Source organism: Gordonia sp. 852002-50816_SCH5313054-c (assembly GCF_001665925.1).
Classification (GTDB): domain Bacteria; phylum Actinomycetota; class Actinomycetes; order Mycobacteriales; family Mycobacteriaceae; genus Gordonia; species Gordonia jacobaea.
In genome coordinates this window covers 115,344-171,899 of record NZ_LZTE01000029.1, presented here as the reverse complement: position 1 = coordinate 171,899, position 56,556 = coordinate 115,344, and the positions used below count along the sequence as shown (strand labels likewise).

Here is a 56,556-nt window from a genome sequence, read left to right as displayed (position 1 = left end):
TGCCTCGCCGTCTCCGACGGGTTGGGCAGAGAACCTCACGTTCGATCCCTCGGGCAACCTGTGGGTCTCACGTCTCTACGGGAATTCGGTGGAACGCTACGACCGCTCCGGACGGCGCACCGCAACCGTCCCGGTGTGGGCGCCCGGCGCGTTGCGCGTCGGTCCAGGCGGTGATCTGTACGTGAACTCGGGCGACCAGTTGTCGTTCGGCACGGAGCGCAAGGGCGTCGTCGTAAAGCTTGATCCGCTTGCAGCTCAACCTAATCCGACGGTATATGCACGCGGGTTCGCGATGCCCAACGGGCTGGCGTTCGACGCGGACGGGTTCGGATACGTCGTCGACAGTTCGCTCGGAGTTGTCCGAGTCGCGCCCGGTGGCGCCATCGACCGACGATGGACGGATACGGCCCGCGCGGCGTTCGCCACGTCGCGGGCCGTCAACGGGTTCAGCCCCAATGGTGCGGTGGTCATCGGCAACCACCTCTACCTGACCTTCACGGCAAGCCGAACGGGACGGGTCGTCGCGGTACCGCTCGACGATCCCGGCTCGATGCGTGTCGTCGCCGACCTCACGGCTCCACTGCCCGGCTTGCTCGACGACCTCACCGCGCTGGACCCGCACACCATCGCTGTCACGTCGACGCTCGGCTCGCTCATCCTCGTCGACGTGCGCACGGGCGCACACTGCAGCATTGCACTCGGCCGACCGGCGACGGCCGTCGCCGTGCAACCCGCGGATTCGCGTGCCCTGGTGGTCGCGTCGGAGACCGGTGACCTGCTCGACGTACGGCTCGCCAAATGAACAAGAAGCAAACATATGTTCGACTAGTACGCCGATCGTGATTAAGGTGAGTCCATGACTCTCTCGGTTGCCATGATCACTGTCGACACGCTCGAGCCAATTTCGCTCGCCACCTGGTGGGCCACCAATCTCGGCGGCACGATCGTCGCGGAGAATGACGGATTCTTCGTCGTCGTCGCGCTCCGTGACGGCGGACCCGCCATCGGCTTCCAGAAAGTCGACGACCCGACGCCGGGGAAGAACCGCATCCACCTCGACCTCGCGTCGCCCGACTATCCGGCCATCGTCGACACTCTCGTCATGAACGGGGCCACCAAGCTCGGCGACCGGGAGATCCCTGGTGGTGGCTTCGGATGGACCACGCTGACAGATCCCGCCGGCAACGAGTTCTGCGTGTCAGGCGGTCACTGACCGATCCGACGCGGCCCGATCGCCGGCCTCCCGATCGACAGCCTCTTGATCAACGGTCTCCTGATCGCCGGCCGCCTGGTCGGCGGAGCGCTTCGTCACCGACACGGTGGCTGCGACCTGGTCCTCGCCGTCGTCGTCGGGAATGAGCATCCACAGGAGAAGCCGTTCAGGTTCCCGGACGCGCCGCAACGTGATCGGCGTGCCGGGGACGATCGGACGCAGGTACTCGATCACCAGCCGGTGCGGTCCGTCGATCAGATCGAGATGATCGACGAGTTCGTCCTCGACCGCCTCGAGGTACGCGGCGTTGTTGAGGTGCTTGAACGGGTCGAAGTCGGTGCTGCGCAACACATGTTCGCGGTCGTCGGCCGACGCACCCTCGGCGTCGGGAGCCTTCTCCGGATTCAGCGACTTCCAGCGCAGGCGGTGCTCGTCGGTCATCGACGAGAGCAGCTCGAACGCGTCGTCGGAGATTCGCGACGGCATGCCCTGGTCGTTGACGTTGATCCAGAACGCCTCTGTCTCGATCAATCCGGACTCGCGTGGTTCGGGGTTGAACCGATTGGTCTCGTGCTCGGCTGTCAGCCGGACGCGCATGTTGGTCCACCGGGTCGAGAGCGACCCGCACCACCGCTGCGCGGTGACGGTCGCAGGCCACGAGATGGGCTTGATGACGTCGACGACGGTCCGCCGCACAATCCAGAACGGATCCGAATCGCCGAGTTCGGTTGCCTCGATGTTGTCGTTGGCGACGTCCTGCAGATACCTGGCGACGGCGTCGAGTCGTACGCGCATGTCTTGGTCGACGTCGCCGGTCCGCACGCGGTACGTCGCCTCGAAGAAGCGCGCGCCGTCCTTGCGGTCGGGGAGTGCTGCGCCGGTGGCCTGGCTGTTGTCGCGGGTCAATAGATGTCCTCTGTCGGCTGTGTCGGCTGGCTCACACGCCACGGTTACGATCGGGTAGCTCACGGTGTGGTCGTTAAGATACAGTCACCACAAAACTAGAACACGTTCTACGTGTTGACTTCGAGGACAGCACAGATGGCCCATGTGATCACACGCCCCTGTTGTAACGATGCGAGCTGCGTCGCGGTGTGCCCGGTCAACTGTATCCACCCGACGCCGGATGAGCCCACATTCTTCACCGCGGAAAGCCTCTACATCGATCCGGACACCTGCATCGACTGCGGGGCATGTATCGACGAGTGCCCCGTCGAGGCGATCATTCCCGACGACCAGCTCGACGAGCGTGACGAGCCCTACCTGCAGATCAACGCCGACTACTACAAGGATCACGACGTCGACGGTGGCTTGGTTCCCCCGAAGAAGGCCCCCAAACTCCCCGAGGGAGATGTCCGCGTCGCCATCGTCGGCGCCGGGCCTGCCGCGTTCTATGCCGCGGAAGAGCTGGTCCGCAAACCGCAGATCTCTGTCGACATGTTCGACCGTCTGCCCACGCCGTACGGGCTGGTGCGCGCGGGAGTCGCCCCCGACCACGCTGCCACCAAGGGCGTCGAGTCGACCTTCGCGGCGACCTCGGCCAAGCGCAACTTCCGCTACTTCCTCAACGTCGAGGTCGGTAAACACATCAGCCACGACGAACTCACCGCCCGCTACAACGCCGTCGTCTATGCGGTCGGCGCCCCAACGGACAAGCGGCTCGGTATCGCCGGCGAGGACCTGTCGGGTTCGGTGTCGGCGACCGAGTTCGTCGCCTGGTACAACGGTCATCCCGATTTCGCCGACCTCACCTTCGATCTGTCCGGCGAGCGCGCGGTCGTCGTGGGCAACGGCAACGTCGCGCTCGACGTCGCACGCATTCTGGTCACCGATCCCGACGACCTCGCCAAGACCGACATCGCCGATCACGCCCTCGCCGCGCTCCGCGAGTCGAACATCCGCGAGGTGGTGCTCCTCGGCCGACGCGGAATCGCGCAGGCCGCCTACACCAACAGTGAGTTCCTTGCGCTGGGTGAGGTCGACGGTGTCGACGTGATCATCGATCCCGCCGAGCTCACACTCGACCCGGTGTCGGAGGCCGCGCACTCCGACGACCACTTGGATTCGACGATCGCAACCAAGCTGCGACTCGCGCAGGAGTTCGCGCAGCGCCCCACCACCGACGGAAACAAGCGGATCGTCTTCCGCTTCCTGACGTCGCCGACGGAACTGACCGGCGACGGGAAGGTCGAAGAACTGCACGCCGTGCGCAACGTCTACACCGAGGCCGGTGAGAACGTCGCGATCATGCCGACCGACAACAGCATCGACTTCGAGACCGGCCTCGTGCTGCGCGCGATCGGCTATCGCGGCGTACCCATCAACGACGTCCCGTTCGACGAGGTGCGCTGCGTGGTACCCAACGTCGAGGGCAGGGTGCAATCGAGCGTCGACGGCGAGGTCGTCCGAGGTCTGTACGTGACCGGATGGATCAAGCGCGGCGCCACCGGCGGTATCGGACGCAACCGCCTGTGCGGGCAGGAGACAGCGGAATCGGTGATCGCCGACTTCGTCGACGGCGTACTGCCGCAGGCGTCTACCTCGGCAGACGACGTCGCCGACCTGGTGGCCGACCACGGCGCCCATCGCATCGACCTCCCCGGTTGGAAGAACATCGACGCCACCGAACGCAGTGCTGGCAAGTCGGCGGGGCGGCGTCGTGTGAAACTGGTGCATATCGAAGAACTCGAGTCGGCGTCCCGAGAGGCAGCCGAATCGAGATCGTGACAGCGGCGTCGTCGAGCGAGCCGGGTCAGTCGTCGAATGGGCCGGCGAGCCGTAGCAGCGTCGGGCCGTAGACGGTCCGTGAATGGAGAGGTGGAAACACAAGGTGCGCGTGGCATTTCTGTCGTATCGCAGCAAGCCGCATTGCGGTGGGCAAGGCGTCTACGTACGCCACCTCAGCAGAGAATTGGCGCTGCTGGGGCATCAGGTCGAGATCTTTTCGGGACAGCCGTATCCCGAGCTCGACCAGTCGGCGATAGACGCGGGCGTCACGCTCACCAAGGTCCCGAGCCTCGGTCTCTACGACGAACCCGACCCGTTCCGCACTCCGCGGCCCAGTGAATTCCGTGACTGGATCGACGCCCTCGAGGTGGGTGCGATGTGGACGGCGAGCTTCGGCGAGCCGCTGACGTTCAGCCTTCGTGTCGCGCGGCTGCTCGCCGACCGTCGCGACGACTTCGACATCGTGCACGACAACCAGTGCCTCGGCTACGGCCTGCTGCAGATCCAGAAGCAGGGCTATCCGTTGATCGCGACGATCCACCACCCGATTACGCGTGATCGGTCGTTGGCGGTGAAGGCGGCCAAGGGGTGGCGCAAGGTCAGCGCGTGGCGGTGGCATTCGTTCCTGCGGATGCAGGGTCGGGTCTCGCGTCGCATTCCGGAGTTGTTGACGGTGTCGCGGAGCAGCGAGGTCGACATCCGCAAGGCCTTCGACATCGAGGCCGGTCGGATCACGACCATCCCGCTCGGCGTCGACACCGCAATCTTCCGCCCCGAGGCCGCTGCGGCGCGTGTGCCCGGTCGCGTGGTCTGCGTTGCCAGCGCCGACGCCCCTCTCAAGGGTGTGTCGTATCTGCTGGAGGCGATCGCCAAGTTGAGCGCCGAGCGCGACGTCGAACTGACGTTGGTCTCCAAGCTCGACCCCGACGGACCGTCGGCGAAGATGATCGACGACCTCGCCATCTCCTCGCGGGTGCGCGTGGTGTCCGGGCTGGAGGATTCGGAGATGGCGGAGCTACTCGCGTCCGCCGAGGTCGCCTGCGTGCCATCGCTGTACGAGGGGTTCTCCCTGCCTGCAGTGGAGGCCATGAGCTGCGGCACGCCGCTTGTCGCCACGCACGCGGGCGCGATCCCCGAGGTCGTCGGCACCGACGGCCGGTCGGCTACGCTGGTGCCTCCGCGTGATTCCGAACGACTCGCGCAGGCGATCGGGACGCTGCTCGATGACGAATCCGCCCGCGCCGCAATGGGTGTGGCCGCGCGTGAGCGGGTAGAAGATCGCTATAGCTGGGCTGCTGTCGCAGCGAAGACGGCGGCACATTACGAGACGGTTCTCGCGCGGGTGCGTAGTGAGGACGCGAACTCGCAAGGGGTAACGATGGATTCGGAGAAGGGGAGTCATGCTCACAGTTGATTTCGACCGCTTGGGCGTCGGGTCGCACACGAAGGTGATCGACATCGGTGCGGGCCAGGGCAGGCACTCGTTCGAGATGTTCCGTCGCGGTGCAGATGTCATCGCGTTCGACCAGTCCGAGAGCGACATGGCCGACGTTGCCGAGATGTTCGACGCGATGATGGCCGAAGGTCAGGTCCCCGCCGACGCCAAGGCGCGCGCAGAGGTCGGCGATGCTCTGCGACTTCCGTACGCAGACAACAGCTTCGACGTCGTGCTGATGTCGGAAATCCTGGAGCACATCCCGTCCGACGAGGCTGCCATCGCCGAGATGGCGCGCATCCTCAAGCCCGGCGGCATCGGCGCTGTGACGGTGCCGCGGTACTGGCCCGAGAAGGTGTGCTGGGCGCTGTCGGACGCCTACCACGAGGTCGAGGGCGGTCACGTCCGGATCTACAAGGCGTCGGAGCTGGCGGACAAACTGCGTGCGGCGGGCCTCGAGGTGACCGGGACCGATCACGCGCATGCCCTGCACGCCCCCTACTGGTGGCTCAAATGTGCTGTGGGCGTTGAGAACAACAAGAACCCGTTGGTACAGGCGTACCACAAGCTGTTGGTGTGGGACATGATGTCGGCACCGGCTCTCACCCGTGTGGGTGAGCAGGTTCTCAACCCCGTGATCGGCAAGTCGGTCGCGTTGTATCTGCGGAAGCCGGAGAGCGCGGCGTCGTGACTCCGACGTCGAGCGTCGTCGACCAGTCTCCCGGTCGATGACCGCACAGGCGCACGTCGGTGCGCTCGCCATTGCCGGTGTTGTGACCGGTGAGCAGATGCGTGCCACCGGCGCCGCCATCGCCGCCATGCAGGAGAATTCCGGCGCACTGCCGTGGTTCCCCGGTGGACGCACCGATCCCTGGGATCACATCGAGTCGGCAATGGCGCTGAGCGTCACCGGCTTTCACGCAGAAGCGGAGGCCGCATACGCCTGGAGTCTGCATACGCAACGCGACGACGGATCGTGGCCGCTGCGCTTCGACTCGGGTGTCGTGACCGACCACGGCACCGACTCCAACTTCTGTGCCTACATCGCTGTCGGCGTGTGGCATCACTACCAGATCACCGGCGACGTCGTGTTCCTCGAACGCATGTGGCCGGTCGTGTGGTCGGCGATCAACCTCGTCCTGCGTTTCCAGCGTCCCGACGGCGCCTTCCGCTGGGCGGGCGACCACGCGACCGGCACCATGTTCGACGAGGCGCTGATCACAGGGAATGCCAGCATCTTTCAGGCGCTCGACTGTGCAGTGCGCATCGCGGCCGAGGTGGAGCAACCCGACGACGAGTGGGTGCGTGCCCGTGAGGCGTTGCGCGACGCATTTCGTTGTAGGCCAGAGGTTTTCGAGAAGCCGTCCGAGCACTCGATGGACTGGTACTACCCGGTGCTCGGCGGGGCGGTCCGCGGTCGTGCCGGTCAGGAGATGATCGCTCGACGCTGGGACGAGTTCGTCGTACCCGGTCTCGGCGCGCGCTGCGTCGACCACCGGCCCTGGGTGACCGGTGCCGAAACCTGCGAACTGGCAATCGCACTCGATGCGCTGGGCGACACCGCGGACGCCGTGAAGCTCATCGCATCCATCCAGCATCTGCGCGACCCCGACGGCTCGTACTGGACCGGACTCGTCTTCGACGACGGTAAACGCTGGCCGGTCGAGAAGAGTTGTTGGACGTCGGCGGCGGTTGTCCTTGCCGTCGACGCGGTCACGAGAAGCAGTGAGGCCAACGGGATCTTCCGCGACGCAGGAGTGTTCTGAGCGCCTGGGCTTGGGCGAAGCAGAAATTAGAACATGTTCTAGACAGGTGTCCAGTGGTCTGCCTATTCTTGCGGTATGGATTTCGGGATCGTTCAGTTCACCAGTGATCGCGGGCTCAAGCCGCAGGTGCTCGCACCGCTCATCGAGGAGGCGGGGTTCGCGTCCTATTTCGTTCCCGAGCACGGTCACATCCCCACCCGACGCGACGCCGCGCACCCGCAGACCGGCGATTCGTCACTGCCCGACGACCGTTACATGCGCACCCTCGACCCGTGGACGACTCTCGCTGCTGCGGCGGCCGTCACCTCGCGTATCAAGCTCGCCACTGCTGTTGCGTTGCCCGTGCAGTCTGATCCCATCACGCTCGCGAAAACGCTTGCCACACTTGACCACATCTCCGACGGCCGGCTGACGCTCGGCGTCGGATTCGGGTGGAACCTCGACGAACTCGCCGATCACGGCGTTCCGTCGAAGCGTCGTCGAACGATGCTGCGGGAGTACCTCGAGGCGATGCGCGAGCTGTGGACGGTCGACGAGGCGGAATATCACGGCGAGTTCGTCGATTTCGGCACGAGCTGGGCATGGCCCAAGCCGCCGCAGGGAGCGATCCCGACGCTCGTCGGTGCCGCAGGCAACGAGAAGAACTTCACGTGGATCGCGCGCAGCGCCGACGGCTGGATCACGACGCCCGGCGAGGACGACATCGCCGGTTCGGTCGCGCTGCTGCGACGCATCTGGGCCGACGCCGGACGCTCCGGCGAACCGCAGATCGTCGTCCTGGACTTCAAGCCCATCCCCGAACGGCTCGAGGAGTTCCGCGACCTGGGCGTCACCACAGTGCTCTACGGCCTCCCCGACGACAGCGTCGAACGTGCCACCGCCTACCTGGCCAAGCTAGCGGGCAAGGTAGGCCTCGCGCCCGCCGCGGCCCGCTGATCGGCCCGCGCCCGCCCGCTGATCGAGCCGCCCCGTCCGCCGGTCGAGCCGCCCCGTCCGCCGGTCGAGCCGCCCCGTCCGCCGGTCGAGCCGCCCCGTCCGCCGGTCGAGCCGCCCCACCGCTGATCGAGCTGCCCTCGCTGATCGAGCTTGTCGAGATCACTTCGCCCCGCGGTGGGTGGTCTCGACTCGGGTGCTCGCTGCGCTCGCGCCCGCTCGACCAGCGGTGGGTGTCGCGCCCGCTCGACGAGCGGTGAGCCTCGCTGATCGAGCCAGCCCTCGCTGATCGAGCTTGTCGAGATCACTTCCACCAGCGCTGGGTGGTCTCGACTCGGGTGCTCGCTGCGCTCGCGCCCGCTCGACCAGCGGTGGTTGTCGCGCCCGCTCGACGAGCGGTGAGGCCCGCTGATCGAGCTTGTCGAGATCACTCGCCCGGCGGTGGGTGGTCTCGACTCGGGTGCTCGCTGCGCTCGCGCCCGCTCGACCAGCGGTGGTTGTCGCGCCCGCTCGACCAGCGGTGAGCCCCGCTGATCGAGCTTGTCGAGATCACCCTCAGCCGGCGGCGGGCCCTCGGTCGAGCGAGTGGTACTCGGCGTTCGGCACGATCCCGAGGGCAGAGGAGATCCGGTTGGTGAAGTTGTACATCGCGGTCAGCTCGACGACGTCCCAGATGTCGTCGGGACCCAAACCTGCGGCCTCGAGGGCGTCGACGTCGGAACGCTCGACGGTCGCGGGTGTGCTCGTCAGCTTCTCGACGAAGACGCAGATGGCGCGCTGCCGATCGCTGAGGTCGGCGTGACGCCAGTTGAACGTGATCCGGTCGGCATTGGCTTCGTCGTGCAGCTCATGCCGTAGCGCCTGACCGTGCGAAACCAGGCAGTACGTGCATCGGTTGATCCCCGACGCCACCACCGCGATCATCTCCCGATCTGCGCCCGAGAGCGTCTCCGACGGCTCGGTGACCAGTCGAAAGTGGTTGAACCACGCGGAGAATCGCTCCGGGCGATGTGCATACGCCGTGAACACGTTGGGCACGAAGCCGAGTTGCTCGGATGCCTTGCCGAACAGTTTCTGTAGCTGCGGCGACAGTTCGTCGACCTCGGCGTCGGGGAAATATGATCCGCTGCTCACGGGACACGCTCCTGAATGGGGTAATGACGGCCAGCTATCGGCCGCGTGGTCACTCGATCACGCACGCGGCTGTGCGCTGAGCCCCGGCATCACGAAGTTGTGGATGTACACCGCGACAGATCGCGGGTCGTCGGGGTCGATCGTCGTCCCGGGCACGGTGCCCAGGCTGATGAGGATGCGCGCGATCCATTCCGATGTCGTGTCGAGGTCGTGCCCCGCGTCGACCTCGCCGTCGCGGATCGCGGCCTCCACGTAGGGCCGCCAGAAGTCGGCGAGGTCAGGGACGAGGCCCGCGACGCCCGCACCCGCACAAGCCGCGAACTCGTCGGGCTCCGCAGTGCGTAGGCGGAGGAGCAAAGCGCCCGGATCGTCGTAAGCGCCACGCCCGATTCGCACACCCGCGATGAGTTGTTCGGCGAAACCGTCGATCGTGTCGAGTTCGGTGCGGGCGTTGGCCCAGAATGCCTCGTTGAGTCGGACGATGGTCGCGCCGACCATGGTCTGCTTGTCAGGGAAGTGTCGATACAGCCAGGCGCGAGACACGCCTGCGACATCCGCGACCTGTTGCATGGTGGTGGCGCGGATTCCCTTGTCCGCCAACAGGCTCTCGGCGGCATCGAGCATCCGGTCGGTTGCAGACGCAACCTCGACCGCGCGGGACGCTCCGGTGGTCTCTGTCTGCACGATGCCTCCTACTCCACGTCAATCGCGTTTCACGTCAACTCGATGCGGCCGCTGCGTACTCCGGCGACAACACCACCGTCGACCAGGATATCGGTCCCGGTGATGAAACCGGAGCGCACCGGATCGAGGAGGAACTCGACGGCGGACGCGATGTCTTCGGCCGTGCCGAAGCGGCCCGCGGCGCACTTGTCGATCATGGCCTCGTAACTCGAATGCGCGAACTCGGCATTGAACTCACGCCATCCCATCTCGGTCGCGGTGACGCCGGGGCACACCGAGTTGATTCGCGCCCCGCGGTCGCCCCAGATCGGCGCAGCGGACTGTACTCGAAAAACGTTGCCGCGCTTGCTGTATCCGTAGGCAAGGCCGCAGGCGAACTCGGATTGCATGTCGGGAAAGGAGAACATGGGTAACCCGGCCAATTCGCTGGCCGGAAGCGTCGAGAGCGCTGTGCCCTGCTCGGCGGTGACCGCGTCGGCGAAGATGTGTGCCGCGACGCTGGCAATCACGACGCCGGCGCCGCCGTCGGCGATGACCCGTCCGAACTCCTCTATGACGTATGCGGTGCCGACCAGATTCACAGCGACGATCCGCTCCGGAGCGGCCTGCGCCGGCGACACGCCGGCGGTGTGTACCAGCGACGTGACCTCGCCGAGCGAAGCGGCACGGTCGGCGAGTGCGGCGACCTGGTCGCGGTCGGCGACGTCGACCGTCTGCGCGGTCACGTCGAATCCGCAGCGATGCAACGAGGATGCCACTTCGGCGAGGTGCTCGGCGTCGTAATCGGCGATCAGCAGCGGCCGACCAGATCCGAGGCGACGCGCGATGGCCTCACCCATTCCGCCGACACCGATGACCGTCAGCACTGGTGGCATGGTTTCTCCGCTCGATCGTCTGACGCGCAGAGGCGCGGGCTCTGCGCCGAACTCTATCAACGAAAGTAGACATTTTTGCCAAAGTGTTCACCGAGTGTGACGGCGAGGAGTAGACACAATCATGAATCTGTCAACTAGACGGTCGTCGACGCGATCTCCTCGCGTCGTCATCACTACCGAAAGGGCAATATGAGCGCACGTCCACCGCAGACGGCTGTGATCGGCGCGGGCATCAGCGGACTGACCGCGAGCAAGATGCTGGCCGACTACGGCGTGCCATTCGCCACGTTCGAGTCGTCGGATCGTGTCGGGGGCAACTGGGCCTTCGGTAATCCGAACGGCCACAGTAGCGCGTACCGGTCACTGCATATCGACACGTCCAAGCACCAGCTGTCGTTTCGGGATTTCCCGATGCCCGACGACTACCCCGACTTCCCGCACCACACGTTGATCAAGCAGTATCTCGACGACTACACCGACGCCTTCGGTCTCCGCGAGAAGATCGAGTTCGGCAACGGAATCACTCACGCGCAGCGCCTCGACGGCGGCGGTTGGGAACTCTCGACGCAGCGGGGCGAGACTCGCTATGCCGACCTTCTCGTCGTCGCCAACGGACATCACTGGGATCCTCGATTGCCCGACTTCCCGGGCGAATTCGCGGGTGTCGAGATGCATGCTCACTCCTACATCGATCCGCGTACGCCGCTCGACCTGTACGGCAAGCGCATCCTGGTCGTGGGGCTGGGCAACAGCGCCGCCGACATCGCGGTCGAATTGTCTTCGCGCGCACTTGAAAACACGGTCACCATCTCCACGCGTTCGAGTGCGTGGATCGTCCCGAAGTACTTGGGCGGCAAGCCCGCCGACAAGTACTACCGCACCTCGCCGCACATTCCGTTCGCCTGGCAGCGCAAGATCGCCCAGGTCTTCCAGCCGCTCACCGCGGGTCGTCCGGAGAACTACGGGCTACCCGCGCCCAATCACAAGTTCTTCGAAGCGCATCCGACGCAATCGGTCGAGCTACCGTTCCGTCTCGGCGCGGGCGACGTCACGGCGAAGGGCGACATCTCGCGTCTCGACGGCGACACCGTGCACTTCATCGACGGGACGTCGGCCGACTTCGACGTGATCATCTACGCGACCGGCTACAACATCACGTTCCCGTTCTTCGATCCCGACTTCATCAGCGCCCCAGGCAATCAGATCGATCTCTACAAGCGGATGATCTACCCGGGCGTCGACGATGCGTTGTTCGTCGGCTTCGCGCAGGCGACACCGACGCTCTTCCCGTTCGTCGAATGTCAGGCGCGCCTGGTCGGTGCGTACGCGGTCGGCCAGTATCAGCCACCACCCGTCGACGAGATGCGCCGAGTCATCGCCGAGGATCAGGAGTTCTACACCGGCCACATGGTGCACAGCGCGCGGCACACCCAGCAGCTCGACTACTTCCTGTACGAACACGACATGCGCACCAAGGAATTACCCGCAGGCCGACGACGTGCCGCCGAGATCGGCGCACCGGGTTGGGCTGGTGTTGCAGAGCGTCTTGCGCACAGTGGTGAGCCCTTGGCGGAATCAGCGCACACCGCAACACAATTGGTGTCCTCAGCGAACGGGGGAGCACGATGAACCAGCGCATCAGAGAAGACGTCACCTTCGACAGCGATGGAACCGACTGCCACGCCTGGTTCTTCCCGGCCGCGGCACCGTCGCCGTTTGCGACGGCCGACGGTGTTCCCGTCGTCGTGATGGCGCACGGTTTCGGTGGCACCAAGGATTCGGGACTGGAACCCTTCGCTCGACGCCTCGCCGACGCAGGTCTCGCTGTGTTCGCCTTCGATTACCGGGGCTTCGGGCTCTCGGGAGGCTCACCCCGCCAACGGGTGTCGATGGTCAGCCAGATTGCCGACTACCACGCCGCGGCCGACGCCGCGGCAGGTCAACCCGGTGTGGATGCAGGCCGCGTGGTGTTGTGGGGGCTGTCCCAGTCGGGTGGGCATGTCCTGTTGGCCGCCGCGGACCGGACCGACGTGGCCGCGGTGATTTCCGCGGTGCCCATGGTCAGCGGCGTGGCCGCAGGACGTCATCACCTTCCGCACGTCGGCGTGTTCTCGATGCTGCGACAGACTATCGACGGCATCGCGAGCGCGGCGTCGTCGAAAGTCGGTGGGGCGCCACACATGCTGCCGATCGTCGGTCGGCCGGGTCAGCAGGCGGCCCTCACCAGCTCCGGCTTCTACGAGAGCTACAAGGCTATCGCCGGACCGTCGTGGCTCAATGAGGTCGACGCGTCGGTGTCGCTCGAACTCGGCTCCTACCGGGCAGACAAGCACGTCGATCGCATCGACGCGCCGAAGCTCGTGCAGATCGCCGACTTCGACCGCGGGGCACCTCCGCACGCCGCCGCCAAAGCAGCGTTCAAGGCGCGCGCGGAGGTACGGCACTACCCGTGCGATCACTTCGGCATCTTCGCCGAGGTCGACCCGGCGACCTTCGAGAGGGTCGTCGAACATCAGATTGCCTTCCTGACAAGGTATCTGGCGGCTCCGGTCGAGCTCCGCGAGGTCGTTGCCGCGGTGAGCTAAGCCAGCCGGGCGCTGTTGGCCCCCTCGGTGGCCTCGATCGTCAGCTCGACGCCGAACGGATCGCCCGTCTCGAGAAGCGCGAGCAGTGCGTCGTCGGAGGTGAGTGCGGCTACGCGGGTGTCGTCGTCGTGTGTTGTCGCGACGACCACGCCCACGGGTCCACGCTTGCCGTGATCGACGGTGTAGGTATCGAGAGTTGCTGAGCCCGTGAAGAACTCAGCGACAGGTCGCGGCGCGGTGTCGTCGAGACCGGCCTGCAACGCGCGATCGGACCGAGGTGTCCAGTTGGCCGGCGTCGTCGAATAGACACCGACGGACGTCTTGCTCATGATGCCGCCGTTGGCAACGACGAGGCCGAATGCGTCGGGTTGGCGTCGCAAGCGCTCGACGGTCTCGACGATCGCGTGGCTCGAGTAGTTGTGTCCCGGTCCGCCGAAGAAGGGCAGTCCACCGGTCACCGTCAGACCGATCGGTGCGTCGACGTCGAATCCCAGTGCGTCGCAGACGTTGAAGACGGGGATGGGAAAGCAACTGTAGAGGTCGACGGTGGCAAGATCGTCGACGCCGATCCCCGCCATCTCGAGCGCTCCGGACGTCGCGACGGCGGCTGCGGGGCTCGTGCCGAGGTCGGCTCTGGCGAGCAGCGCGTGTTCACGAAGGTCGGTATGCCCGTGGAGGAATACCCAATTCTCGCGTGGTACTCCCATCTTCGCGGCGTTGGCTGCCGAGGTGAGAATGATGGCCGAGCCGACGTTGACCAGATCGCGTGCCACAACCAAACGCGGATATGGCTGTGCGATAACGCGATTGGCGTCGGTGATCGTCGCCAGCTCGTCTGCGCTGCGGATGACGGGCGATGCCGCGAAGGGATTCGCCGCCGCTACCTCGGTGAACGGGGCGAACAGGCGGCCCATCGCACGTCGATGATCGTCGACGCTCACGCCGAGGCTGTTGCGTCGTGCGTTCTCGGCAAACGCATACGCCACCGGCATCGACGTCAGCCGGTGCCGGACCATCGTCATGTCGATGAAGTCCTCGAAATGCGGTCCACGATCGTCGAGTTGACCGTCGATCTCTTCGCCGAAGTCGGGTCGGTCGTCGCGGTCGGCGAAGTGCCGAGCCGTCGATGTGGCCTCAGCGCCGACGATGAGCACGCAGTCGGCGCTACCCCTCGCGATTGCCTCGGCATGTTCGGTTACCAGGGACTGCGGCGATTGTCCGCCGACGACCTCGATGAGTACCCGCTCGGGCGCCAAGCCCACGCGCCGTGCGACCGACCGCGGATAGTTGTTCGACCGCCCCAGCGGACTGGGCACGTGCGGCATGTTCTCCATCTCGCGGACCGCGGCGATCACGTCGATCGCTTCGGCCACGACAGAGGCAACACCGGTGTCGGCCAGTGCATTTCGAGTCGCGGCAGCACCGAGATCGATGCTCGACCATGCCTGGTAGTCGGGCGTATCGATGCGATCGCCGGACTGCCCGACGCCGATGACGACCGGCGTGGTGGGGTCGATGCGCATCAGCGCGGCAGCTTTTTCCCGACGATGCCGGTGTCGCGACGCAGCACGCGCAGCGAGCCCTCGACGCGCACCTCGGTGAACTGGCCCGTCGCGAGTGCCTGACAGTAGATCTCGTACGGCGGCCTCCCGCCGTCGGCGGGGTCGGGGAACACGTCGTGGATCAGCAGCGCTCCACCGATCCGAACCCACGGCGCCCAACCGTCGAGATCGTTCTGCGCGGCCTCCATCGAATGACCGCCGTCGATGAACACGAAGTCGGCGGGCGAACCCCAGATGCGTGAGGCGACGGTCGACGGCGCGAGCACACCGATCACCGTCTTCTCCAGATCGGCGTCGAACATTGTGCGGCGGAAGCGTGCCGAGGTGTCGAGGGTGCCGGTGTGCGGGTCGACGAGCGTCGCGTCGTGGTACTCCCAGCCTGGTTGGTGCTCTTCGGAACCGCGGTGGTGGTCGACAGTCACGATGGTCGCGCCGAGGGGTTCGGCAGCGGCGCCGAGGAAGACCGTCGACTTTCCGCAGTAGGTGCCGATCTCGATGCCGAGGTTCGTCGAATCCGGTTGGGAGAGATACTCTCCGGCGATCTCGAAGAGTGTCTGCGCCTCGTCGAGCGGCATGAAACCGGGCGCGTCGTCTGCGACCTTGCGTCGGGTGGCCGAGGGGGCTGACGTCGGCTGCGAGGCCGAGGGTGCACTCATGTTCCAGATCCTAATAGTGAGAGCGTTCGCTCCGCGTAGGGTTGGCTGCATGAAAGCACAGGTGCTCACCGCAGAGTCCGGACCAGACGGTTTGCAGTTGACCGAGGTCGACGATCCGACGCCCGGCGAGGGTCAGGTACTGGTCGACATCAAGTCGTGCGGCGTGTGTTTCCCCGACCTCCTGATGAGCCAGGGCAAGTATCAATTGAGGACTCCTGTGCCGTACACCCCGGGAACCGAGGTCGCAGGTGTAGTGCGCGAGGCGCCCGCGGACTCGGGATTCAGCGCGGGCGACCGCGTGCTGGTCGCGTCGATCGTCGGCGGGTTCGCCGAACAGGTCACCGCGGCACCAGAACAGTTGCTGCGACTGCCCGACGAGCTCTCGTTCGACGAGGGCGCCGCGATGGGTATCAACTTCCAGACCGCCCTGTTCGCCCTGAAACTGCGCGCACAGACCGCGCCGGGCGAGATCGTCGGCGTCCTCGGCGCCGCCGGTGGTGTTGGCGTGGCGTCGATTCTGGTTGCCAAGGCGATGGGCGCGACGGTGGTCGCGATCGTGCATCGCACCGGCGCCGAGCAGATGCTGCGCGACCTGGGCGCCGACCACGTGGTGCAACTGTCCGACGGCTGGGGAGACCGGCTCAAGGAGTTCGCGCCCGAGGGCGTCGACGTCATGATCGATCCTGTCGGCGGCGACGTCTTCGACGAGGCGCTACGCCAGGTGGCGCCCGACGGTCGGTATGTGGTGATCGGCTTCGCCGCGGGCGGCATCCCGACCGTCAAGCTCAACCGTGTGCTGTTCCGCAACATCGCCGTCGTCGGTGCCGCCTGGGGCGAGTACGTGCGCACCCATCCCGACGTGCCCGCGCTGCTGCACGACGAGCTGACCGAGATGATCGAGGCGGGACTCCGGCCGCCGGTGAACGTCCGCTACCCGCTCGCCGACCTACCGCAGGCGTTGACGGATCTCGCCCAGGGGCGGATCCTGGGCAAAGCGGTCGTGCACGTCGCGGACTGAGGTTGCCCCGCTGGTCGAGCTGAGCCTCGCTGGTCGAGCGGACTCCGCTGGTCGAGCGGACTCCGCTGGTCGAGCTTGTCGAGACCACCGCTGGTCGAGCGGACCCCGCTGGTCGAGCTTGTCGAGACCACCGCTGGTCGAGCTGAGCCCGCGGGAGTGGTTTCGACTCGGGTGCTCGCTGCGCTCGCGCCCGCTCAACCAGCGGGAAGACCTGGTCGAGTCTTGCTCACCGCTGGTCGAGCTTGTCGAGACCACCAACCGAAGAGGAGCCACCATGTGCCGCAACATCACCGAGCTGCGCGGGCTCGAGCCGCCCGCGACCGACGACGAGGTCGAGGCCGCCGCGCGGCAGTACGTCCGCAAGGTCAGCGGAGTCCGGCACCCGTCGGCGGCCAACACCGAGGCGTTCGAGGCTGCGGTCGCGGCGGTGACGGCAGCAACCGAAACGCTGCTCGACGCGCTCCCGGAGCGTCGTCAACCACCTAAAACAGTCCCGCCGCTGCGGCGACCCGAGGTGCAAGCCCGCATCGCGGCGTCGCAGTCGCGCTGAGCAGGCCGGTCACCTCACGCGCCGACGCCGAAGAGCGACGCTGCGTTCTCGTAGAACACCCGACGCAACCAGTCGTCGCCGAGGTCGAGTCGCACGAGAGCGTCGAGCCCCTCGGCGTAGGGATACGGGATGTTGGGGTAGTCGCTGCCGAACAGGATCTTGTCGCCGAGGTCGAGCAGGCGTGGCCGGAGCTCGACCGGGAACGGCGCACCCTCCTCGGAAAAGTCGGTGAACGACATCGTCGTGTCGAGGCGAACGTTCTCGTAGGTGTCGGCAAGGTCGAGGAAGGCCTCGTACTCCGGCGTACCCATGTGCGCGACGATCAGCGGAAGCGACGGGAACTGCCGTAGCAGCGCGGCAATCGGTTCGGGCCCGGTGAAACGACCGGGCGTCGGTCCGGAACCGCAGTGGATCACCACCGGCACCCCGACGTCGGCGATCTGTGCCCAGACACTCGTGAGGCTCGGGTCGAGCGGCGAGTAGTCGCCGACCTGGATGTGCGACTTGAAGACTCGCGTCCCGCGCTCGATCGCCTTCGAGACATACGACGCCGCGTCGGGCTCCGGATAGAACGTCGAGGTGTGCAGGCAGTCCGGGTGGTGCGCGGCGAAATCGGCGCCCCAGCCGTTGAGCCACTCGGCCATATCGGCTTTGTGGGGGTAGATCATCGACGAGTAGACACGAACTCCGAACGCCTGCAACGCCGAAACGCGCACGTCCTCGTCGGCGCGATAGGTGATCGGCCATTCCCGACCGATCATCGGCCCGACCGAATCGAAATACGCCCACACCTTGTCCATCACCCGGCGCGGCATGAAGTGCGTGTGCACGTCGATGATCCCGGGTAGCCCGAGGTCGCGCCAGAACTTCCGCACCTGTGCGGCTTCTGCAGCCGTAAACGGTGCAGGCGGGCTGTCGTGGTCGTGGGCGGCCGTATCTGATGTTCCGGTTTCTGGGTCGGTCACAAAATCACCGTACGCCGCGAGCGTCGTCGCGAACTACAGCTCGGACACGTCCTTCGGAACTATGAAGAGTCCCTCCGCCTCGACGGTGATCCCGCCGGCGTCCGACAACGTGCCGCGCACAGTCTTCTTTCGACCCGCTCGTTCGACGATCTCGGCGCGAGCGACCAACTGTCCCAAGGGAGTCGGTCGTAGGTAGCGGAACTCGATCGTGCCGGTGTAACTCGCTTGGTTGTCGGCGGCAGCGGCTTCGCCGAGGACCTGATCGAGGACCAGAGCGCAGACACCGCCGTGGACATGCCCAGGTGGACCCTCGTAGGCGGCGCCGAGGGTGAACTCTGCGCGTACGCCACCGCCGTCGGGCGTCGAATGTACGGGCGGCGCGATCGCATTGCGCATCCCCATCACTGCGTTGCCCCAGGCCATGCCGACCAGATTGCTGGTGTACCGCACGCCGTAGGCGCCGTCCATCTGCTGGGCGCGCAGTGCGTCGACGACGCCCGACACCGTGCGCTGGGCGTCGAGAATCACCTCGTCGTCGACCTCGGTACGGATGACGGCGTCGACGAGTTCACGCACCGACGAGACCAGCGGCTCGAAAACCGCTCGGCGTCGGGCGATCTCGTCGTCGGAGATGTCTTCGAGGGTGAAGTCCACAGGCGGCTCTCTTCGATCGGAAACGACACAAGCAGGCACAGTCGGGTCAGGGCGACAGCGGTCCGGGACGGGCGTCGGCCAAGACCTCGTCCCTGTCGGCAGGGCTGATCACTCCGCGCGCGATGGCGTCGTCGGTCGACGCCTCGTACGCGCGCAGATAGTCGGCGCGGGTCGGATAGCGCGCTGCGAGTTCGTCGTCGGATAGCGGTGTGGTGGAGCCGAAGAGGACGCAGATGCGCGGTACGTCGCCGGTGACGACGCCGCTGAGTACCTCGGTCGGTGCATCCACACACGGTGTGCGAACGCCCCCGCGGACATTCCCCACGTCGTCGCGCGCATAGTGCGGCGAAGCGGCGGTGACGTCGACGTCGAGCGGCGCGGCAGGCGGTGGCGGCGTTCCGTTTTCGATCCACTCGCGCAGATGCGCCACCGCTGCGCGCAGCACGAACACCTGCTGGCCGCGGTTGACCGGCTGCGGACAGCCGAGGAGATCTTCGTACTCGCCGATCTGCACGAGATCCGCGTGCGAGGTCCCCGCGACCTCCCACGCGCGGAAGACGTCCGAATCCGGCTGTCGTGCTTCGACATAGCGGAAATCGGTGAGCACATCGGTCTCCGTCTGCACGACGAACACGGCGATCGTGGTGTCAGAGCGGATCGGTTGTGGTGGCCCCGCATAGGCGGGGGAGATGTCGATCGGCTTGCCCGGCTCGCCGAGGGGGAGTTGTCCGAGTGGGCGTGAGTGGATGAGTGCTGCATCGACCGCGCCGTGTTTCTGCGCGATCCGATTCACGTAGGTGGTCAACGCCATTGCCGATTGCGATTCACCTGCCGCGATCACCCAGCGTACGTCGAGGCCGGCGAGTGGGTGGCGTTCGGAGTCTTTGTCGCGCAGGGCTTGTGCGATCGCCCCGAACATGTCGTAGCTGTACCCGTCTCCCGGATGATGCAGTCCCGCATAGCGCTCCGGGTCCTTCGCCTCCAGGGAATCGCCCTGCACTCCGGCGGTTCCCGCGCCCGTCGTTTCGAGGTCGACGGAGTCGCGGCCACCTGCGATACCTGTGTACTGCGCGGAGATCCCAACGTATGCCGTACCCGTACGCACCAATTCCTGTGCGACGTAAGTGTATTCGGGCGCGGAGTCGGCGCCGCTGCTGACATTGAACCATTCGACGACGACGTGACCGTTGAACTGCGCCGCGTCGGGACGACGTACGAGAATGCGGGTGGTGAACGGCGCCGGGTCGACACCGTCGAGGTCACCGTCCGGCGTTTCGACGAAGCGTCGGGCAATCCCGCTGGCGGCGAACTCGAGTTCGGAATATCCATGGCCGGCGAGGTCGGGACCGGGGGACGCAGACATCACGCTGGTCTGTCCCGCCCCGCCGGTCAACTCGCGGAAAGCGATCGTCGCAGTCATCCCTCGAGGCTAGCCCCCCTGCTTACTCTGCGACTTGCGATACTTACTGATCACCTGGCCGAACATCATGTTCATCTTGGTGCCCAGCGGCCAACCGACGTAGTAGCAGAGGAACAGCGCGATCTCTTCGAGTTGCTCGGGCGTCAGTTCTTCGTTGCCCAGCGCGGCGCCCGCCTGGATCTCCGCGACGTCGACCTGTCCGCTCGCGGCGAGTGCGCCGAGCAGGATGAGCCGTCGATCGCGGATACTCAGCGCCGGTCGTGACCAGACCTCGGCGAAGAGCTGATCGGCAGTGTGCGCGAAGTGCAGGCCGGGGCCGTCGGACATCTCCCACCCGTAGACCTGCGACATCAGATCCAGTCCGCGTTTGCGTTGCTCGGTCTGGGTGTCGGGATCGGGGGTTGCGTCGTCGGTCATTTCTCTCCTTCGCTGTGTGGCACGCCGAGGCCTGTTGCGAGATCGGCGAGTGCCTCTGTCCCCAAGGGCAATTCGACGCCAAGAGAGTCGCCGAGGGCCAGCGCGAGCGAGAGATCCTTCTCTCCGAGCTCGCGGACGTGAGTGAAGACGCCGTACCAGAAGTCGTCGGGTTCGATCGGTGCCGTGGTGTCGCGCAGCATGATTGCACCCGCGCCGCCGGTGATGGCGTCGGTGTGGCGGACCACCTTGCCCAGTTTGGCGACGTCGATGCCTGCCGCCTGCGCCAACCGCGACGCCTCCGCGGTTGCCGCGAAGGAGATGAAGTGCAGCAGGTTGCGAGCGAGCTTCATCTTGGTGCCCGCGCCGACGTTATCTCCCGCGTGGACGAGCATGTCGGAGGTCAGCGCGAACGGTTCCTTCAGGCGTACGTAGGCATCTCGCGGCCCGCCGACCATCACGGCGAGACGTCCCTGCTCAGCGCCGGGCGCACCACCGGAGATCGGAGCGTCGAGCAGCGTCACTCCGCGTTCGGCGCAGACGGCGGCGAGGTCGACGGCTGTTTCGGGGCTGATCGTCGAGTGGACCGTCACGAGTGTGCCGGGCGCTGCGCCTTCGAGCAGGCCCGTCACGACTGTGCGCACCTGCGCGTCGTCGCGCACGCAGATGCCGATGATGTCCGACGACGTCGCGAGCTCCGACAGCGACGACGCCGCGCGTGCGCCTTGATCGACGACCGTGGCGACAGCGTCGGAGGCGAGGTCGAAAACTGTCAGTCCGCCAGGCCATTTCGCCAATCGGCCGGCCATCGGGCCTCCGATGTTGCCGAGCCCGACATAGCCGAGGCGTGACGCGGAGTCGGAAGTCATGAGCGGATGACCTGTCCGCCGTCGACGTTGAAGATCTGTCCGGTGACCCAACTCGCCTCGTCGGAGAGCAGGAACAGGCACATGCCGACCAGGTCTTCTGGTTGGCCGAATCGCTTGAGCGGCAGGCGGTTGACGATGTCGGCGACCATCTCCTTGGGCGTCGTCTCGCGTGTGGCCTCGGTGTCAATCGGGCCGGGAGCGATCGCGTTGACGCGGATGTTCTGGCCACCGAGTTCGGTCGCCAACTGCTGCGTCAGACCGTTGATCCCGACCTTGGCGAGGCCGTAGAAGCCGCTGTAGAGCCATGCGGCGGTGGAGGATTGGTTGACGATTGCACCGCCGTTGCGCATGTGTCCGTACACGGCGCGGGTGACGTTGAGTGCGCCGTCGAGGTTGACGCTCATGAACTTCTTGTAGTAGTCCCACGGCACGGTGATGAGGAAGTCGAGCTTCATGCCGCCGTAGATGGCCGCGTTGTTGACCAGGCCGTCGATGGAGCCGTAGGCGTCGACGGTGGCGGCAGCGAGGGCCTGCGCGGAGTCGGGGTCGGAGACGTCGGTGTGGACGTACCGTCCGCCGATGTCGGCGGCGACCTTCTCGCCAGCGTCGTCGTTGAGGTCGGCGATCACGACGTTCGCGCCCTCGGCGGCGAGGCCGCGGGCGTACGCCTCGCCGATGCCGCCCGCGGCTCCGGTGACGATGTAGGTGCGATCAGTGAATCGTGCGGAAGTCATTGCGCTGCTGTCTCCTTCGGGGTTGGGGTGGGGTGGGGTCGGTGGTCTGTTCCCGCTGATCGAGCCGACTCCGCTGATCGAGCTGCTTCCCGCTGATCGAGCTTGTCGAGATCACTCTCGCGCTGAGGTGGTCTCGACTCGGGTGCTCGCTGCGCTCGCGCCCGCTCGACCAGCGGTGGGCATGTCGAGATCACGCCGGCTCCGCGATGGCCTTGGTCTCGAGGTACTCCTCGAAGCCCGCGACGCCCATCTCGCGGCCGATGCCCGATTGTTTGTAGCCGCCGAACGGGACGTCGGCCGAGTACCAGATGCCGCCGTTGATCGACATGGTTCCGGTGCGGACGCCTTCGACCACTTTGTTGATGCGGTCGCGGTCGGTTCCCCAGACAGCCCCCGAGAGGCCGTAGGGGGAGTCGTTGGCGATGCGGATGGCGTCGTCGTCGCCGTCGTGGCCGAGGATGACGAGCACGGGGCCGAAGATTTCCTCCTGCGCCGTGCGGGACGAGTTGTCGAGACCGGAGATCAGGGTCGGCGACACGAAGAAGCCCTTGTCCTTGTCGGCGGGTCGCGCGCCGCCGATTTCGATTGTGCCGCCTTCGGTCTGCGCGAGCTCGATGTACGACTCCACACGCTCGCGCTGCGTCGCCGAAATGACGGGACCGCAGATGGTGCCGGGATCGGTGGGGTCGGCTGCCGCGAATCCCGCCAACGAATCCCGCGCCAATGCCGTTGCCTCCGCGAGCTTCTCATGCGGGACGACGAGTCGGGTGGTGATCGCGCAGCCCTGACCCGCATGCGTCACGACGGCGAACGCGGCCATCGAGACCGCCGACGCAAGGTCGGCGTCGTCGAGCACGATGAACGCCGATTTGCCGCCCAGCTCGAGGAAGACCTTCTTGAGTGTTTCGGCCGCCGAGGCCATCACCTTCTTGCCGGTGGCCGTCGAGCCGGTGAACGAGACGATGTCGACGCGCGGATCGGTCGACAACTGCGCCCCGAGCTCGTGATCAGTGGACGTCACGATGTTGACGACGCCCGGCGGGAAGTCTGTCTCTTCTGCGATCACCTTGCCGACCAGCGCTGCGCACCACGGTGTGTCGGGTGCCGGCTTCAGCACGACGGTGCAGCCTGCGGCCAGCGCCGGTCCGATCTTGGCGAAGTTGATCTGATGCGGGAAGTTCCAGGGTGTGATTGCTCCGACGACGCCGACTGCCTCTTTGCGGATCTCGCGGGTGTTCTTGATTCCCATGGGTTTTGCCTCGCCGAGGTCGTGGGTCCACTCGTAGCTCTCCGCGAGATCGGCGAAGTATCCGAGGTCGCGGATCGGCCCCTCCAGCTGCGGTCCGTGAGTGAGGAACACCGGGCAACCGACCTCGGCGACGGTCAGCTCGCGCAGTTCGTCGGTGTGGGCGAGCAGCGCGTCGCGCAGCTGCCGCAGGCAGTGTGCGCGGAATGCGGCGTCGCGCGACCAGTTGGTGGTGTCGAAGGCGTGGCGGGCGGCGGCGATGGCCGCGTCCATATCGTCGAGGGTCGCGTCGGCCGCCTGGCCGATGACCTCCTCGGTTGCCGGATTGACGACGTCGAAGACGCCGCCGCTGCCGGGAATGAGCTTGCCGTCGATCAAGAGATCCGACGCTGATGCTGGACGAAGAGACATGAACTGGGCTCCAACGCTGACTGGAAGACTATCTGGACAGGTGTCTGGACTCGAGTTCAAACCTAGTGTAGCGTCGGTCACATGTCCAGCCCCGTGTCGCAGGAATCCACGCGCCGCCGACTGACCGCACAGCAGGCCGAGACGGTTGCGCGGCTGACAGATGCCGCAGTCGACGTACTCAATGCAGACGGTTTCGACGGCCTCACGGTGAGGGTGGTCGCCAAGCGTGCAGGGGTCGCGCCGGCGACCGCGTACACCTACTTCTCGTCGAAGAGTCACCTTGTGGCAGAGGTCTTTTGGCGTCGACTGGCCGAGGGGGTACCGGAAGCCGACGCCTCGCTCTCGCGCGAGGATCGGGTCGCCGAGATCTTGCGCAACGTGTCACTCGTCGTCGCGGGCGAAGGGCAACTCGGCGGCGCGGTCACGGTCGCACTACTCGGTACCGACCCCGACGTCGAGCACCTGAGATTGCGGATCGGTGGCTTCATCCGGACCCGACTCGCGCAAGCACTCGAGGTCGACGTCGAACATCCCGGTCCGGTCGTCGATGCTCTCGAAATGCTCTACGCGGGAGGCCTCGTCCACGCAGGCATGGGGCATCTGACCTACGAACAGACATCCGAGCGGCTCGTCGCCGCGGCACGCCTGATCCTGTCGGCACAGCCCTAGGTAGGCAGTCCTAGTTGACCGAGGATGCCCCGAAAGCGCGCGCACGACACGCACATACCGTCAATGGAGGTTCATCGATGACCGAGACCGCAATGGTCGCGGGGATGCAGCAGCAGATTCCTTTCGACCCCTACGCCTACGATTTCCACGAGGACCCGTACCCGACGTACGCGCGACTGCGCGAGCAGGCGCCGGTGTATTACAACTCGGATCTGGATTTCTGGGCGCTCGCCGGTCACGACGATGTGCGAAACGCGTTCCGCGACAGTGCAAATCTGTCGAATGCATGGGGTGTGTCGATGGACCCCTCGTCGTACGGTCCCGACGCGCACAAGTCGATGTCATTTCTAGCCATGGACGATCCCAAGCACATGAGAATCCGCAAGCTCGTCTCGAAGGGCTTCACTCCGCGCCGGGTAAACGACCTCGCCGGCCGGATCACCGCACTGACACACCATCATTGGAGCTCGTGCCTCGACAAGGGCGAGTTCGATTACGTCGCCGACTTCGCCGGCTTGCTCCCGATGGACGTCGTATCGGAAATGCTCGGTGTGCCCGAATCCGACCGCGCGTATCTGCGGAAGCAGTCGGATTTGCTGCTGCACCGCGAGGAGGGCGTCCTCGACATCCCCGAGGCAGCCGTCTACGCCTACCTCGAACTGCACAAGTACTACTCCGCACTCATCGCCGAACGCCGTGGCAACCTCGGCGACGACCTCGTCTCCGCACTCATCACCGCGGAGATCGACGACGACGAGACCGGCGAGAAGACCACGCTCACCGAGGACGAGATCGTCGGATTCATGGTCCTCATGGTGGTCGCAGGCAACGAGACGACCACCAAACTGCTTGCCAACGCGCTGTATTGGGGCTGGCGCAATCCCGACGAACTCGCCAAGGTGCTCGCCGATCCCGAAGCGGTGCCGCAGTGGACCGAAGAAACACTGCGCTACGACAATTCGACCCAGATGGTGCTACGCAGAGTGGCCGGAGACGTCACCTACGGCGAACAGGTCATTCCGGAAGGGCAGCGGGTACTACTCCTCGTCGGCTCGGCAAACCGCGACGAGAATGTGTTCGACGACGCGTCGTCGTACCGCATCGGCCGCGACTGCAGCCAGGCGTTGATGAGTTTCGGTATGGGAGCACACTTCTGCCTCGGCGCGCATCTCGCGCGGCTCGAGGCGAACATCGGTCTCGCCGAGGTCGTTCGGTCGATTCGTTCTGTCGACATCGACATCGCCAACGCCGAACGGGTGCACTCGGTGAACGTGCGCGGGTTCGCGTCGCTACCGGTGAAGGTGACGGTGCGCTGATGGCATACATACCTCATCCGGAACGTCGGCCCGTACTGGTTGCGGGAGCGTCTTCGGGAATCGGGGCCGCGACGGCCGAATACCTCGCCGCCGCAGGCTATCCCGTCGCACTGGCCGCTCGACGCGTGGACAAGCTTCAGGAGCTTGCCGACAAGATCGCGGGTGCCGGAGGCGAAGCGGTCGCCGTCCCACTCGATGTCACCGACGACGCGTCGGTGCGGGACTGCGTGGCGAAAGCCCAAGCCGCGCTCGGGCCGATCGAGATCGCGGTTGCCGGAGCAGGCGACCTCGACGTCGGGCTCTCCTACGAGATGAGTGAAACCGATTTCGCGTCTCAGGTCGACATCCACCTCGTGGGTGCACATCGGCTCTACCGCAACATCGTCCCCGGGATGATCGACCGCGGCCGTGGCGATTTCGTGTTCATCGGGTCCGACGTCGCGGTGCGTCCACGGCCATGGTCGTCGGCATATGTCGCGGCGAAGACCGGCGTCGACGGCTTGGTTGCCACAGCGCAACTCGAACTCGAGGGCACCGGGGTCCGCGCCAGCATCGTCCGTCCGGGCCAGACCATCACCGGCATGGGTTTCAACCTCGCGCCCGAGGTGATGGAGAAGATGCTCAACTCGTGGATCACCCACGGACTCGCCAGACATGGCAATTTCCTTGCACCAGAACACATTGCCCAGGCGATCTCGGCGATCGTCGGCATGCCACGCGGTGCGCACATGCGCGTCGTCGAGGTCGAGGCCGAGGGCGCCATCCCCCGTGACAAGAGCGGTGGGGGAGCAGACATAACCGGAGACGAGACGACCGGAGGCACGAAATGAGCACGCTGACCACGCCGAAACGAGTGTCCGGTGGCGACGGAGAGCACGGACACCTCGACGAACTGGCAGCCGACCCGATCGGACTGTTCTGGCGTGTGCGCGACGAGTGTGGAGACGTCGGGCAGTTCCAGCTCGCCGACCGGGAGGTGGTGCTGGTATCGGGCGCCGCGGCCAACGAGGACTTCTTCCGCGCACCGGAGGAGGATCTCGACCAGGCAGCGGCATATCCCTTCATGACACCGGTTTTCGGCGAGGGAGTCGTCTTCGACGCGAGTCCGGAGGAGCGGTCCAAGGCGATCCACAACGCCGCGCTCAAGGGCCCGCATATGAAGCAGCACGCGGTGACGATTCCCAATGAGGTCGAACGCATCATCGCCCGCTGGGGTGACGAAGGCGAAATCGACTTGCTCGAATTCTTCGGTGAACTGACGCTCTACACCTCGTCGGCGTGTTTGATCGGCCGCAAGTTCCGTGAACAACTCGACAAGCGGGTCTCCGAGTTGTTCCACGACCTCGAGAAGGGCACCGACCCGATCGCCTACGTCGACATGCACGCCGACATCGAGAGCTTCCGCAAGCGCGACTCTGCGCGGGCGGAGCTCGTCGACTTCATCCAGGGCGTCATGAACGAGCGCATTGCGCGCCGCGATGAAGGCACTTCCGATGAGGACAAGGACGATCGCGACCTCATGGACGTGCTCATCCAGGTGGGGTTCGACGCCAACACCATCACCGGGATGTTCATTTCGATGATGTTCGCGGGTCACCACACCACACAGGGCACCGCCGCCTGGACGCTGATCGAACTGCTGCGCAACCCCGACTACATGCAGCGCGTCTACGACGAACTCGACGAGATCTACGGCGACACACCGGCGGGCGAGCGACCGGAGTACACCTTCGCTCACACCAGGCAGATGCCGCAGCTCGAGAACGCACTCAAGGAGTCGCTACGCCTGCACCCGCCGCTGATCATTCTGATGCGCTTGGTGCAGCAGGACTTTCAGGTCGACGATTTCGAAGTGCGTGCGGGGCAGACGATTGCGGTATCGCCCGCGGTATCGAATCGGTTGCCCGACGATTTTCCCGAACCCGACGCCTTCGACCCCGACCGTTATGTGAAGCCGCGTCAGGAAGATCTCGCCAACCGCTGGACGTGGATTCCCTTCGGTGCCGGTCGACATCGTTGTGTGGGAGCGCAATTCGCGATCATGCAACTCAAGGCGATCTTCTCGGTGCTGTTTCAGAACTACGAGTTCGAGATGTCGCAGCCGTCGGATTCCTACCGCAATGACCACTCGAAGATGGTGGTGCAACTCGCACAGCCGTGCCGGGTGCGCTACCGCAGACGGCAGAAGTAGGAGGGCGACATGCGAATCGAGGTCGATCTCGACATCTGCCAGGGGCATGGCATGTGTCAGATGGAGGCACCGGACGTGTTCGAGGCCGAGGTCGATCATGTCGACATTCTCGAGCCGCAGCCCGACGAGAGCAAACGCGCCCAGGTGGAGGCCGCCGTGCAGTACTGCCCCACCCAGGCGCTGCGGATCGTCGAAGACAGCAGGGCATGAGACGCGTGCAAGGCAAGAGAACACAGCACTACTTGAGAACACAGCAGTGCCTGAAGAACAGCGAACGAGAGGTGACGGCATGGCATTCGATCGTGCAGAGCTAGAAGAGATGAAGGAACGGTGGCTCGAGGCGAACATCGTTGCCGAGCAGGCCGGTGACTGGAAGCCGCTGGCCGACTTCTACACCGAGGACGCCACTTACGGCTGGAACTACGGTCCGGACAAGGACTTCATGGCCGTCGGCCGGGACGAGATCCGTGAGATTGCACTCGGTCAGGAGATGGAAGGTCTCGAAGGGTGGACCTATCCGTACCAGGAGTGGGTGATCGATGATCGCACCGGGTCGATGATCGGTCTGTGGAAGCAGGTCTACGACCGCAAGCGTGAGGACGGGACCCCGTACGCACTCGAAGGTATCCAGGGAAGCTGGTTCAAATACGGCGGAAACTTCCAATTCCGCTGGCAGCGTGACTTCTTCGACTACGGCAATGTGTCGGCGCTGTTCATCGAACTGCTGAAGGAGAACGCGATGAGCGACGGAATGCTCAAACGGATCGAGAAGGCCACCGGCGACCAGCCCGGCTGGTATCCGTTCGGCAAGGCGCCCGTCGAGTTCTGGTGATTCACGAAATGCCCACAGCCCGGACGTACTCGGATCTCGCCGCTCGGCAACTCGCGACGATCGTGCCTGAACTCCTGCTGTCCGGTCAGTTGATCGACCGCAGCGGAATGGCCCATCTCATCAGCGCTTTCGGTCGGGAGACGATGGCGCAGATCGCCATCGAAGAGTGGATGGCCGCGAGCCCCGTCTACACCCATCGCATGCGGGACGCGCTCGGCGTCGACGGCGACGGTGTTGCCGACATGTTCAAATGCCTGCAACTCGACATCGGGGCGCCGCCGCAGTTCATGGACTTCCGCTACGAGATCGACGACAAGTATCACGGCTCCTTTGTGCTCAATCACTGTGGGGCACTGATGGATGTCGAGCCGCTCGGCGACGACTACGTGACCGCGATGTGTCACGACATCGAGGACCCGACCTTCGACGCCACCGCCATCGCGACGAATCGTCGGGCCCGGATCAGGCCCATTCACAGGCCGCCTCGCAGGCCCACCGACCAACACCCGCACTGTGCGTGGACCGTGACAATCGAACCCGACCGCGACGAGCTTCCACTGCCGCCCGACGCCGAGGAGATGTTCACCAGACGCGCGGCATCCGTCGAGTTGAGCGCGATCGACACGACTGCGACGGACGGGCGCGTCGACTATCGCGGAGACCTGTGTGACGACCTCCAGTTCCGCGAATGGTCGCACACCGCGCTCGTCCGGATCGCGGAAGAGGTTGCGCTGCAGCATCAGTTGCTCGCACTCGGCTTCCTCGTGTCATTGCGTCGCTATGCCGACGGCCCCGAACAGGTTGACGAGATCTATCGCAAACAGTTGACCGGTATCGCGGGCCTGGCGGCAGATCGACTGCGCAGCGCGTTGGCGCTCGCTCCCGACGCGCAGGGATTGGCCACCGTGATCTCGCTGATCCCCGTGCTCGGACCCGTGCAGTACACCGGCGTGACGGCGCGCGTCGTCGGAGATGGTGTCGTACTGGCCATTCCGCATGAGTCCGACGCACGATCCGACGGCGGTTGGCTCACACTGTTCGACGCCGAGCACCTCGAACCACTGCAGGCGATCGCCACGGGTGTCGACGCGCACTGGAACGTCGAGGCCGTCACCGACACCGGCCACGCCCTCGAGGTCACGTTCGCCCTCACCGACGACGAACGGTCGGAGTCCGGCGAGGTGGCCATCGCACGATTCAGTTCCGGTGCCGCATGGGAGTTCGTCGATAGGGGTCGGTCACTACCTATCACTCCGATCGGCAGTCCGGTCTGATGGTCGCGCACTGCGCTATCGAGATCTGATGGCGGCCGACGTCCCGATCGACGCGCACCTGTCCGGGCGCGTCGCGATCATCGCGGGCTCGACGCGGGGGATCGGTCTGAACGTCGCGTATGCCCTTGCAGGGCGCGGGGTCTCGCTGGTGGTGAATGGCCGCGACGCGAGAGCCGTCGACGACACGGTCGCCGAGATCACGGGTGGCGGTGGCTACGCGGTGGGTGTCTGCGGGTCAGCGGGCGACGAGGGCGTCGCCGAGCGCATGGTTACGGCGGCACTCGATGCGTTCGGCGCACTCGACATCGCCGTCAACTGTGCCGGCATAGCCGAACCCGCGGGGTCGACGATTCTGACCATCACGCCCACCGAGTTCCGCGAGCAGGTCGACGCACATCTGATGAGCGCCTTCTTCCTGACTCAGTCTGCTGCACGGGTTTTCGTCGGACAGCAGTCGGGATCGATCGTGTTGACCGGCTCGGCCGCGTCGTTGGGAACGTTCGGTGGAAGTGGCTATCCCGCGGCGAAAGGCGGCGTGAACGCTCTCGCGCTCGCCGCGTCGGGCGATCTGATGAGTTCCGGAGTGCGCGTCAATGTCGTGATGCCCGGAGCGAAGTCGCGACTGTCGTCGGGACCGGACTACGTCAGACACATCGAAAGCCTGCATGCGAGAGGCATACTGGACGACTTCACCCGCGACGCGGCGCTCGATCCGGCACCGCCGGAATACGTCGCTCAGCTCTACACATTCCTCGCGAGCGATGCCGCCGCCAAGATCACCGGCCAGATCTTCACGGCGTCGGGGGGTTTCATCGGTCGATACGATCCGCACCAGCCGACGTTTGTCGCCTACCGCGACCATAAAGACACGGAGCCATACAGTTTGGCGGAGTTGGCCAAGCTGCTCTCCGAGTGAGTGTGTCGAGAAGATCGGTATGAGGTTTGCGCCCGATTGCGGCACAAACCCCATACCAACTCGGCATCGACCTGATCAGTTCGCGGAGCCGACCAGCGGCGGTTCGGTTGCGCTGGGACCGTGCGATTGCGGATCGTCGTGTGTCCTGCGCGGGCGACGCACGTACACCACGGCCGCAAGGATGAGGAGAAGGATTCCGACGATCCCCAGTGCGATCGGCGTCCAGAAGAACGTCGCGCGCAGAGTCTGACGCGCGTCCCTGGCGTCGTTGGCGAGCGCCGTCAGTGTGGCGTCGTCGAATCGTAGGTCGGCGTTGATCGCGTCGACCTTGAACGAATCATCGGCTGACCGTGCGTAATACGCGTGCGGGGTGGTGTGTGTGTCGACGGTGGTGCCGCTCGTCGGCTCGACCCACATGTCGCGGGTGTTGCTGTAGAAGAGCTTCATGGTGACCGGCTCCATGGCTCCGCCGGGGATGCCCCACTTGAATGCGGGCATGGTGATCTGGGTCTGCTGGTTGACGCCGTGCGTCTGTGTGGTGTCCACCCCTGTGACCTCGCCACGGAAGTGATAGGTCTTGACGCCGTTGATCTCTCGGCTGTCGTTGACGTACTTCATGGTGATCGGGGTGTGCCCGCGGAGCTCATAGAGCGTGTGGTCCGACTTGTCCGTGCCGATGGGGAAGGTGAACAGTGTTCCGGCATAACTGGACTCGTTCGACGGTGTTGTCGCAGGCGCGGTGATCAGAGTCGGTTCGGGACTCGACGCGACCTTGTATGTCGTGCGATCGATCGTGCCCGCCAACGTATCGAGTCCGAACACTCCCGCCTGGCCTACCACGTCGGACCGGCGACTGGTCACCGTGGTCGTGGTGGCCGCCGTGTCGTCGGTTGCACCGGGTGAGCTTTGATTACGCGTGATGATCTCGATGGGCACGTCGGCGGTGGTGGCGACCGGCGTTGCCGTGGTGAACGACGCCCTGTCGATGAGTGTGCCCTGACCGGCCAGTACCGCGGTGCGGTCGAGATCGGTGGGGAACAGCGCGGTGTTGCTGCGGATGACGGTCGGCAGAAGTGCCGCGACGACGAGACAAACGACGCCGAGCAGGCCGAGGATCGCGGTCAGGAGAGTCCGCTTCTTACTCATGTGATTTCCTCATCTCGAGGTGGGCTGAGCCGGCGGATCACCGCAGAAGGCTCAGGTGACTAACGAAGAGCAATGTGGCCGGGGTCACATTGAGCGAATAGTGTCATACAGGGCTCTATGAGGTGTGGTGATCCGGGAAAGACATAGATAGATCTATGTGATTGTGATTTCGTGGCCGCGGTGAGGCCGTCGAATTCGCTAGTATTCGAAAGATGGTTGTCAGTGCCAAAGGGACGCGGCTGAACAAGCGGGGTATCGAGACCCGCAGACAGGTGATCGACGCCGCGATCGACGCGCTCGCCGCAGCCCGTGGCGGAGACCCGGTGAGCGCGAATCTCGTTGCGAGACAGGCCGGTGTCACCTGGGGGACCATGCAGCACCAGTTCGGAGACGTAGACGGACTGTGGGCCGCGGTGCTCGACCACATCGTCGACGTCTGGCAGCCTGCACCCGATCCGCTCGACGCCACGATGCCGGCGCCCGAGCGGATCGAGATCATGGTCGAGCGATTCTGGCGCGCACTCGCGGCCAGGGAGGGACGCGCGGTGGAGAACCTGCGGCAGATGCTTCCGGGCGACCCCTCGGCTCTCGAAAGTTCCTATCCCGCAACGGCGGCGGCTATGGCGGCATGGGAGCAGCGGTGGGCGGCGGCATATGCGCGCTTCTTCGATGGACTGGACGTCGACGCGACCAAATCGCAACGGGTGCAGTCATTTCTGCCAGGTGCCCTGCGCGGGTTGTGGTCGGAATCGAATCTGACGACCTACACCGACGTCGAGGCGGGGCGTCGTGGACTTGTCGAGGCGATCGTCGCGTACCTGTGCTGATGCCCGAATTCCACGGAGGGGCGCTCATGCCGGTCGCTCGGTGGGCTCGTCGGCGCGGCGTCGACGCTGCGCTGCCCGCTCGACCCAGTACCGTGCGCCCTCAGCTATCGCCTCGGTGACCGGTCGCGGTTGCCATCCGAGTTCGCGAACCGCTTTGTCGTGGCTCATCTCTGGAATGCAGTGCATCAGACGCACCGTACCGATGCGCAACTTGCCCGGGGTACGGGTAAGTGTCGACTTCGCCGACCCGACCGCGCCGGCGGCATAGAGCGCGGCGCGGCCCAGCACAGGTCTGGGCGCGGCACGTCCAGCGGTTGTCGCTGCAACACGGATGACCTCGCCGAGATCGATCGACCGCTCCGAAACGATGTAGCGTTCGCCATTGCGTCCATGCTCCGCAGCGAGGACGAGCGCATCTGCTGCATCGTCGATACCGACTGATTCACAGCGCATTCCGCGCACACCGAAGGGCAGCTTCCCGAGTGCGGCGCCCGCGACGAACGACCCATGCGGAGTGGGTACGACATCGCCTGCGCCATAGGTGTTCGAGACGCACATCGCGACCAGCGGTACGTCGTGCTCACGCGCATAGCTGAGTGCGAGTCGCTCAGCGGCGACCCGCGACCGCACATAGTCTGTTGCCCTGCGGTCCCAGTTGAACTCAGTGGCCTCGTCCGCAAGACCGGACTCGGGTATTCCGATCGTCGCCATCGTGCTGGTGAAGACAAAGCGGCGCAGCGGAATACGTGCAGCAACCTCGAGTACGGAGCGGAGGAGCTCGACGTTGGTCTCGTACAGCGGTGCAGGGTCGAGGAGCCATGCCCGGGTGTCCACGGCACAGTGATAGACGTCGGCACACCCCGACATCGCATCGGCGACTGTGTCTGCGTGATTCAACTCCCCGACATGCCGGTCGACGTCGAAGTCGTCGATCGTGCGTGTGTCGCTGCTGGGGCGCACCAGGATTCGTACGTCTTCGCCCGATGCGACCAACCGACGCGTCAGCGTCGAACCGAGGAATCCGCTCGCCCCGATTACCAGGCTGGTCATCTCAGACGCTCCGGGTCGAGATCGGCGACGGCTGCCGCCGTGCGTTCGAGCATCACACTGAACATCGCGTCACCTCTGTCGGTTGGTTGTGCCGCTGCGGCGCCGAAGACGATGATCAGCGGAGCCTGGATGAGGTTGTCTACGTAGTCGCGCCAGCAGTCGTCGAATGTGTAGTCGAGGACGCTCGACTGGTTGCCGGGTGTCGACAGCGCAGCGCCCCATGCGCGCAACGCGTGGTGGTAGTCGGTGACGATGCGTCGCTCATGCATCCTGCGGTCGTCCGGAGTGAGACTCGTCGCGAGAAGAAAAGCGATGTCGCGCAGCGGATTGCCGGTGGTGATCGTCTGCCAGTCGAGTATTGACAGCGATCCGTCACCACGGAGCATGACGTTGTCGGCGCGCAGGTCGCCGTGGATGAGCGCGAAGTGCTCAGCAGGTGTTCGTATCCACGGACCTGCGTCGCGGACCAGCCAGTCGACGACGGACGACTGCGCAGCGCTCAAGGTGAAACGTGAACGGAACACGTCGGCCATCGGGTCGAGCAGTGACTCCATCACGTCGCAATCGTCCGGCGTCGGGAGGGGAAAGTCGTCGAGCAGTGTTGCGTCGTCCCAGCGCGGACCGTGCAAGCCGGCGGCCGCAACCGCGACCGATCGGACCTCATCTGCACTGCACCCGGCGATTTGATCGCCTTGGCGGCCGTCGGCGATGTCTTCGAGGAGCAAGACGAACTCACTTCCCGAATCGGAACACACCGTTGCGAATACCGCGGGCGTCGGTACCCGGAAGGTCGAGACGAGTTCGCGATAGAAGCGGACCTCGTTTCGGAAAGCGCCGGAGCCGAACTCGCGCTGGGCGGCCGGTCCCGTTGCCAGCTTGGCCACCATTGTGTCGGGAAGGCGGCACGGCGTTGCATAGCGCAGCGCGAGGCGAAACGAACTCGCCATCTGTCCGGTTCCGACGGGCGTTGCGTCGACTTCGACAACCTGTGTGTCGTCGTAGCCGCGTGCGCGGAGCAGAGCGGTCAGCCAGTCGGGGGTGACGTCGCTGATGTCCGTGGGTATCTCGGCGGGTAGGTGAGTGGTCACCGGCCTGCTCCCCGCGGTGTCATCCGTCCTGGATTCGCGGGCAGCTCACGCATGGCAGGCGGGCGCTTCGCGCGGTAAGCGTCGATCACCGGTGCCAGCTCGGTCGGGGTCGCACCGTGCAGGATGACAGAGTCGACGCCGAGGTCGAACTGCTTGGCTATCGCTGTGGCGCGGTCGGACGGCGATCCGACGGCGCTGTCGGCGACCCAATGTTGCGGAATAGCCTGTGCGAGTTCGTCGAGCTGTTCGGCCGTCGCGGTGGCGTCGATGGGTCCGGTGGCGTCAGAGAATGCCGACGTCGCGCGAACACGATCGAGATCTGCTGTGCTCCAGCGGTTTGCGCGCATCAGTGCATCGGGGTAGCCCTGCAGGTAGGTGGCGAGACGGCCGTAGAGCCTGCGTAGCCGGTCCTCGTCTGCGAGCTCGTCGCCGACGGTTGCCAACACCGACCAGATCCGAATCGTGTCCGGATCGCGGCCCGCACGTCTGGCCGAATCACGCACGGTGGCAACTGCGTTCGACGTCGCGGCGTCGTCGAGAAAGGTGTGCAGGATTACGCCGTCGGCGATACGTCCTGCCAACTCGAGAGTCCGTCGGCTCATGGTCACCAGCAGAATGGGCACGGACGCCACGGTGACACCGAGATTCAGCAGTGGATAGGAGCCCGCGGGACCGTCGTGGCCGACGATCATCTCGCCGCGCCAGAGTCGACGCAGCACGTCGGCGCTATCGGCCAACTGTGCACCGGTCACGTCGTCGATTCCGAGGATCTGCCATTGCGCGGCGATACCCCTCCCCAGGCCGAGTGCGAACCGGTTGTTGGTGAGCTCGGTGAGGGTTGCGGCCATCGTGGCGGTGATGATGGGATGCCTGGTGTTGTGATTGGTTGCGGCAGTAGCGATTCCCATGCGGGTCGTCGCCGCACCGAGTGCTCCGCTGAGGACGGCGGCATCCTTGATGTTGAATCGTTCGGACACGAACGCGGTGCCGAGCCCGATGCGCTCCGCCAACCTCGCCTCGTCGACGAGGTTGGCAGGGCTGACCGGATGCTTCGAGAGTGCGTAGTAGCCGAGTTCGGAGAGCATGGACTTCTCCGCAAGCATCGGTGTCACCGCCGAGATGTCACACGCTCGCGGGCGACGCCGCACGGTATTCCGTGCCGCGCGGTTCGCGTACCCACAGGGTGTCGTCGCCCGCGCTCAAGCCTTCGTGTTTGAGCTGGCGTTTGACGATCTTGTTGGTTGCCGTCGTCGGCAGGTCATCGGCGATCCGGACGTACCGGGGCCATGCTTTGGGTGACAGATCGGGCTGTGCTGCAAGGAATTGCGCGAACTCGTCGGGGGCCAAGGAACTGCCGTCGGTGAGAATGACGGCAGCCATGACCGCATCGCCAACCTGATCGTCGGGAACCGCATAGACGGCGACCTGACTGATGTCAGGCAGGCGGAGAAGGATTCGCTCGATGGGGCCCGCCGTCATGTTCTCGCCGTCGACACGCATCCAGTCGCCGGTTCGGCCCGCGAGGTAGAGCCATCCGTCGACATCTTTGTAGGCGAGGTCGCCTGACCAGTACATGCCGTCGCGGAGTCGCTCCGACGTGGTCGCGGGGTCGTTGTAATAGCCGGTGAACATGCCTGCGCCGGAGGTGTTCACGATCTCGCCGATCGCGTCGTCGGCGTTGACTAGTGCGCCGGTGTCGTCGAATTGCGCTGGTGGGCATTCGGTTCCGGTTGCGGGGTTGTAGACGGCGACGCCTGGGAAACCCTTGCCGACGGAGCCGCGTGGAGTTCCGGGTTCGCGGGTGATGATGATCGCCAACTCGGTGGAGCCGAAACCGTCCCAGACCTGGCAGTCGAAACGTCGGGCGAAGTCGTCGATGTCGCGGTCGGTGGCCTCGTTGCCGAAGGCGGCCCGCAGTGTGTTGTCGCCGTCGTCGGATTGTTCGGGAGTCGCGAGGATGTAAGCCAGAGGTTTGCCGACGTAGTTCATGTACGTGACGCCATAACGTCGGACGTCGTCGAGGAATCGCGAAGCGGAGAACCTGGCCGGCACCATCGCCGCGCCGGATACCGCTGCGACGCAATAGCCTCCGAGGAGCGCCGCGGAGTGAAAAAGCGGCATCGAGAGATAGCAGATGTCGTCGGAGGTGATGCCGAAACGCTCGGCCAGCGGCGGCCCGGCGAAGGGAACGAGCATGTGCGCCAACTGAACCGGCTTCGGATTGCCGCTCGTGCCCGAGGTGAAGATCAGCATGAAGGGGTCGGTCGCGGTGGGTACCGAGTATGGCGTCAGCTCGCCGGCGTCGGCGAGAAGTCGGGGCCACTCGGCAGATGACGTGTCGATGACTTCGACGCCGGGGAGGTCGAGGCCGTCGAGGAGTGGGAGGTGCTCGGCGTCGGTGAGCAGGATCTGGCAGTCGCCGCGCGCGATGTCGTTGGCGAGAGCCTCTCCGCGTCGAGTGTTGTTGATCCCGACCGTCACGTACCCACCGAGCGCACCGGCGGCGAGGGCGATAAGCATCGCGGGACTGTTATCGAGGAGCACTCCGATATGCATCGGGCGTTCGGTGTCGGCGCGGCCGAGGACGGTGGCCGCCGTGCGCCGCGCGTCGTCGAGGTATTCGCGCCACGTCCAGCGGCTGTCGTCGTAGAGGATCGCGAGGGAGTCGTCGTTGTCACGGTCGATCAGGAGTTCAGTCACGGTCTGCGCCATGCGCCAAATCTAGAACCTGTTCTACGAAGAGGTGTACAGATTCGAGAAATTGTCTACTGATGCCTTAGGACGTGGTGGTCAGCGCGAGATGGTGCCGCTTCCGGGACTCAGGGTGAAGGTCGCGCCGCCGCGTCCGACGACGCTCGTGGTGAACGAGATCGGTCCCGGCCCGGTCCGTAGTGAGGGGCTGAGCGCGGGCTTGCCCTCCTTGCACGCCGGGAATGTGGTGGTCCCGGACTTCTTGGTGGCCGTGTTGTGCCACTCGAACCCGACGACAGCCGAGCGCAGGCCGGTGGTGCAGGCGTTGCCCGGCATCGGCTCGAGCCACACGCGCAGGGTGTCCGGGTCGGGCGACGCCGCCGCGATCGGGGCGACGAACGCCGCAAACGGGACGTCGCCGCTGGTCGCGATGCCCGCGTTCGGTGTCTGCGAGATCGACGACGCCGGGATCTGCGGATCGGCCGCCGGCGCCGCGTGCGCGGATCCGGCCGTGGCCAGGAGCGTCGACGCTGCCGCTAGTCCGACGGCGGTTGCGAGCGCAGCGCGATGAAGTGTTCGTCCCACTGGTATCACCAGCCCCTTCTGTCACAGTTGGGGTCCACGGTACCAGCGCGCGGCCCGTCGCGGCAGGGGGCGCTTGGGGTGGGGCTGGGGCCTGGCCGCCCGCGGTGCCTGCGTGCAGAAAGTAGGGGAAGGAATCCTTCCGCGGGTCTCGTACCTTTTCTCGAGAAGTTGCGCGGGGAAACGTCGACAAGTCGGGGAAAGAACCCTTCCCCTACTTTCTGACTGACTTGCGGCCGCGCGCCCGGGTCGACGCGATACGCGCATACGGCGCAGAAGTGTCGGATTCGCGGCATCTGCGGGTGAGATGGCTCACCGATCGTGGCAGAACGTCGATTCAGGGGAGAACAGTGGAGATGTATTACTTCGCATGTCTAATTATCGTCCATTGTTCGGAGGTTGTTGATGTCCACCCAGCTATCCACCGATCCTGCCGCCGCGGTGTCGGCGCAGAGCCCCGACTCCGACGTCGCTGCCCGCCTCCTGGAGGGGATGTCGGTCGAGGGTGCGCTTCGAGTTCTCTATGAGGGGTACGCCGACCGTCCCGCGCTCGGATTCCACGACGCGGATCGCGAATCACGTTGGTCCACAGTAAGTTTCCATGAGCTCGGTAGTCGGGTCTCGGTTGTCGCATCGCTCCTGTGTGACGCGGCCGGTGTCGAGTCCGGCGATCGGGTCGCCACGCTGGGGTTCACCAGCGCCGACTACACGGCGGTGAGTCTGGCAGTTCTCGGTCCACTCCACGCTGTCGAGGTGCCGTTGCAATCAGGGGCCGCAGATTCCGTGTTCGCCGACATCCTCGACGAGACCGAGGCCAAAGTCCTTGCGGTGTCGACGAACTCGCTGTCCAGAGTCACCGCTCTGATCGAGAAGGGCGTGCGCGCCGACCTTGCGCATCTCGTCGTCTTCGACGTCTCCGAAGCTGCACTCGATGCCGTCGAGAGTGCGCGCGCTGTAGTGGAGCCGCTCGGAATCTCAGTGCACCTCGTGCAATTCGACGACGAGCCGTCGGCGGCATACGACGCCCAGGCGGCGCCGCAATCGAGCGTCGACGCACAACCCGACGACCTTGCCCTGCTGATCTACACCTCTGGCAGCACCGGCGCCCCGAAGGGTGCAATGTACACGCAGGACGCAGTGCTTCGGTTGGTCCGACAGGGGTTCGGCCTCGAAACAGACCGTGCCACAGACGAATACGCCGCGAGCGAAGACCACGCCTGGGTCACTCTGAACTTCCTGCCGATGAGTCACGTGATGGGCAGAGCGACGCTCATGCGAACGCTGGGCAACGGCGGAACAGCCTACTTCACCGCGCGGCCCGACCTGTCCGAGCTCCTCGACGACCTCGCGGCCGTCGCGCCGACCGAACTGCATTTCGTGCCGCGTATCTGGGAGATGCTGCACCAGCAGTATCTGTCCGAAATCGAGGGCGCCGAGACGGATTCGCACGCCGACGTCCTGACCGCGATGCGGCGCAGCTACTTCGAACGCGCACAACTCGCCGTGACCGGCTCGGCGCCGATCTCGCCCGAGGTCGTCGACTTCGTCGAAAGCATGCTCGACTCTCCGCTCGTCGAGGGCTATGGATCGACCGAGGCGGGTGGCGTCATCCGCAACGGGGCGGTGATCCGGCCGCCGGTTCTCGACTACAAGCTCGTCGACGTCCCCGAACTCGGTTATCGCACAACCGATACCCCGCACCCGCGCGGCGAACTGCTCGTCAAGACCACCGACATCTTCGCCGGCTACTATCGTCGACCGGAACTCACCGCGGAAATGTTCGACGACGAGGGCTTCTATCGAACCGGCGACGTCATGGCAGAAACCGGACCCGATCAGCTCGTCTACCTCGACCGTCGGAACAACGTGTTGAAGTTGTCGCAGGGCGAGTTCGTCACTGTTGCGCGCGTCGAAAGTGCGCTGACCTCACCGCCGATCCGTCAGATCTACGTGTACGGCAATAGTTCACGCCCGTACCTGCTGGCCGTCGTCGTGCCAACCGATGACGCCGTCGACGCCGCTTCCGACGACGGGGAACTACACGCGACGCTGTTGCGGGCTGTCCGAGACATCGGGGAGCGCAACGGCCTTGCGTCGGTGGAGATCCCGCGCGACATCATCGTCGAACGTACCGCGTTCTCTGAGGCCAACGGCTTGTTGACCGGGATTCGCAAGCTCGCGCGGCCACGCCTCAAGGAGGCGTACGGTCCCGCTCTCGAAGACCTGTACCTGCATCTCGCACATGCTCGCGCCGATCGGCTCCGCGATGCGCGGGCATCTGCGGCGGGCAAGCCGACGCTCGATGTGCTGATCGACATCGTCTCGGCCACACTCGATCTCGCCGAAAATGAGGTGACTGCGCACTCGAAGTTCACCGATCTCGGTGGTGACTCGCTGACCGCCGTCACCCTCGGGAACACACTTCGCGACATCTTCGACGCGCAGGTCTCGGTCGGTGTGCTGACCAGTCCGTCCTCCGACCTCGCGGCTATCGCCGACTACATCGACGGACGGGAGGGCGATGCGCGCCCCACGGCAGACACCGTGCACGCCGACCAGCGGCACCTGCGTGCCGACGAGCTCACCGTCGACGCCTTTCTCGACGAGGCGACACTGGCAGGAGCGTCGAGCGTGCCGGCCGCCGACGAGACCGTGTGCGAGGTATTACTCACCGGAGCAACCGGATTCCTCGGTCGATACCTCGCCGTCGAGTGGTTGCGGCGCGTTGCACGCGTCGACGGGCACGTGACCTGTCTGGTCCGTGCCTCCGACGACGAGACCGCCCGGCGACGCCTCGACGCGGTCTTCGATGTCGGCGACGGCCCGCTGCGCGCCGACTACTTGCGGTTGGCGCCAGACCACCTGACAGTTCTCGCGGGTGACAAGGATTCGCCGAAACTCGGACTCGACGACCAGGTGTGGAACCGGCTTGCCGCCGATGTCGACCTGATCGTCGACCCGGCCGCACTGGTCAATCATCTGCTGTCCTACCGGGAGTTGTTCGGCCCGAACGTTTCTGGAACAGCAGAGCTCATCCGCCTCGCGTTGACGACGACTCGCAAGCCTTACGTCTACATCTCGACCGTCGGGGTGGCTGACCAGGTCGGCTCTGCGGAGTTGGTGGAGGACAAAGACATTCGTGAACTCAGCGCGACGCGCGAGGTACACGACGGCTACGCGAACGGCTACGGCAACAGCAAGTGGGCGGGGGAGGTGCTGCTGGCAGACGCGCACGACCGTTTCGGGCTGCCCGTCAGCGTGTTCCGATGCGACATGATCGTGGCCGACGACAGCGACCTCGGCCAGCTCAACCTCCCGGACATGTTCACGCGCCTGCTGATGAGCGTCATGGCAACAGGCCTCGCACCACGGTCGTTCTACCGGCTCGACGCCGACGGCGGTCGGGGAGCAGCGCATTACGACGCACTGCCTGTCGACTTCCTGGCCGCGGCTATCTCGGCTCTCGCGGTCGGCGACGGTCATGTCACGTACAACGCCGTCAATCCACACTCCGACGGCATCGACCTCGACACGTTTGTCGGCTGGCTCACCGAGTCCGGCGAAGAGATCGCACTCGTCGACGACTACGACCACTGGTACCGACTCTTCTCCGACGCCCTTGCCGATCTGCCGGAGAAGCAACGTCGACACTCATTGATCCCGCTGCTACATAACTACACGCGCCCGATCGAACCCGTCGACGCCGGTGTCGTCAACGCGCCGCTTTTCGCCGCGGCGGTTCGTTCGGGACAGGTGACCACAGCGACGGCCGAGTACGCCGACATCCCGCACATCACGTCGCAAGTTGTCGCCAACTACGCGCGCGGGCTGCGAACACTCGGGGTCATCTGAGTGTGATCGGACTCCCTGCGTCCCGGGGTCGGAATCCGGCCCCGGGATGCGGGGTGATGAAGTGAACGCATGAACGACAACAAGCACGACGATGCTGTAGCCGTGCCGACGACAGGTGCGGTGCGCGATCCGGTCGCGGCGTTCGGCGTCGGGGCGATGCGAATCGACGACGGTGTGGTCGTTGCGGAGCAGCAACTCGGCCCACGATTCGCCGACCATCGCGGACTCATCGACCTCCCCGCGTATGCGGTCCTTTTCGACCACATCGGTGGCATCCCGTATCACCGTGCCACTGACTCGCCGTGCATGCAGGCTCGCCTGGCGTTGTCGACGGTCGGCCGGGCAGGACTCACCGACCACCTCACCGGCACCGCGCAGCTGCTGATGCACGACGCCAAGGTCGGTGTCACCGAGATCCGCGTCGGCGACGGCACCGAGGACTTCTGTGTCGGCACCGCGCGCAACGTCGCCGTGGGCCGAGCCGTTCCGGACGATTTCGACAACGCCGAGCTGGCGCACGATATCCCGGACGCCGCATCGCTCGATGCTGTTCTTGCACAGCCGATTCCAGATGATCTGGATGGTGAGACCATCGTCGCGCAGATCGCTCGCGGTGAGCGTGACCGTGGTCCGCTCGCCGAGTTGCTCAACGCCACCATCGATGCCGACGGCGCGCCGTCGAACACCCTGCGTCTCGTCGTCGACACGGAGGCATGGATGGGAAACATGTTCGGCACCATGCACGGTGGCGTGATCGGCACCATCGTCGGTGCGGCGTGCTCGCTCACGGGGCAGCAGAAGGCCCATGCCGGTCAGGAGTATCGCGTCGGTGATCTCTCGGTGGCGTACTTCCGCTCGCCCCCGGTCGACGGTAGTCGCGTGATCGTCGACGTCGAGCCGCTGAAGGTGGGGCGTCGCATCGCGACGTTTTCGACGCGCATGACGGGTGCCGACGGCACGCTGCTCGCCGAGGGAGCTGCGGACATCCACTTCCGCTGAAAGAGCGCTATTCGACGGCGATACCGAGATGTGCGGCGAACTGCTCGGCAAGGCCGACGGCCTGATGGGCGGTGATCGTCGCGCCCGCAAGCCCTCCGAGATTGCGCACGGTATTGACCCGAAGGTCGCGGAGATCGACGTCGGTCAGCTTGGCGCGATGGACGTCGAGCGAGGTGACTGTGGTGTCGTCGAAGGCGACGCGCGTCAACGTGGCCTCGGATACGTCGAGTTCGTCGATGACACACGACCGGAAGATCACGTCACGAGCCTCGTTGCCGCTGAGATTGACCAGACCGAGCTTGCAGTCGGAGATGATCACCGAGCGCATCCTGCCGCCGAAGAGGTCGAGCGCGCCGATCCGACTGTTCTCGATGCGCACGTTGTGCAGCATCGAGCGCGGCGCGAACACGCGTGCGCTGCTCACCTCGTCGAGTCTGCTGTCGACGATGCGGACGCCGGTGAGATCGGCGTCGTCGAGCGATGTGCGCACCACTGAGCACGTCGTGAGCGACACGTCGCCGAAGTCGACGCCCGCAAGGTCGGTATCGGCGATCAAGGCTGCCTCGATCGCGTCGCCGACGGCGACATCCTGCGCGTCGAACGGTTCGAGATGGGTAGTTGGTAGCCGACTGATGCGGGGCGGTCGAATACTCATCGCCGACGAGCCTACGCGGGGGATATGACAGGTCTTCAAGCTGGCCGTATCGGCAAAACAAGCAAGCGTGATTGCTTTTTACCGGCGACTATGTGACGCTGCTTACATGTCGATCGTGACCGATCTGGTGGCTGATCTCGCCGCTGCAGGAGACGAACTGGATGCGCTGGTGTCGTCGCTCGACGACGCCGCCTGGCACACCGAGACTCCGGCGCCGGGGTGGACGGTCGCGCACCAGATCGCGCATCTGTACTGGACGGACAAGGTGGCGCTCACCGCAGCCACCGACCCCGAAGGCTTCGCCGAGGTCGTCGCAGAAGCGATGCGCAACATCGACGGCTTCACAGATGTAACCGCCGAGGAAGGCGCCGCGCGCCCCAAGGCCGAGTTGCTCGACGACTGGCGTGCTGCGCGGTCCGCGCTGGGGCAGGCGCTCGTCGACGTTCCGGACGGTGCGAAGATCCCGTGGTTCGGGCCGCCGATGTCTGCGGCGTCGATGGCCACCGCACGGATGATGGAGACCTGGGCGCACGGACTCGACATCGCCGATGCGCTCGGCGTCGAACTCGCCGCGGCCGACAGCATCCGGCACGTCGCTCACATCGGTGTCCGCACACGTGATTTCGCGTACGCGGTCAACGGTATGACCCCGCCGCAGCGGCCCTTCCGGATCGAATTGGTCGCGCCGTCCGGCGAGTTGTGGACGTGGGGACCCGAAGACCCCGACGGCGTCGACGGCACGGTGCGCGGACCCGCCCTCGACTTCTGCCAACTCGTCACCCAGCGACGTGCCCTCGCCGACCTCGATCTGCGACTCGACGGTGAGCGCGCCCGCGAATGGGCCTCAATCGCACAGTGTTTCGCCGGTCCTCCTGGGGCGGGCCGAGCACCACGCGACGCCGCAACCTCCTGAAAGACCGAGCACGTGACCTGTCCGAACCGTCGACCTTTCGAATCGGAGTAGCGATGACTTCAACCACCCCCGGGCGTACGGGCAAGCGATCGAACCGCCCCGTCCGGATCGGCAACGCCTCAGGCTTCTACGGCGATCGCTTCAGCGCGATGCGCGAGATGCTCGAGGGTGGTGAACTCGACTATCTGACAGGCGATTATCTCGCCGAGCTGACCATGCTGATCCTCGGCCGCGATCGATTGAAGGACCCGAAAACGGGTTACGCCAAGACATTTCTGCGTCAGATGGAGGAGTGCCTCGGGCTCGCTGTCGACAAGGGCGTGCGGATCTTGAGCAATGCGGGTGGCCTCAACCCGCACGGCCTCGCGGTTGCGCTGCGCGAACTGGCGGACAAGCTCGGAGTCGACGCATCGATCGCTTTCGTCGACGGTGACGACATCCTCGACCGCGCAGACGATCTCGGACTCGGCACACCGCTCACGGCAAACGCGTACCTCGGTGCGTTCGGCATCAAGTCGGCGCTCGACTCGGGCGCTGACGTCGTCGTCACCGGGCGCATCACCGATGCCTCGCTGACCGTCGGACCCGCCGCGAGCGCATTCGACTGGGAGTACAGCGATCTCGACGCCCTCGCTGGTGCCGTGGTCGCGGGTCACGTGATCGAATGCGGCGCGCAGGCGACAGGCGGCAACTACTCGTTCTTCACGGAGCTTCCCCGGATGGGACACCTCGGATTCCCGATCGCGGAGGTCGCGTCCGACGGTACGTCGGTGATCACCAAACATCCGAACACCGGCGGTGCCGTGACGGTGGGAACCGTGACAGCACAATTGCTGTACGAGGTCGGTGGTCCTCGCTACCTCGGACCGGACGTGACCACCCGGCTCGACACCATCACGCTGCGTTCCGACGGTGAGGATCGAGTCGCCATCAGTGGTGTCAAGGGCGAGGCGCCGCCCGAGACGGTCAAGGTCTCGCTCAACCATCTCGCAGGCATCCGCAACGAGATCACCGTCGCGATCACCGGACTCGACATCGAGGACAAGGCCGAACTGTTCCGCGATCAGTTCCGCGCAGAGCTCGCGTCGGTGCCCGAGCAGATGTCGTGGGAGTTGGCGCGACTCGACCGATCCGACGCGCAGACCGAGGAACAGGCGACGGCGCTGCTGCGCTGCGTTGCCCGCGACACCGATCCCGAGAAGGTCGGCAGAGCGTTCAGCAACACCGCAGTCGAACTGGCGCTGGCGACCTTCCCCGGGTTCACGATGCTCGCACCACCCGGAAAGGGTTCTCCGTTCGGCGTTTTCGAGCCGGGTTACGTCGACGCGAAGCTCGTCGACCATCGCGTGTCCTTCGCCGACGGCGTGAGCGAGAGCATCGAACCGAGTCCACTGCGTACCCAGGTGCCCGCAGACGAACCCGAACCGCGCAGTGTGGTCGACGTCGACGATCCCGGGCCCACCGCGGCGTCGCCACTCGGTCTCGTGGCCGGAGCGCGCAGCGGCGACAAGGGCGGCAGCGCCAACATCGGTGTGTGGGTGCGCAACCCGGAACACTTCGACTGGCTCGACGCGACACTCGACGTCGACCTGATCAAGAAGCTTCTCCCGGAGATCGCCGACCTCGAGGTCAAGCGCTTCCGGCTCCCGAACCTGTCAGCGCTGAACTTCGTCATCGAGGGTGTGCTCGGACGCGGTGTCGCCGACAATGTGCGTTTCGATCCGCAGGCCAAGGGAATGGGCGAATGGTTGCGTTCGCGACCAGTGCCCATTCCGCTGAGCTTCGTAGCCGAGACATCCTCTACCGCGCCATCATCCGAGTCATCGGAAAGGAACTGAGCTGTGCCACTAGTAGATCCGCAGTGGGAGACTTCGGAACGACGCGCTCTGCGTGACGCGGTCCGCGGATTCGTCGAAAGGCACGTGCTGCCTTACCAGGATGAGTGGGAACGCGAGGGCTTGCTTCCCCGCGAACTACACTCCGAAGCAGCCAAACTCGGCCTCTTCGGACTGGGAATCGACGAATCGTTCGGTGGTAGTGGTGGCGATCTCATCGATGCGTCGATCCTGGGCGAAGAGTTCCACTATGCGGGTGGTGCCGCGGGCGTCTTCGCCTCCTTGTTCACGCACGGAATCGCGTTGCCACACTTGATCGCCGCAGGCGATCCCGACCAGATCGACCGATGGGTGCGGCCGACGCTCGCCGGCGAGAAGATCGGCAGCCTTGCGATCACCGAGCCGGGCGGCGGAAGCGACGTCGCACATCTGACGACGCGGGCACAGCGCGATGGCGACGAGTTCGTCGTCAACGGCGCCAAGACCTACATCACCTCCGCGGTGCGAGCCGACTTCGTGGTCACCGCGGTACGCACGGGCGGACCAGGCGCCTCGGGGGTCTCGCTTCTCGTGATCGAGAAGGACACGCCGGGGTTCACCGTGACGCGCAAGCTCGACAAGATGGGGTGGCGCAGTTCGGATACCGCGGAGTTGGCCTTCGTCGACGTACGCGTTCCGGTGGCCAACCTCGTCGGCGCCGAGAACAGCGGATTCGCCCAGATCGCAGCGGCTTTCGTGACCGAACGATCGGCACTCGCCGTGCAGGCGTACGCGAGTGCGCAACGCTGCCTCGACCTCACCCTCGACTGGACTCGCGAACGCGAGACCTTCGGCAAGCCGCTCGCTGCCCGACAGTCGGTGCAGGACACGCTGACCGAGATGGCACGCCGCATCGACGTCGCGCGGACCTACTCGCGCGGAGTCGTCAACCGGAAGGTTGCCTCCGACGACGACCTCATCGCCGAGGTGTGCTTTGCGAAGAACACCGCTGTGGAGACCGGGGAGTGGGTTGCCGACAAGGCTGTTCAGCTCTTCGGCGGCCTCGGCTATATGACGGGCACCGAGGTCGAGCGTCAATATCGCGACATGCGCATCCTGGGGATCGGTGGGGGAACCACCGAGATTCTGACCGGACTCGCGGCAAAACGACTCGGCTACATCGCACAGGGGAGCACACGATGACCGCATTGCGTTCGACGATCGACCCGACGAGTGACGACTTCACCGCCGCGCGCGACTCGATGATGGAGAAGCTCGACCAGATACACGGTGAACTCGACAAGGCGCTCGCGGGCGGCGGCGAAAAGTACGTCGAGCGGCATCGCAAGCGCGGCAAGATGACTGCCCGGGAACGCATCGAGATGCTGCTCGATGAAGACTCGGACTTCCTCGAACTGTGCCCACTCGCGGCATACGGGTCGAACTTCCACGTCGGAGCGTCGGTCGTCGTGGGTATCGGCGTCGTCGAAGGAGTCGAATGTCTCGTCGTCGCCAGTGACCCCACGGTCAAGGGCGGAACATCGAATCCGTGGACGCTGCGTAAGACGCTGCGCGCCAACGATATCGCCATGCAGAACAGACTTCCGGTGATCTCGCTCGTCGAGTCGGGTGGTGCCGATCTACCGACGCAGAAAGAGGTGTTCGTTCCCGGCGGTCGGATGTTCCGTGACCTGACACGGCTGTCGGCAGCGGGGATTCCGACGATCGCGTTGGTCTTCGGAAACTCCACGGCCGGCGGGGCATACGTCCCGGGCATGAGCGATCACGTCGTGATGATCGACGGCCGTTCCAAGGTGTTCCTCGGCGGACCGCCGCTGGTGAAGATGGCCACCGGCGAGGAAAGCGACGACGAGTCCCTCGGTGGTGCTCAGATGCACGCGCGTACTTCGGGTCTGGCCGACTACTACGCCGCAGACGAACAGGATGCGATCCGGATCGGGCGTCGGATCGTGTCGCGGCTCAACTGGACCAAGGCCGGTGGGCAACCGCGCGCACAGGTGAGGGAACCGCGCTACGACCCCGAAGAACTTCTCGGTATCGTCCCACCCGATCTCAAGATCCCGTTCAACCCGCGCGACGTGATCGCGCGGGTCGTCGACGACAGTGATTTCGACGAGTTCAAGCCCGAATACGGCAACTCGTTGTGCACGGGATGGGCCGACATCCACGGTTATCCCGTCGGCATCCTGGCCAACGCGCAGGGCGTGCTGTTCAGCCAGGAGGCGCAGAAGGCCACGCAGTTCATCGAACTCGCCAATCGCTCGAATACGCCACTGCTGTTCCTGCACAACACAACCGGCTACATGGTCGGTAAGGAGTACGAGCAGAACGGCATCATCAAGCACGGGGCGATGATGATCAACGCGGTGTCGAATTCGAAGGTGCCGCATCTGTCGGTGCTGATGGGCGCCAGTTACGGCGCGGGTCACTACGGAATGTGTGGGCGCGCATACGATCCGCGGTTCCTGTTCGCCTGGCCGAGCGCGAAGTCGGCGGTGATGGGAGCCGCGCAACTGGCAGGCGTCATCTCGATCGTCTCGCGCGCGGCGACCGAGGCCCGTGGCGGCACGGTCGACGAGGCCGCGGACGCGGGGATGCGGCAGATGATCGAGGCGCAGATCGAGGCAGAGTCGGTGCCTGCGTTCTTGTCGGGCATGCTCTACGACGACGGGGTGATCGATCCGCGTGACACGAGAACTGTTCTGGGACTGTGCCTGTCGGCGATCCATAACGGTCCGGTCGAGGGGACGTCGAATTTCGGCGTCTTCCGGATGTGAGGTGTGAGATGACAGAACAACATTCAACGATCACCTCGGTACTCGTCGCCAATCGCGGCGAGATCGCGCGACGCGTGTTCGCGACCTGTCGTCAGATGGGCATCGGGACCGTCGCGGTCTACTCCGATCCGGACACCGATGCGCCGCACGTTGCCGCAGCCGATGTCGCTGTGGCGCTTCCTGGATCGACGTCGGCAGAGACCTATCTGCGTGGTGACAAGATCATCGAGGCCGCCAAGCTCGCGGGCGCGGATGCGATTCATCCCGGCTACGGATTCCTCTCGGAGAACGCCGAGTTCGCGCAATCGGTGATCGACGCGGGACTGACCTGGATCGGGCCGCCGCCCGGCGCGATCGACGCGATGGGATCAAAGGTCAACGCCAAGAAGTTGATGGCCGACGCCGGTGTGCCGGTCCTCGGCGACATCGACCCTGCCGCCGTCACCGAGAGCGACCTGCCACTGCTGATCAAGGCGTCTGCGGGCGGCGGTGGACGCGGTATGCGGATCGTGCGGTCGGTCGACGAGTTGGCCGAGCAGGTTGCCGCCGCCGAACGCGAAGCGGCGTCGGCGTTCGGTGATCCGACAGTCTTCTGTGAGCCGTATGTCGAACGGGGACATCACATCGAGGTGCAGGTGCTCGCAGACGAGCACGGCGCGGTCTGGGCTGTCGGAGAGCGGGAATGCTCGATTCAGCGCCGTCACCAGAAGGTGATCGAGGAGGCGCCCGCGCCTCTCGTCGAACGGATCGGCGGAGATCTCCGCGAACGCCTCTACGACGCCGCGAGGAAGGCCGTGTCGGCGATCGGCTACACGGGTGCGGGAACCGTCGAGTTCCTCGCCGACGAGACCGGTCGCTTCTACTTCCTGGAGACCAATACGCGTCTGCAGGTGGAACATCCGGTCACGGAGTTGACGACCGGGACCGACCTCGTGGCCTGGCAACTGCGTGTCGCGATGGGTGAGCACCTCGACGTCGAGGAGCCCGGTACTCGCGGACACGCGATCGAGGTGCGCCTCTACGCCGAGGACCCTTCTGCGGGATGGCAACCGCAGTCGGGAACCATGCACCGCATCGAGATCGGCGCACAAACGCATTTCGGACCACTCGACCGTCCGGGGGTGCGTGTGGACGCGGGTATCGAATCAGGCTCGGAGATCTCGACGTTCTACGACCCGATGCTGGCCAAGGTCATCAGTTGGGCGCCGACACGTGGTCGTGCCGCTGCGATTCTCGCCAGAACGCTGTCCGACGCCGCGCTACACGGCCCGACGACCAACCGCGACATGCTGGTGAACACCCTGCGGGAGTCGACATTCCTCAGTGGCGACACCGACACCGGATATCTCGAGCAGATCGGCCTCGACGTCTTGTCGGCGCCGCTGGCCGACGAGTCGACGGTGACGCTGACCGCCGTAGCCGCGACGCTGGCGGAGGTGGCCGTCAACCGGGAACGCGCCCGCGTTCAACGAAGTCTGCCCGCAGGCTGGCGGAACATGCCGTCGCAGTACTCGCACAAGATCTTCCGCACCGACGACGTCGAGCACGAGGTCCGATACCGGTGCACGCGTAGTGGTGGCGTCGAGCTTCCCGACCTCGCCGACGCCGAGGTGGTGTCGGCGAGCACAGGGCAGGTCGTGCTCTCCCACAACGGGATTCGACGGACCTTCGACGTCGCGCGATACGGCGACGACGTCTACGTCGACACAGCCGGGGCGTCGGTGCACTTCCGGCGGCCACCGCGCTTCGTCGATCCCAGCGCAGTCGCGCGACCGGGTTCGCTCCTCGCGCCGATGCCGGGTTCGGTGATCCGCGTTGCGGTTTCCGAGGGCGACCGCGTTACGGCCGGTCAGCCGTTGATCTGGCTCGAGGCGATGAAGATGGAGCACACCGTCGCGGCGCCCGCCGACGGTGTTGTCAGCACGCTCGCCGTCGAACCGGGACGCCAGCTCGCCGTCGGTGACGTGCTCGCGATCATCACCGATGAGGCCGACAGCGACAGCGACAGCGACAGCGCCACAGAGCATTCCAGCACACTCACACCTCAGGAGACATCCGCATGAGTTTCGTCGAAACGGCCGAACGGGCCGATCTGCGCGCCTCGGTGGCCGCACTGGCCACCAAGTACGGGCAGGACTACTTCCGCGAGTGCGCCCGCGAGGGCCGAAAGACCGACGAGTTGTGGTCGGAGGCAGGCAAGCTGGGATTCATCGGGGTGAATCTCCCCGAGGAGTACGGCGGTGGCGGCGCCGGCATGTACGAGTTGTCGATCGTGATGGAGGAGATCGCAGCGGCGGGCACCGGCCTGCTGATGCTGGTTGTCTCACCGGCTATCTGCGGCAACATCATTGCGCGGTTCGGCACCGACGAGCAGCGTGACAGGTGGCTGCCGGGGCTTGCCGACGGATCGATCACCATGGCCTTCGGTATCACCGAGCCCGACGCGGGGTCGAACTCGCACCAGATCACCACCACTGCGTCGCGCGACGGGTCGGACTGGGTTCTCAACGGGCGCAAGGTGTACATCTCCGGAGTTGATCAGGCAGATGCTGTGCTCATCGTCGGTCGGAGCGAGGATGCGAAGACCGGCAAGTTGCGGCCCGCGCTGTTCATCGTGCCCACGGACGCACCGGGGTTCGAGTACAAGATGATCGACATGGAACTGGTGAACCCGGAGAAGCAGTTCGAGCTCTACCTCGACGATGTGCGCCTGCCTGCTGACGCACTCGTCGGCTCTCCGGACGCGGCACTCAGCCAACTCTTCGCCGGTCTGAACCCCGAACGCATCATGGCGGCTGCGTCCGCGGTGGGAATGGGACGCTTCGCGCTGGGCAAAGCCGTCGACTACGTGAAGGAGCGCACGGTCTGGAAGACCCCGATCGGAGCGCACCAGGCCATCGCACATCCGCTGGCGCAGGGGAAGATTGAACTCGAGATGGCCAAGCTCATGATGCAGAAGGCCGCCACACTCTACGACGCGGGTGACGACTGGGGCGCTGCCGAGCCGGCCAATATGGCGAAGTATGCAGCCGCCGAGGCGTGTGTCAAGATCGTCGACCAGGCTGTTCAGTCAATGGGCGGCAACGGTCTGACAACCGAATACGGAGTGGCGCCGCTGCTTTCGCTCGCACGGATTGCGCGTGTGGCACCGGTCAGTCGCGAGATGGTGCTGAACTTCGTTGCGCAGACCAGCCTCGGACTGCCGAAGTCGTACTGACACCTCCATTCCGATCCGTCATTCACATCAGACCAAACTCTGACCGAGCACCACAGGAAGGCGCAGGTCGATGACCGCCACAGACAGCGAAGTCGTACACATCGGGATCGACGCCGGGGTCATGACGCTCACACTCGACTCGCCGGGCAAACGCAATGCGTTGAGTCGCGCGCTCGTGACCCAACTGTCGTCGGGGCTGACGAGGGCGGCGACCGACGAGAACGTGCGGGCCGTCGTGCTGACACATGCGGGCGGAACCTTCTGTGCGGGCGCTGATCTAGGCGAGGCGCTCAAGCGTGGCGTCTCTGCCGAGGAGGCGTCTGCCGAGGCGACGTCGTCGATGGTCGAGTTGATGCGCACGATCCTCGAGCTGCCCAAACCGGTGATCGCACACGTGGACGGGCATGTCAGGGCAGGAGGTTTCGGCCTCCTCGGTGCCACCGACATCGCACTTGCCGGACCGAAGAGCACCTTCGCGCTGACCGAGACACGGCTCGGCCTTGCGCCATCGGTGATCTCGCTCGTGCTGGTGCCGAAGATGTCGGCTCGAGGTGCTGGTCGATACTTCCTGACCGGCGAGAAGTTCGACGCCTCGATCGCGGCGTCGATCGGAGTCGTCACTCAAGCCTGTGACAGCACAGAGGCTCTCGCGCAGTCACTGGGGGAGATCCTCGACGGCATCCGACGTGCGTCGCCGGTCGGACTCGCCGCGTCGAAGGAACTCACCACCGCGACGGTGCGCGACGAGTTCGCGCGGTTGGCGCAGCGTCGTGCGCAGGAATCGGCGGCATTGTTCTCGGGTGACGACGCACGGGCGGGGATGGAAGCGTTTCTGTCGAAGCGTCGGCCGCCGTGGGATCTGACCGTCACGCAAGCCGACACCGGAGCAACGAGAACATGACGTCTCCGCGTACGACGGTAAACCGTGAACCCCAGCAGGAGCGCTCGCGCCAAACGCGGGAACGGCTGCTGCGCTCGGCCATACAGGTTCTGGCTCACGAGGGATGGGCGTCGGCCACGGTGGCCGCGGTCGCCCAGCGCGCGGGGGTGTCCAGGGGTGCTGCGCAGCACCACTTTCCCACACGCGAGGCATTGATCTCGGCGACGCTCGAGCAGATCTTCGACGACCTCACCCTCAACGCCGACACGTTGATCCGGCCCGACGCGGACGAGTCACGGCGCGTGCGGATCGCGGTCGAACAGGCCGTGAGTATCTACACCGGGACCGAATTCAAGGCTTCGCTGCAGATATGGGCGGCGGCCGCATCGGATCCCGCGCTGCGCGAACTGATTCTGCCGATGGAGGCCAAGTTCGCCCGAGCGGCGCACCGGGTGACAGTTGCCGCGCTCGACCCCGATGGCACGAATCCCCGGGCGCACCGTGCTGCACAGGTGACACTCGACCTCGCCCGCGGCCTCGGGCTCGCGGACACGCTGTCGGACGATTCACGACGCCGCGCGCAGGTGGTCGACACCTGGGTGGAGATGGTCACCGATGCGCTCGACGTCGACTCTCAGGACAGGTGAGATCAGCGGACCGGCTCGTCGTGCAGTCGGTTGCTCGTGCCGCGTGTGCCGAGCCAGTACACGCCCGCTGAGAGCGCGGTCATCCCGATGAACACGACGACCACGCCGAGCGTCATCGACAGGTACCCCTGGCTTCGTGGATCGATGAACGGGTACGGGTACCAGTCGACGATGGGACCTCGCGTCAAGGTGTAGATGCCATAGAAGAGTGGAAAAGCCAGCCACGTCAACCAGGACAGGGCGGGCAGCGACCTGGGTCGGAAGAGTGCCCAGTCGAGGAGTAGAACGAGCGGGATCAGGCGGTGCAGCACGGTGTTGGTCCACTCGCCGGAGAGATTGACGTCGATGTCCGACAACAGAAGTGCGTAGACGATCGCGGTGATCAGCATCGCGGTGGTGACGCCGCCGCGAAACCACTGCCACCACAACCCGGTTGGTGCCAACAGTGCACCGCCGAGGAGCACGATCGCCGCGGCCACGTTGCTCAGGATTGTGAAGTAGCTGAAGTAGTTGGCGAAGCCGAAACCGTCGGACGCGGTGACCGGGACGTACGCGATCGCAGCGATGCCAACGGCAGCGGCCACGAAGCGAAGGATGCGGATCCACACCTGACGGTCACCTCTGCTCACACCTCGCATTGTGCCAGTCGGGCTTTCTGTATCGGACGGGAGATGCGGCTAGATTCGTTACATGATTCGCAACGTGGTGGTGGGTCGGCTGCGGTCAGCGGACGGCGAGGCAGCCGAGAGTGATCGCAGGCAACTCGACGAGGGGCTGGCCGGAATCGGTGCGCTGCAATTACCGGGCCTGCTGGCGAACCGTGTCGGCTTGGATGTGGGATTACGTGCTGGCGGTTGGAGTTTCGCGATCACCAACGACTGGGTCGACACCGATGCCTATCGGCGCTACGACGCTGATCCCGAACACAACCGCTACCGCGCGATGATCGTGGAGGTCTGCGAGCAGGTCGCCCGCGTGCAGTTCGAGATCTAGTCGCTCGGCGTCGATGCGCGACGCCGCGTGCTGCGTTGTGCGAGCGCGCCGTCGACCTGTGCTGTGATCGCGTCGCGGATGTCGAAGTCGGCGGAGTGGCCGGCCCAGTCGGGTAGTAGTCGGCTGACCGTCGGAAACTCGGTCAGGTCGCTGTCGTCGATGGATTGGTGCCATGACACCTCGTCGGGAGACCGCCTGGAAAGCGTGTCCTGCCACTGCAATTCCGAGGCGACGAGGTACCAGACGGCTCGCCAGGTGTCCAGCGCTGCGCCGTCGTCGAGCCCGAGTTCGGATGCGGCCGAGAGGAAGGCGTCGGCGAGGGCAAGTGCAGGCGTGCCGACGATGATGCCCTCGCGCAGGATCGACACGACCCACCCTATGCTGCGCATCTTCTCGTACATGTCGACCGCAACGGCGATCATGCGGTCACGAGGAGCGCCCGTCGGTTCGGCCCACGGGATGCGCGCCGCGACGTCGTTGAGTGCCAGACCGAGCAGTGCTGCCTTGTTCGGAACGTAGTTGTAGAGCGTCATCGGCTTGGTGCCCATGTCGGAGGCAAGGCGTCGCATGCTCAACGACTGCGGACCGTCCTGCTCGAGGATGCGGATAGCTGCCTCGACAATCTCGTCGAGTTGGAGGGACCGGGCTGCAGGCATCGTCCCATCATCCCATCGCCGTGCTCTTGGCGAGGTGCCGCTGAGAGGCTACGATCACGTACTAGTACGTAAACGTACGCGTACGTGGACAGATCTGAGCCGCGGGAAGAGGCGAATCAATGGCAGATCAGGAGACGGCTCGGGTTGCACATGGTCGTGTTGCGCAGGGTCGCGGTGCACTCATGGCCACCGTGTTCCTGCTGCAATTCCTTGTGGCGATGGACATTTCGCTCGTCAACATCGCGTTGCCCGCCATGCGCGCCGATCTCGGATTCACCGACGCGGGTTTGCAGTGGGTGGTCACCGCGTACCTGTTGACCTTCGCAGGGTTCATGCTCCTCGGCGGGAGGATCGGCGATCTGTGGGGGCGTCGAAGCTCGGTTCTCGTCGGGTTGTCCGTCTTCGCGGTGGCGAGCATCGTCGGCGGATGTGCCGGGAGCGCAGGGGTTCTCGTCGCCGCGCGGGCGGTGCAGGGTGTCGCGGGAGCGCTGTTGGCTCCGGCGTCGTTGGCGCTGGTGGCTACGATCGACGACCCGGCAGTCCGCGCACGGGCGATGGGCCTGTGGGGCGGTGCCGGTGCGGCGGGAGGTGCGCTGGGCGTGGTGCTCAGTGGGGTGCTCACGCAGTGGTGGTCGTGGCGAGCGGTTCTCCTCGTCAACGTCCCGATCATTGTCATCGCGATGGTCGCTGCGCTGCGCG

Annotated in this window: 54 protein-coding genes (2 of these 54 running past the window's edge); 32 read left to right on the top strand and 22 right to left on the bottom strand. The window is 65.3% G+C overall.

The window, feature by feature from the left end:
- Both A5788_RS05165 and A5788_RS05160 read left to right on the top strand, forming a co-directional pair.
- On the top strand, nucleotides 1-802 hold the 3' portion of the coding sequence (locus tag A5788_RS05165; protein ID WP_156525448.1) for an SMP-30/gluconolactonase/LRE family protein. 143 nt of this gene lie to the left of the window's left edge; 802 of the gene's 945 nt are visible here — the last part of the coding sequence; the start codon falls outside the window, past its left edge; it ends in the stop codon at nucleotides 800-802.
- A gap of 54 nt (nucleotides 803-856) precedes the next feature.
- Entirely contained in the window at nucleotides 857-1,213 is a 357-nt protein-coding gene (locus A5788_RS05160) for a VOC family protein (protein WP_064866445.1), read from the top strand.
- Here the strand turns inward: A5788_RS05160 and A5788_RS05155 are convergent.
- Nucleotides 1,199-2,119, bottom strand: coding sequence for an acyl-[acyl-carrier-protein] thioesterase (locus A5788_RS05155; protein WP_231894104.1), 921 nt, complete (start codon nucleotides 2,117-2,119; stop codon nucleotides 1,199-1,201). The two genes, A5788_RS05160 and A5788_RS05155, sit on opposite strands and share 15 nt — an antisense overlap.
- 135 nt (nucleotides 2,120-2,254) lie before the next feature.
- Between A5788_RS05155 and A5788_RS05150 the strand changes: the two genes are divergently transcribed.
- The 5 genes from A5788_RS05150 to A5788_RS05130 all read left to right on the top strand — a co-directional run bounded on the left by A5788_RS05150 (nucleotide 2,255) and on the right by A5788_RS05130 (nucleotide 8,077).
- The gene (locus A5788_RS05150; RefSeq protein WP_064866449.1) at nucleotides 2,255-3,940 is read left to right on the top strand and encodes an FAD-dependent oxidoreductase; all 1,686 of its coding nucleotides are present in this window, start codon (nucleotides 2,255-2,257) and stop codon (nucleotides 3,938-3,940) included.
- 103 nt (nucleotides 3,941-4,043) lie between these two features.
- Nucleotides 4,044-5,354: a glycosyltransferase family 4 protein gene (locus tag A5788_RS05145; RefSeq protein WP_064866492.1), complete on the top strand. Its 1,311-nt coding sequence runs from the start codon at nucleotides 4,044-4,046 to the stop codon at nucleotides 5,352-5,354.
- On the top strand, nucleotides 5,341-6,066 hold the full coding sequence (locus A5788_RS05140; RefSeq protein ID WP_064866451.1) for a class I SAM-dependent methyltransferase: 726 nt from the start codon (nucleotides 5,341-5,343) through the stop codon (nucleotides 6,064-6,066). Before A5788_RS05145 ends, A5788_RS05140 begins: the two co-directional genes overlap by 14 nt.
- Before the next feature lie 37 nt (nucleotides 6,067-6,103).
- Nucleotides 6,104-7,141, top strand: a complete 1,038-nt coding sequence (locus tag A5788_RS05135) for a hypothetical protein (protein ID WP_064866453.1) — start codon at nucleotides 6,104-6,106, stop codon at nucleotides 7,139-7,141.
- Between the two features lie 75 nt (nucleotides 7,142-7,216).
- Complete coding sequence (locus A5788_RS05130; protein WP_064866455.1) at nucleotides 7,217-8,077, top strand: LLM class F420-dependent oxidoreductase; 861 nt, start codon at nucleotides 7,217-7,219, stop codon at nucleotides 8,075-8,077.
- A gap of 552 nt (nucleotides 8,078-8,629) precedes the next feature.
- On the opposite strand, the gene A5788_RS05120 is transcribed toward A5788_RS05130, so the two are convergent.
- The 3 genes from A5788_RS05120 to A5788_RS05110 all read right to left on the bottom strand — a co-directional run bounded on the left by A5788_RS05120 (nucleotide 8,630) and on the right by A5788_RS05110 (nucleotide 10,767).
- Nucleotides 8,630-9,208, bottom strand: a complete 579-nt coding sequence (locus A5788_RS05120) for a peroxidase-related enzyme (RefSeq protein ID WP_064866458.1) — start codon at nucleotides 9,206-9,208, stop codon at nucleotides 8,630-8,632.
- A 57-nt stretch (nucleotides 9,209-9,265) separates the two neighbouring features.
- The gene (locus tag A5788_RS05115) at nucleotides 9,266-9,832 is read right to left on the bottom strand and encodes a TetR/AcrR family transcriptional regulator (RefSeq protein ID WP_064866494.1); all 567 of its coding nucleotides are present in this window, start codon (nucleotides 9,830-9,832) and stop codon (nucleotides 9,266-9,268) included.
- Between the two features lie 89 nt (nucleotides 9,833-9,921).
- Nucleotides 9,922-10,767, bottom strand: coding sequence for an SDR family oxidoreductase (locus tag A5788_RS05110; RefSeq protein ID WP_064866460.1), 846 nt, complete (start codon nucleotides 10,765-10,767; stop codon nucleotides 9,922-9,924).
- 189 nt (nucleotides 10,768-10,956) lie between these two features.
- On the opposite strand from A5788_RS05110, the gene A5788_RS05105 reads away from it, so the two are divergent.
- Together A5788_RS05105 and A5788_RS05100 are read left to right on the top strand one after the other, a co-directional pair.
- Nucleotides 10,957-12,396: a flavin-containing monooxygenase gene (locus tag A5788_RS05105; RefSeq protein ID WP_064868822.1), complete on the top strand. Its 1,440-nt coding sequence runs from the start codon at nucleotides 10,957-10,959 to the stop codon at nucleotides 12,394-12,396.
- Nucleotides 12,393-13,352 carry an alpha/beta hydrolase gene (locus tag A5788_RS05100; protein ID WP_064868825.1) on the top strand — a complete coding sequence of 320 codons (960 nt, stop codon included), beginning with the start codon at nucleotides 12,393-12,395 and terminating at the stop codon, nucleotides 13,350-13,352. The genes A5788_RS05105 and A5788_RS05100 overlap by 4 nt, the downstream gene beginning before the upstream one ends.
- Here A5788_RS05100 and A5788_RS05095 read toward each other — a convergent pair.
- Nucleotides 13,349-14,875 (bottom strand): acetyl-CoA acetyltransferase, encoded by a 1,527-nt coding sequence (locus A5788_RS05095; protein WP_064868828.1) that lies wholly within the window; start codon nucleotides 14,873-14,875, stop codon nucleotides 13,349-13,351. The genes A5788_RS05100 and A5788_RS05095 overlap by 4 nt on opposite strands.
- Nucleotides 14,875-15,570: a class I SAM-dependent methyltransferase gene (locus A5788_RS05090; RefSeq protein WP_064868831.1), complete on the bottom strand. Its 696-nt coding sequence runs from the start codon at nucleotides 15,568-15,570 to the stop codon at nucleotides 14,875-14,877. The genes A5788_RS05095 and A5788_RS05090 overlap by 1 nt, the downstream gene beginning before the upstream one ends.
- Nucleotides 15,571-15,619: 49 nt before the next feature.
- Here A5788_RS05090 and A5788_RS05085 point away from each other — a divergent pair, with 49 nt between their 5' ends.
- Both A5788_RS05085 and A5788_RS05080 read left to right on the top strand, forming a co-directional pair.
- Nucleotides 15,620-16,588, top strand: coding sequence for an NADPH:quinone oxidoreductase family protein (locus tag A5788_RS05085; protein ID WP_064868834.1), 969 nt, complete (start codon nucleotides 15,620-15,622; stop codon nucleotides 16,586-16,588).
- 274 nt (nucleotides 16,589-16,862) lie between these two features.
- On the top strand, nucleotides 16,863-17,138 hold the full coding sequence (locus A5788_RS05080) for a DUF2277 domain-containing protein (protein ID WP_064868892.1): 276 nt from the start codon (nucleotides 16,863-16,865) through the stop codon (nucleotides 17,136-17,138).
- 14 nt (nucleotides 17,139-17,152) lie between these two features.
- On the opposite strand, the gene A5788_RS05075 is transcribed toward A5788_RS05080, so the two are convergent.
- From A5788_RS05075 to A5788_RS05045, 7 genes are all read right to left on the bottom strand, one after another.
- The gene (locus A5788_RS05075; RefSeq protein ID WP_064868837.1) at nucleotides 17,153-18,103 is read right to left on the bottom strand and encodes an amidohydrolase family protein; all 951 of its coding nucleotides are present in this window, start codon (nucleotides 18,101-18,103) and stop codon (nucleotides 17,153-17,155) included.
- Between the two features lie 33 nt (nucleotides 18,104-18,136).
- Entirely contained in the window at nucleotides 18,137-18,757 is a 621-nt protein-coding gene (locus A5788_RS05070) for a PaaI family thioesterase (RefSeq protein WP_064868840.1), read from the bottom strand.
- A 46-nt stretch (nucleotides 18,758-18,803) separates the two neighbouring features.
- Nucleotides 18,804-20,177: an alpha/beta hydrolase domain-containing protein gene (locus A5788_RS05065; RefSeq protein WP_064868843.1), complete on the bottom strand. Its 1,374-nt coding sequence runs from the start codon at nucleotides 20,175-20,177 to the stop codon at nucleotides 18,804-18,806.
- A 9-nt stretch (nucleotides 20,178-20,186) separates the two neighbouring features.
- A complete protein-coding gene (locus tag A5788_RS05060) occupies nucleotides 20,187-20,594 on the bottom strand; it encodes a carboxymuconolactone decarboxylase family protein (protein ID WP_064868846.1) in 408 nt (135 codons plus the stop codon).
- Nucleotides 20,591-21,460 carry an NAD(P)-dependent oxidoreductase gene (locus A5788_RS05055; RefSeq protein ID WP_064868848.1) on the bottom strand — a complete coding sequence of 290 codons (870 nt, stop codon included), beginning with the start codon at nucleotides 21,458-21,460 and terminating at the stop codon, nucleotides 20,591-20,593. Before A5788_RS05055 ends, A5788_RS05060 begins: the two co-directional genes overlap by 4 nt.
- Complete coding sequence (locus A5788_RS05050; RefSeq protein ID WP_064868851.1) at nucleotides 21,457-22,194, bottom strand: SDR family oxidoreductase; 738 nt, start codon at nucleotides 22,192-22,194, stop codon at nucleotides 21,457-21,459. The genes A5788_RS05055 and A5788_RS05050 overlap by 4 nt, the downstream gene beginning before the upstream one ends.
- 190 nt (nucleotides 22,195-22,384) lie before the next feature.
- A complete protein-coding gene (locus A5788_RS05045; protein ID WP_064868853.1) occupies nucleotides 22,385-23,851 on the bottom strand; it encodes an aldehyde dehydrogenase in 1,467 nt (488 codons plus the stop codon).
- 81 nt (nucleotides 23,852-23,932) lie between these two features.
- Here A5788_RS05045 and A5788_RS05040 point away from each other — a divergent pair, with 81 nt between their 5' ends.
- The 8 genes from A5788_RS05040 (at nucleotide 23,933) to A5788_RS05005 (ending at nucleotide 31,049) form a co-directional block, all read left to right on the top strand.
- Entirely contained in the window at nucleotides 23,933-24,520 is a 588-nt protein-coding gene (locus tag A5788_RS05040; RefSeq protein ID WP_064868856.1) for a TetR/AcrR family transcriptional regulator, read from the top strand.
- A gap of 77 nt (nucleotides 24,521-24,597) precedes the next feature.
- A complete protein-coding gene (locus A5788_RS05035) occupies nucleotides 24,598-25,836 on the top strand; it encodes a cytochrome P450 (protein ID WP_064868859.1) in 1,239 nt (412 codons plus the stop codon).
- Complete coding sequence (locus tag A5788_RS05030) at nucleotides 25,836-26,666, top strand: SDR family oxidoreductase (RefSeq protein ID WP_064868862.1); 831 nt, start codon at nucleotides 25,836-25,838, stop codon at nucleotides 26,664-26,666. Before A5788_RS05035 ends, A5788_RS05030 begins: the two co-directional genes overlap by 1 nt.
- The gene (locus A5788_RS05025) at nucleotides 26,663-28,027 is read left to right on the top strand and encodes a cytochrome P450 (RefSeq protein WP_064868865.1); all 1,365 of its coding nucleotides are present in this window, start codon (nucleotides 26,663-26,665) and stop codon (nucleotides 28,025-28,027) included. Before A5788_RS05030 ends, A5788_RS05025 begins: the two co-directional genes overlap by 4 nt.
- A gap of 9 nt (nucleotides 28,028-28,036) precedes the next feature.
- Nucleotides 28,037-28,237, top strand: coding sequence for a ferredoxin (locus A5788_RS05020; RefSeq protein WP_064868868.1), 201 nt, complete (start codon nucleotides 28,037-28,039; stop codon nucleotides 28,235-28,237).
- 79 nt (nucleotides 28,238-28,316) lie between these two features.
- On the top strand, nucleotides 28,317-28,859 hold the full coding sequence (locus tag A5788_RS05015; protein WP_049698759.1) for a nuclear transport factor 2 family protein: 543 nt from the start codon (nucleotides 28,317-28,319) through the stop codon (nucleotides 28,857-28,859).
- 8 nt (nucleotides 28,860-28,867) lie between these two features.
- Nucleotides 28,868-30,133, top strand: coding sequence for a hypothetical protein (locus A5788_RS05010; protein WP_064868895.1), 1,266 nt, complete (start codon nucleotides 28,868-28,870; stop codon nucleotides 30,131-30,133).
- Nucleotides 30,134-30,161: 28 nt separating this feature from the next.
- Nucleotides 30,162-31,049, top strand: coding sequence for an SDR family NAD(P)-dependent oxidoreductase (locus A5788_RS05005; protein ID WP_064868870.1), 888 nt, complete (start codon nucleotides 30,162-30,164; stop codon nucleotides 31,047-31,049).
- Nucleotides 31,050-31,124: 75 nt separating this feature from the next.
- Here A5788_RS05005 and A5788_RS05000 read toward each other — a convergent pair whose 3' ends face one another.
- Nucleotides 31,125-32,195, bottom strand: coding sequence for a porin PorA family protein (locus A5788_RS05000; protein WP_064868873.1), 1,071 nt, complete (start codon nucleotides 32,193-32,195; stop codon nucleotides 31,125-31,127).
- A gap of 212 nt (nucleotides 32,196-32,407) precedes the next feature.
- On the opposite strand from A5788_RS05000, the gene A5788_RS04995 reads away from it, so the two are divergent.
- On the top strand, nucleotides 32,408-33,022 hold the full coding sequence (locus tag A5788_RS04995; RefSeq protein ID WP_064868876.1) for a hypothetical protein: 615 nt from the start codon (nucleotides 32,408-32,410) through the stop codon (nucleotides 33,020-33,022).
- Between the two features lie 24 nt (nucleotides 33,023-33,046).
- Here A5788_RS04995 and A5788_RS04990 read toward each other — a convergent pair whose 3' ends face one another.
- The 5 genes from A5788_RS04990 to A5788_RS04970 form a co-directional block, all read right to left on the bottom strand.
- Complete coding sequence (locus A5788_RS04990) at nucleotides 33,047-34,072, bottom strand: NAD-dependent epimerase/dehydratase family protein (RefSeq protein ID WP_064868879.1); 1,026 nt, start codon at nucleotides 34,070-34,072, stop codon at nucleotides 33,047-33,049.
- Nucleotides 34,069-35,160 carry a phosphotransferase family protein gene (locus tag A5788_RS04985; RefSeq protein WP_064868882.1) on the bottom strand — a complete coding sequence of 364 codons (1,092 nt, stop codon included), beginning with the start codon at nucleotides 35,158-35,160 and terminating at the stop codon, nucleotides 34,069-34,071. The genes A5788_RS04990 and A5788_RS04985 overlap by 4 nt, the downstream gene beginning before the upstream one ends.
- Complete coding sequence (locus A5788_RS04980) at nucleotides 35,157-36,263, bottom strand: TIGR03857 family LLM class F420-dependent oxidoreductase (RefSeq protein WP_064868899.1); 1,107 nt, start codon at nucleotides 36,261-36,263, stop codon at nucleotides 35,157-35,159. Before A5788_RS04980 ends, A5788_RS04985 begins: the two co-directional genes overlap by 4 nt.
- A 19-nt stretch (nucleotides 36,264-36,282) precedes the next feature.
- Complete coding sequence (gene fadD1 / locus A5788_RS04975; protein ID WP_064868886.1) at nucleotides 36,283-37,872, bottom strand: fatty-acid--CoA ligase FadD1; 1,590 nt, start codon at nucleotides 37,870-37,872, stop codon at nucleotides 36,283-36,285.
- Between the two features lie 78 nt (nucleotides 37,873-37,950).
- The gene (locus tag A5788_RS04970; protein ID WP_231894105.1) at nucleotides 37,951-38,436 is read right to left on the bottom strand and encodes a hypothetical protein; all 486 of its coding nucleotides are present in this window, start codon (nucleotides 38,434-38,436) and stop codon (nucleotides 37,951-37,953) included.
- Nucleotides 38,437-38,838: 402 nt separating this feature from the next.
- Between A5788_RS04970 and car the strand changes: the two genes are divergently transcribed.
- Nucleotides 38,839-42,285 carry a carboxylic acid reductase gene (gene car / locus A5788_RS04965; RefSeq protein ID WP_064869960.1) on the top strand — a complete coding sequence of 1,149 codons (3,447 nt, stop codon included), beginning with the start codon at nucleotides 38,839-38,841 and terminating at the stop codon, nucleotides 42,283-42,285.
- A gap of 69 nt (nucleotides 42,286-42,354) precedes the next feature.
- Entirely contained in the window at nucleotides 42,355-43,284 is a 930-nt protein-coding gene (locus A5788_RS04960; protein WP_064869959.1) for a PaaI family thioesterase, read from the top strand.
- Between the two features lie 7 nt (nucleotides 43,285-43,291).
- Here the strand turns inward: A5788_RS04960 and A5788_RS04955 are convergent, their stop codons facing one another.
- On the bottom strand, nucleotides 43,292-43,939 hold the full coding sequence (locus A5788_RS04955) for a pentapeptide repeat-containing protein (protein ID WP_064869958.1): 648 nt from the start codon (nucleotides 43,937-43,939) through the stop codon (nucleotides 43,292-43,294).
- 106 nt (nucleotides 43,940-44,045) lie between these two features.
- Between A5788_RS04955 and A5788_RS04950 the strand changes: the two genes are divergently transcribed.
- The 8 genes from A5788_RS04950 (at nucleotide 44,046) to A5788_RS04915 (ending at nucleotide 54,208) form a co-directional block, all read left to right on the top strand.
- The gene (locus tag A5788_RS04950; protein WP_064869957.1) at nucleotides 44,046-44,852 is read left to right on the top strand and encodes a TIGR03084 family metal-binding protein; all 807 of its coding nucleotides are present in this window, start codon (nucleotides 44,046-44,048) and stop codon (nucleotides 44,850-44,852) included.
- Nucleotides 44,853-44,905: 53 nt separating this feature from the next.
- Entirely contained in the window at nucleotides 44,906-46,690 is a 1,785-nt protein-coding gene (locus A5788_RS04945) for an acyclic terpene utilization AtuA family protein (protein WP_064869966.1), read from the top strand.
- Nucleotides 46,691-46,693: 3 nt separating this feature from the next.
- Complete coding sequence (locus tag A5788_RS04940) at nucleotides 46,694-47,869, top strand: acyl-CoA dehydrogenase family protein (RefSeq protein ID WP_064869956.1); 1,176 nt, start codon at nucleotides 46,694-46,696, stop codon at nucleotides 47,867-47,869.
- Nucleotides 47,866-49,464: an acyl-CoA carboxylase subunit beta gene (locus A5788_RS04935; RefSeq protein WP_049698773.1), complete on the top strand. Its 1,599-nt coding sequence runs from the start codon at nucleotides 47,866-47,868 to the stop codon at nucleotides 49,462-49,464. Before A5788_RS04940 ends, A5788_RS04935 begins: the two co-directional genes overlap by 4 nt.
- A gap of 8 nt (nucleotides 49,465-49,472) precedes the next feature.
- The gene (locus tag A5788_RS04930; protein WP_064869955.1) at nucleotides 49,473-51,527 is read left to right on the top strand and encodes an acetyl/propionyl/methylcrotonyl-CoA carboxylase subunit alpha; all 2,055 of its coding nucleotides are present in this window, start codon (nucleotides 49,473-49,475) and stop codon (nucleotides 51,525-51,527) included.
- On the top strand, nucleotides 51,524-52,681 hold the full coding sequence (locus A5788_RS04925; protein ID WP_064869954.1) for an acyl-CoA dehydrogenase family protein: 1,158 nt from the start codon (nucleotides 51,524-51,526) through the stop codon (nucleotides 52,679-52,681). Before A5788_RS04930 ends, A5788_RS04925 begins: the two co-directional genes overlap by 4 nt.
- A gap of 70 nt (nucleotides 52,682-52,751) precedes the next feature.
- Nucleotides 52,752-53,582 carry an enoyl-CoA hydratase family protein gene (locus tag A5788_RS04920; RefSeq protein ID WP_064869953.1) on the top strand — a complete coding sequence of 277 codons (831 nt, stop codon included), beginning with the start codon at nucleotides 52,752-52,754 and terminating at the stop codon, nucleotides 53,580-53,582.
- Entirely contained in the window at nucleotides 53,579-54,208 is a 630-nt protein-coding gene (locus A5788_RS04915; RefSeq protein WP_064869952.1) for a TetR/AcrR family transcriptional regulator, read from the top strand. The genes A5788_RS04920 and A5788_RS04915 overlap by 4 nt, the downstream gene beginning before the upstream one ends.
- 2 nt (nucleotides 54,209-54,210) lie before the next feature.
- On the opposite strand, the gene A5788_RS04910 is transcribed toward A5788_RS04915, so the two are convergent.
- The gene (locus tag A5788_RS04910) at nucleotides 54,211-54,837 is read right to left on the bottom strand and encodes a Pr6Pr family membrane protein (RefSeq protein WP_231894191.1); all 627 of its coding nucleotides are present in this window, start codon (nucleotides 54,835-54,837) and stop codon (nucleotides 54,211-54,213) included.
- Between the two features lie 61 nt (nucleotides 54,838-54,898).
- On the opposite strand from A5788_RS04910, the gene A5788_RS04905 reads away from it, so the two are divergent.
- The gene (locus A5788_RS04905; protein WP_064869951.1) at nucleotides 54,899-55,201 is read left to right on the top strand and encodes a Dabb family protein; all 303 of its coding nucleotides are present in this window, start codon (nucleotides 54,899-54,901) and stop codon (nucleotides 55,199-55,201) included.
- Here the strand turns inward: A5788_RS04905 and A5788_RS04900 are convergent.
- Entirely contained in the window at nucleotides 55,198-55,857 is a 660-nt protein-coding gene (locus A5788_RS04900) for a TetR/AcrR family transcriptional regulator (RefSeq protein ID WP_049698779.1), read from the bottom strand. The two genes, A5788_RS04905 and A5788_RS04900, sit on opposite strands and share 4 nt — an antisense overlap.
- A gap of 119 nt (nucleotides 55,858-55,976) precedes the next feature.
- Between A5788_RS04900 and A5788_RS04895 the strand changes: the two genes are divergently transcribed.
- Nucleotides 55,977-56,556, top strand: partial view of an MFS transporter gene (locus A5788_RS04895; RefSeq protein WP_064869950.1) — the beginning only. The gene runs 833 nt beyond the window's last position; the window shows 580 of its 1,413 coding nt (coding positions 1-580); it begins with the start codon at nucleotides 55,977-55,979; the stop codon falls past the right edge of the window.

Excerpts from the sequence above, each read along its gene's own strand:
- A5788_RS05160 (WP_064866445.1), top strand. The coding sequence starts at position 857 with ATGACTCTCTCGGTTGCCATGATCACTGTCGACACGCTCGAGCCAATT.
- A5788_RS05150 (WP_064866449.1), top strand. The coding sequence starts at position 2,255 with ATGGCCCATGTGATCACACGCCCCTGTTGTAACGATGCGAGCTGCGTC.
- A5788_RS05140 (WP_064866451.1), top strand. The coding sequence starts at position 5,341 with ATGCTCACAGTTGATTTCGACCGCTTGGGCGTCGGGTCGCACACGAAG.
- A5788_RS05135 (WP_064866453.1), top strand. The coding sequence starts at position 6,104 with ATGACCGCACAGGCGCACGTCGGTGCGCTCGCCATTGCCGGTGTTGTG.
- A5788_RS05130 (WP_064866455.1), top strand. The coding sequence starts at position 7,217 with ATGGATTTCGGGATCGTTCAGTTCACCAGTGATCGCGGGCTCAAGCCG.
- A5788_RS05115 (WP_064866494.1), bottom strand. The coding sequence starts at position 9,832 with ATGCTCGATGCCGCCGAGAGCCTGTTGGCGGACAAGGGAATCCGCGCC.
- A5788_RS05110 (WP_064866460.1), bottom strand. The coding sequence starts at position 10,767 with ATGCCACCAGTGCTGACGGTCATCGGTGTCGGCGGAATGGGTGAGGCC.
- A5788_RS05105 (WP_064868822.1), top strand. The coding sequence starts at position 10,957 with ATGAGCGCACGTCCACCGCAGACGGCTGTGATCGGCGCGGGCATCAGC.
- A5788_RS05100 (WP_064868825.1), top strand. The coding sequence starts at position 12,393 with ATGAACCAGCGCATCAGAGAAGACGTCACCTTCGACAGCGATGGAACC.
- A5788_RS05095 (WP_064868828.1), bottom strand. The coding sequence starts at position 14,875 with ATGCGCATCGACCCCACCACGCCGGTCGTCATCGGCGTCGGGCAGTCC.
- A5788_RS05090 (WP_064868831.1), bottom strand. The coding sequence starts at position 15,570 with ATGAGTGCACCCTCGGCCTCGCAGCCGACGTCAGCCCCCTCGGCCACC.
- A5788_RS05085 (WP_064868834.1), top strand. The coding sequence starts at position 15,620 with ATGAAAGCACAGGTGCTCACCGCAGAGTCCGGACCAGACGGTTTGCAG.
- A5788_RS05080 (WP_064868892.1), top strand. The coding sequence starts at position 16,863 with ATGTGCCGCAACATCACCGAGCTGCGCGGGCTCGAGCCGCCCGCGACC.
- A5788_RS05065 (WP_064868843.1), bottom strand. The coding sequence starts at position 20,177 with ATGACTGCGACGATCGCTTTCCGCGAGTTGACCGGCGGGGCGGGACAG.
- A5788_RS05060 (WP_064868846.1), bottom strand. The coding sequence starts at position 20,594 with ATGACCGACGACGCAACCCCCGATCCCGACACCCAGACCGAGCAACGC.
- A5788_RS05055 (WP_064868848.1), bottom strand. The coding sequence starts at position 21,460 with ATGACTTCCGACTCCGCGTCACGCCTCGGCTATGTCGGGCTCGGCAAC.
- A5788_RS05050 (WP_064868851.1), bottom strand. The coding sequence starts at position 22,194 with ATGACTTCCGCACGATTCACTGATCGCACCTACATCGTCACCGGAGCC.
- A5788_RS05045 (WP_064868853.1), bottom strand. The coding sequence starts at position 23,851 with ATGTCTCTTCGTCCAGCATCAGCGTCGGATCTCTTGATCGACGGCAAG.
- A5788_RS05040 (WP_064868856.1), top strand. The coding sequence starts at position 23,933 with ATGTCCAGCCCCGTGTCGCAGGAATCCACGCGCCGCCGACTGACCGCA.
- A5788_RS05035 (WP_064868859.1), top strand. The coding sequence starts at position 24,598 with ATGACCGAGACCGCAATGGTCGCGGGGATGCAGCAGCAGATTCCTTTC.
- A5788_RS05030 (WP_064868862.1), top strand. The coding sequence starts at position 25,836 with ATGGCATACATACCTCATCCGGAACGTCGGCCCGTACTGGTTGCGGGA.
- A5788_RS05025 (WP_064868865.1), top strand. The coding sequence starts at position 26,663 with ATGAGCACGCTGACCACGCCGAAACGAGTGTCCGGTGGCGACGGAGAG.
- A5788_RS05020 (WP_064868868.1), top strand. The coding sequence starts at position 28,037 with ATGCGAATCGAGGTCGATCTCGACATCTGCCAGGGGCATGGCATGTGT.
- A5788_RS05015 (WP_049698759.1), top strand. The coding sequence starts at position 28,317 with ATGGCATTCGATCGTGCAGAGCTAGAAGAGATGAAGGAACGGTGGCTC.
- A5788_RS05010 (WP_064868895.1), top strand. The coding sequence starts at position 28,868 with ATGCCCACAGCCCGGACGTACTCGGATCTCGCCGCTCGGCAACTCGCG.
- A5788_RS05005 (WP_064868870.1), top strand. The coding sequence starts at position 30,162 with ATGGCGGCCGACGTCCCGATCGACGCGCACCTGTCCGGGCGCGTCGCG.
- A5788_RS05000 (WP_064868873.1), bottom strand. The coding sequence starts at position 32,195 with ATGAGTAAGAAGCGGACTCTCCTGACCGCGATCCTCGGCCTGCTCGGC.
- A5788_RS04995 (WP_064868876.1), top strand. The coding sequence starts at position 32,408 with ATGGTTGTCAGTGCCAAAGGGACGCGGCTGAACAAGCGGGGTATCGAG.
- A5788_RS04990 (WP_064868879.1), bottom strand. The coding sequence starts at position 34,072 with ATGACCAGCCTGGTAATCGGGGCGAGCGGATTCCTCGGTTCGACGCTG.
- A5788_RS04980 (WP_064868899.1), bottom strand. The coding sequence starts at position 36,263 with ATGCTTGCGGAGAAGTCCATGCTCTCCGAACTCGGCTACTACGCACTC.
- fadD1 (WP_064868886.1), bottom strand. The coding sequence starts at position 37,872 with ATGGCGCAGACCGTGACTGAACTCCTGATCGACCGTGACAACGACGAC.
- car (WP_064869960.1), top strand. The coding sequence starts at position 38,839 with ATGTCCACCCAGCTATCCACCGATCCTGCCGCCGCGGTGTCGGCGCAG.
- A5788_RS04960 (WP_064869959.1), top strand. The coding sequence starts at position 42,355 with ATGAACGACAACAAGCACGACGATGCTGTAGCCGTGCCGACGACAGGT.
- A5788_RS04955 (WP_064869958.1), bottom strand. The coding sequence starts at position 43,939 with ATGAGTATTCGACCGCCCCGCATCAGTCGGCTACCAACTACCCATCTC.
- A5788_RS04950 (WP_064869957.1), top strand. The coding sequence starts at position 44,046 with ATGTCGATCGTGACCGATCTGGTGGCTGATCTCGCCGCTGCAGGAGAC.
- A5788_RS04945 (WP_064869966.1), top strand. The coding sequence starts at position 44,906 with ATGACTTCAACCACCCCCGGGCGTACGGGCAAGCGATCGAACCGCCCC.
- A5788_RS04935 (WP_049698773.1), top strand. The coding sequence starts at position 47,866 with ATGACCGCATTGCGTTCGACGATCGACCCGACGAGTGACGACTTCACC.
- A5788_RS04930 (WP_064869955.1), top strand. The coding sequence starts at position 49,473 with ATGACAGAACAACATTCAACGATCACCTCGGTACTCGTCGCCAATCGC.
- A5788_RS04925 (WP_064869954.1), top strand. The coding sequence starts at position 51,524 with ATGAGTTTCGTCGAAACGGCCGAACGGGCCGATCTGCGCGCCTCGGTG.
- A5788_RS04920 (WP_064869953.1), top strand. The coding sequence starts at position 52,752 with ATGACCGCCACAGACAGCGAAGTCGTACACATCGGGATCGACGCCGGG.
- A5788_RS04915 (WP_064869952.1), top strand. The coding sequence starts at position 53,579 with ATGACGTCTCCGCGTACGACGGTAAACCGTGAACCCCAGCAGGAGCGC.
- A5788_RS04905 (WP_064869951.1), top strand. The coding sequence starts at position 54,899 with ATGATTCGCAACGTGGTGGTGGGTCGGCTGCGGTCAGCGGACGGCGAG.
- A5788_RS04900 (WP_049698779.1), bottom strand. The coding sequence starts at position 55,857 with ATGCCTGCAGCCCGGTCCCTCCAACTCGACGAGATTGTCGAGGCAGCT.